Raw genomic sequence first — 50460 nt, forward strand, 5'->3', positions numbered from 1 at the left:
GATCAGCACGTGGCAATCGCCGATCAGGTTGCGGGCGATTTCGACCATCTGTTGATGACCGATTCCAAGCTCGCCGACCAGCGTGTCCGGATCGATCGCATCGAGGCCGACCTGCGCCATGGCTTCGATCGCCGCCTTGCGCAACTGCTTGCGGCTGATCCAGCCAGCACTGCTTGGCAAATTATCCAGAAACAGATTTTCCGCGACCGACAGCGTCGGCAACAGATTGAGTTCTTGCATGACCATGCGCACGCCAAGCTCTTCAGCCTGGGTACGACTGCCAGGACGGTAGTCCTTGCCCTGGAATTGCATCTGGCCCGTGGTGGGTGTGACCAGGCCACCGATGATCTTCGACAGGGTACTTTTGCCGGCACCATTTTCGCCGGTCAGCGCCAGTACTTCACCGCGCATCAGCGTCAGATCGATGCCGGTGAGCACCGGTTGCGCATAGGTCTTGCCGATACCGCTGACCGAGAGGACAGCGTTCGGAGCGGAAACTGACATAGAAATCTCCACGCGCTCGCCCGGACGGACGAGCGCCGTTGTATCGCCAGATGACTTACTTGGTGACCAGCTCGACCGGTGTTTCGATCACGCCGTTGGCCCCGCTGTCGACTTTCTCGCCCTTGATGATTTTCAGCGCGGTTTCGATGCCGAATACGGCTTGCTTCGCGGCAAACTGGTCAGCCGTTGCCAGCACGCGACCGTCTTTGAGCATAGGCTTGATGGCATTGATGTTGTCGTAACCGACGACTTGAACCTGACCCGCCTTGCCGGCGGCACGGACTGCGGAAACGGCGCCGACCGCCATGCTGTCGTTACCGGCCAGCAGCGCTTTGACGTCCGGGTATTCGCTGAGTATCGAAGCCGCAACCTTGTTGCCCTTGTCGATCTCCCAATCACCGGATTGCAGCGAGACCACTTTGATCTGCGCGGCTTCCATCGCGTCCTTGAAACCGGCCGTGCGCGCCTGCGCGTTGGTGGTGGTGGACACGCCTTCGATGATACCGACCTCGTCGCCCGCCTTCAGTTGTTTGGCCAGGTATTCGCCCACCAGACGCGCACCCTTGCGGTTGTCCGGCCCTACGAACGGCACGTTGATGTTTTTGCTTTTTACCACGGCGGGATCGAGCTGATTGTCGATGTTGATTACGGTGATACCGGCGTCTACAGCCTTCTTGATCACCGGCACCATGGCCTTCGAATCAGCCGGCGCGATCACCAGCGCATTCACCTTGGCGAGGATCATTTGTTCGACGATGCGGGTCTGCCCGGCGGTGTCGGTTTCGTCCTTGATTCCGTTGGAGATCAGATCGAACTCGGCGGAGTGTTCTTTCTGGTAGGCCTTGGCGCCGTCTTCCATGGTCAGGAAGAATTCGTTGGCCAGAGATTTCATGACCAGCGCGACCTTGGGTTTTTCCGTGGTTTCGGCTAACGCCGAGGAGACAGGTAGTGCAGCGGCTGTAGTAGCCAGCATAGCGACAGCAAGAAGACGTGCGGCGAAGGGCAGCTTCATGGGTTCACTCCGATCTTATGATTATTGTGAGCAACATTTGCACTGACGTAAGCTACATCACGGCTGTATGGACATCTGCCCTGTTAAAGCCGCGCAAACGTTTGCGTAGACCGAACTATGAGAATCCCGCCGACTTTTGTCAACAATCAGAAATCGTCATTTGTTGTAGGGCGAATCGCTGACTCGCCCCTACGGCATGTTACGCGGTGGTGTTGACCAGGCCACCACTGGCGCCCTTGGACATTTCCTTGACCAGTGCGCCCGCGACTTCGGTCATTGCGGCGCTGGTCTGCGCGATCTGCCCCTGAATGGACATGATCGCCTGGGCCTTGGCCTCCGGCGTTGGATAACTCGCGGCCTGCGCTGCCGCCAGTTGCTGCTGCTGTTCCTGAAGCTGTTTCTGCAGTTCCTGCATGCGCTTGAGCAACGTCTTGACGGTGACGCTCTGATTGCCGCCGCTCTCGACCTTGCTGTCTTCCTGAACAGGACCGCCACCGGTCCTGACCTGATTTGTTTCGGTCTTCTCGGTACCCAGCGCCTGCGCCGATGCCTCGTCGGCCGCTTGATTCAGAGTGTTGATCGTCGCTGCAGTTTTACCGCCAATGGTGACCGCTGCGGGATTGGCAAAACCGATCGTCAGTGACATGTGAACTCCTAAGATTTCGTTTCCTTGAGGACGCATCGGCCTGAGAACACATTTCTTTAGCAGGGATTTGTCACAGGCCGGCATTTCAAAACATTGCCTATCGGTGAGCCGAACAAGAATCCGCCTCTCGTTCGGAATCCCGGATGGACAACGCCGCAACAATGCTCTGATCCTCGACAAATGTTGATTTAAATCATCGGGTTAAACATTTACCGCAGGCACATTACGCATGGTATGAATCCTGCTCCCCTCCTTGCACCTCAAGCATTCAGATCGGCTTGGGGCGCATCTAGATGAACTTGCATCAGCACCGTCTCACGACTAGAGAGAAAAATAATGAAATCTGCTTTCAATACCTTGATTCCGGGCGCATTGGCCCTCCTCCTGCTCCTGCCGACCGCCGCTCAGGCAAAAGAAGTCGAAACCCAGACCAAACTGGCCAACGTCGTTGTCCTCGCTACGGGCGGCACGATTGCCGGCGCCGGCGCGAGCGCCGCAAACAGCGCCACCTATCAGGCAGCGAAAGTCGGTATCGAACAACTGATCGCCGGCATTCCCGAGCTGAGCAAACTGGCTAACGTGCGTGGCGAACAGGTCATGCAGATCGCTTCGGAAAGCATCACCAATGACAACCTGCTGCAATTGGGTCGTCGCGTTTCAGAACTGGCGGACAGCAAGGACGTCGACGGCATCGTCATTACCCATGGCACCGACACCCTGGAAGAAACCGCCTACTTCCTGAACCTGGTCGAGAAGACCGACAAGCCGATCATCGTCGTTGGCTCGATGCGTCCTGGCACCGCCATGTCGGCAGACGGCATGCTCAACCTGTACAACGCCGTCGCCGTGGCAAGCAGCAAAGAAGCGCGCGGCAAAGGCGTGCTGGTCACCATGAACGACGAGATCCAGTCCGGTCGCGACGTCAGCAAAATGATCAACATCAAGACCGAAGCATTCAAAAGTGCATGGGGTCCGCTGGGCATGGTCGTCGAAGGCAAATCCTACTGGTTCCGCCTGCCGGCCAAGCGTCACACCCTGGATTCGGAATTCGACATCAAGAACATCAAGAGCCTGCCCGATGTAGAAATCGCCTATTCCTACGGCAACGTCAGTGATACCGCCTACAAGGCACTGGCACAATCCGGCGCCAAGGCGATCATCCACGCTGGCACTGGCAACGGCTCGGTTTCCTCCCGCGTCGTTCCATCGCTGCAAGCACTGCGCAAGGATGGCGTGCAGATCATTCGCTCGTCCCACGTCAACGCCGGTGGTTTTGTCCTGCGTAACGCCGAACAGCCTGACGACAAATACGACTGGGTTGTCGCTCACGATCTGAACCCGCAAAAAGCCCGCATCCTGGCGATGGTCGCGCTGACCAAGACCAACGACAGCAAAGAACTGCAACGGATGTTCTGGGAATACTGATTGACCTTCGCCTGATCAGCTCTCGATCAGGCAATTGCCCACCACCTGCCGGACTTGGCGGGTGGTGCCTCTCCTACAGCCTTCAAGCATTTTTCCCACAAAAAACTCGACAGGCCCTACACCAAAATCAGAAACCTGCTGTCAGAGGATTTTCTTGAATTTTAAGCAGTTGCGAAATCGCTTACAGTTAAATACTGTATGCACGTACAGCTTAATAAGGATAACCTCGTGGCCACCTCTCCTGCTGCTCCTGACGCTTACCAACGCATGGGTATGCGCGTTCAGAAAATCATCAATTCCCCCACCGCACAAAAAGCCAAGGCCGCACTGATTTTCCGTCTGCCCGATGAGCCGATGGATGACTGGGAGCGCTTGCTCGAGGAAATCGACGAGAACGACAACGTTACCCTCGCCTATCGCGATGACGGTGGCGTGCAGATTTTTTGGGTTGTGCCGAAGGAAGATTGATTCAATGAGTGTCCGCTGTGTTGCTTTGCTGTTGTTGTTTTTCGCCATGGGTGCCCAGGCTGGCGCACCCCGCACCTTTTCCGAAGCCAAGAAAGCTGCGTGGAAACTCTACGCCCCGCAGTCCACGGAGTTTTACTGCGGCTGCAAGTACACCGGTAACCGGGTCGATCTGAAGGCTTGCGGTTATGTGCCGCGCAAGAACGCCAAGCGCGCATCGAGAATCGAGTGGGAGCACATCGTGCCAGCCTGGCAGATCGGTCACCAGCGACAGTGCTGGCAGCAAGGCGGACGCAAGAATTGCACACGCTACGACCCGGTGTATCAAAAGGCCGAAGCTGATCTGCATAATCTGGTGCCGAGCATTGGTGAGGTCAACGGTGACCGCAGCAACTTCAGTTTTGGCTGGTTGCCGGTGCAGTCCGGTCAGTATGGATCCTGCCTGACCCAAGTTGATTTCAAAGCGAAGAAGGTCATGCCCCGCCCTTCGATTCGCGGCATGATTGCCCGCACGTATTTTTATATGAGCAAACAATACGGACTGCGTCTGTCCAAGCAGGATCGGCAGTTGTACGAGGCGTGGGACAAGACTTACCCGGTGCAGGACTGGGAACGTCAGCGCAACCAAAGCGTGGCGTGCGTGATGGGGCGCGGCAATGAATTTGTCGGCTCGGTAAATCTGAAAGCCTGCGGCTGATCGCAGCACAAAATAAGAAGGCCTCGAGCGTTATGCTCGAGGCCTTTTTCATGTCTGGCATCCGACCTGTTTTGAAGGCGCTTCCTTTATGGCGTGAGCGGATGCTCGATCACCACCGATTCGATATTTTGTTTCTTGGCTTTTACCAGCGCCGCATCGACCTGCACCTTGCGCGCCTCGGCATCAGCCTGGGAATTGAACGGACCGATCAGAATTCGTGTTTTACCGCTGCCGTCCTTGACGACCGTAGGAACGAAAGCGTGCTCGATCAACCAGCCGCTCAGGTCACTGACGGCCTGAGGAGTTTCGCCACGCACTTCCAGATCCCACTGTGGCGCAGCGGCCGCCGCTGGCGCTGCCGCGACCTTCGCCTCAGGCTTCGGCGCATCTACATTCTTGCCTTCACCGCAGCCTGCCAATGCCAGTGCCGCTACCAGCCAAACCAATTTGCGCACAACGCTTTCCTCGGAATTCCTAAAGCGGCGATCTTATCATTCATAAATACTTCGCGAGCCCCGCAAAATGGGCACAAAACAACGAGAATGATGATTGCAGCCTCTGTATAGTTACGCCCTGGGAATTAATGCCGCATCTGCGCGTCAGAAAGAGGCACCCAAACCGTGAGACTTCGCACTAATCTATAGATACCACCGACCTCTGCACTGTCTGAATCAGGTGCCCTACAAAGCAATCAAGGAGAAGACCATGCTGATACTCACCCGCAAAGTCGGTGAAAGCATAAACATTGGTGATGACATCACGATCACCATCCTCGGAGTCAGCGGCCAACAGGTTCGCATCGGCATCAACGCTCCGAAAAACGTGGCAGTGCACCGTGAAGAAATTTACCAACGCATCCAGGCCGGCCTGACCGCTCCGGACAAGCCGCAAACGCCCTGAGCCACTTTGCCTTACGCAGCCAGTCAAATTGCTTGCGAGCAAGACTGGCTAAAGATTCACGCGCCGTTTAGCCATCCGCATTTCACCCCGCTGGGCACGGCGCCTGAAGCATGCTGACTCCTTTCACTTTCCCCTCCCTTCTCTCTTGCGCCGATATTACCTTTCACTTCTGGAGCTGGCTGTCGGACGTTTCCGATAGAGCGCGGAGAATTTCGCCCTCTAAGCGAATATCACTCCACGCGCCATGCCAGTTGCCGCGACCATCATCAAGATCAGCAGCAGCGCTTCAACGTGACTGATTCGCGCGTACAACTTCGCACGCCCGATATCAAGCGCCGTGCCGCGCGAGGATGCGATACGCCATTTGATCAGCGTGATCATGGGTGCAAGCTCTATCAGCAGGATCAGCACAAACAACGTCATCTTCAGATGAAACAGCGGCTGATGCAGGTAATAGTCAGAGCCTTTCTCGTAACCGCCAAACCCACGCATCGCTCCGGTGACAAGCAGCGTCAAAGCTGACAGCCCCCAAAGGTTATCCGCGAGCAGGACGCGCTTGACCTCTCCCGTACGCGCGTAGAGCTGGCTGAACGCTGTGCCGCGCGTCAGCACCGCCCAGAAAGCCAAGGCAAACGCGAACAGATGAACAGCCGCAAGAACCCACTGACTCAGCATCGACGCACTCCCTTATAAAGAGCTGGAAATCGGCCAGTCAGTAGTAGACGAAAAAACGGCGCCTCGCTTGGAGGTGATGGAGGGAACGGTGCCCAAACGCCAAATCGCAGGCAAAAAAAATCCCAAGCAGCTGATGGAAGCTTGGGATTTAAAAATGCATAAACCGTGGTGGTGAACGCGGGACGGATGTTACTTAAATTCACAACCTCCAACAAGGTTTTTTCGATAACCGGTTGGAGATTAAACTCTGTAACTCTTTGGATATCCGGATATTTTTTATGAACGAGGGCTAAAAAGCGCACCAAAAAAGCGCTTTGTAACGCTCCCTCTAAGTGCGCGGAAAAAAAGACAAAGCCCAGCGCAAGGCTGGGCTTGGATACCGGCAGCGAACTACTTTCGATAGAAGCGGCGGAAAACCGTTTTGCCGCTGTAGAGTCGCTTGCAAAGCTTTCGAGAGGCAAGCCCGGCTGCCAGGAATATCGCCCCAAATACGAACCACAGCACTGCCGAGTTCGTCGTGATGAAGGTATGAACCAACTTGGCCCCCCACCATCCAGCAACAACACAAATGATCAGAAAGAAGATCGCGACGCCTTGTGGTGTGCCATAGCTCACCTCGGCTTGGCAACCTCGGCAAACTTGCGCCCCCCAGGGCACCTCATTCATGCAGTGAGGGCATATAACAGTGTGATTGTTAGTCACTGATTCATTCCTTTGACAGGTTTCAGAAAACGCAGCAGTTTATAAGGTTATTGACCTTGTGGCGTCAGAAGCCAAAGCACCGCACCATCAAGCTTCCAGCTTCGGCCAATTGAACTTGTAGTTGAGTGGTGGAAGCTCGAAATGCTCCGCCAGGTAAAGCGCCAGCATCTGTCCTTCTTTAGCGTAAGCCGTCGCCTTGTCCGGCGTTGGATACCAGCTCACCCACAACGACTCCAAAGGGAAAACCTGCTCGAAGGATGCGTAATTGAATCGCCATCCCGCCATATGACCAGCAGCGCCCGGATTTTTCGCGCACCGCACGAATGCGGCCAAACGGCGGCGTAAATTTTCGGATTCGCCAATGGTCAAAATGCCATGCTCGTCCGCACCGATTGCGCGCTGAATCTCCCTGTCTGCGCAAATGATGTACGCACCCGGCCCCGGCGGAGCGCTTGCATAGTGTTCGGTCAGTTTGAGCCACTCAGGCTCCCAGCCTCGCCAGTGTTCAACTTTCATCTTGCCTCCATAAATGAGGCGCAATGATATCACTACTAGGCGTGATACCCACTTTGCTTCTAACCGCAGCCCAAGGTGACAGGACGACAGGACGACAGGACGACAGGACGACAGGACGAGCGACTGCGTTGAAGCAAGCGCCCAACTGGCTTTTCTGAAATGGGTTTTGCAAAAGTTTTGCAAATCGCAGACAACAAAAAAGGGCTCACCTTTCGGTGAGCCCTTCCAGACCGCCCAGCAGAGCGGATTTTGTTTGGTAGGCGCGATTGGACTCGAACCAACGACCCCCACCATGTCAAGGTGACCTCGGAACGGGCGTAACCTATTGATGCATAATGGAAATACACCGAAAATAGCAGGTTGGAAAACTGGCCTTAGCTGCTATAAGAATCAACAACTTAGCGCTGTATTTTCCTACAGTGCTCTATCCTTCTCCGGCGTTCTGCCGATCAAATTTCTCTCTGCTATTCTGGTTTCGTCCAAGGAGGAAACCAATGCCAAACTCTGATCTGCTCCCTTCCCTACTGTTCAAAATCAACGAAAACCAGCTCGCCCTTGAAGCCGCCATCATGGAGCTCACTTTATGGGTCGAGCAGCGCGGATCCGCCGATGTCGCCGAAAACGTCCGAAGCTCTCTCGCCGCGATCAATCGAAATGAAGAATTCATCAAAATGACGTTGGCTGTTTTGATGGCGCCGGACTGACAGTTCGTCGCCGCAGCCTCGCCTACGTTCCGCCTCTCGATTACTGTATATGCAACCAGTATCCAGTAAGGCACTCACGTGGACCCCCTCTATATAGAAGACACCGACGATTGGCTCGGCAACCCGACCCCGCTTGAAACCTGCCGACACCAGCTCAGGATGTATGAAAACGAATTCGAGGCTCTCATCCTAAAGCTCGCTCGCGCGCTGGCGAATATCGAAGGACTGGTCAGAGACAATGACGCCCTCACGGAGGAGAGAAACTCTCTCAAGGCCAAGCTTCAGCACGCCGAAGGGGCTTTGCTAAGCGAGAGGCGACGATTCGCCGACGTCGAGCACAACAGGAACCATCTGTTAAATGAAAACCAGCGCCTTTTCAGAGAAGCTCGAGATCGGGGGGAATTCGCAGGTCATTGCGAATGCTGCGCCGAAAAAGGTTTGTGACGAAGCCTTCCCTTATGGGTCTACGCTGAATCAGATCCAGCCGAGGGCATGGCAATGTGCGGACGACTTTCCCAGTACAGCGGCATTCACGACTTCGTGGCGGCGCTCAGCATGCCGAACGCGCTCATCAACTCGACCGGCGAGCAACCCTTTGAGCGGTACAACGCCGCGCCAACCACTCAGCTCGCCCTCTTCCATCAGGAAGGCGAGTTTCTGCATGCAGATATGGTCCGCTGGGGATGGCGACCGCATTGGGCAAAAGACCGAGCCGCGCCAATCAATGCACGCGTCGAGAAAGTCGCCCATGGCCCTTTCTTTCGCGCGATCTGGCCGCACCGGGCAATCATCGCGATCAACAACTGGTTCGAGTGGGTAGACGAAGGTGGGCCGAAGAAGCAGCCCTACCTGATCAGGCATCGCGACCAGTCCCCGATCCTCTGCGACGCGATCGGCCAGTACCCGAACGAAGAGCACGGCCCCGGCGAGCACGACGGCTTTGTAATCATCACCGCCGACAGCGCCGGCGGCATGGTCGACATCCACGACCGCCGCCCGGTCGCTCTTCCGCCAGAGCTCGCGCGGGAATGGTTGGACCCAGCCACGCCCAAAGAGCGCGCCGAACAGATGGTGCTGCATGAGGGCGAGCCATCCGAGGCTTTCGAATGGTTCAAGGTCGATCGCGCTGTCGGCAACGTTCGTAACCAAGGCCCAGATTTGATCAAACCGATCGCATGATCTAGCTCTGAGACAAGCTTTCCAAGCGTTCCACCGCTGCCCACATCGGAGGGCGCTGCCCCCTACATACTTGGGCAGCTTAGGTAGCGGCGAATAGAAGTGACTCAACGACTCTCGTTAACGGCCCGCATGGATACCATTTTTTTAGGGATGAGCTCGGAATGTACCGCCTGAACTATGGCCTCAGCTCCAATGACAGTCAGGTGGCCAAAATCGTATACCGTTAACTCTTCACGGCCATCCACCGTGACGACAGTCTTACACCCGGCATCCGAACACAAGAGCTCGTAGAGCGATATATATCGTGCCCCTGAGCCTATGAGGCTTTTTCGCATGCGGTCGTCGAGCGATTTAACAACGAACTGAAACGGATCAGTCAGGCGCTCAGGCACAACTCCGCCTCGTGCGAAAGATTCTTGCGTGAGACGTTGAGGTAAATTAGGAGCCCACTCTATGTTAGGCCCGACGACGACTGCACCTACACCTTCTGCCGCAAGGTAATCTACCGTGTTTCGGATCCCACCCACTACATCAACACCGCTCTGCTCAGCATCTGGCCAACGAGCAAAAAGAATAACTGTATTTGGCTTGATACGCTTAATCTCCGCGAGCGCCCTTTGATTATTAAGCGCACAGTTCGAGTTGAATTTCGAAGGCGCATTAAGCAAAGGCAAGCAACCAGCGGAGGTAGCCCCCAATAGAGGTACACCTATATACGAGGAAGAGGCTGAGAGGCCGAACCAAATATGAGCGGCAAAAGAGTCACCCCATACAAACATCATGGTCTGAGACTCATCTATTACCGTCGTAAAACATTTGTCCTTATAGAGTTCGGGGCCCTCGCCTAGAGTAAGGAAGCAAACACCATCTCTGGGTTTTTGCTTGATATCGACGCGAAACCGTGGGCCTACTTCACTAATCAGCTCGGGAACTCGACTAGGGAAACCAGCTTTGGCAATTACGCCCCACGAGGTTATTGCTAGCAAACCTGCCGCCACCGAAGCCGCAAGAACGTTCCCACGCTGCCGCCGTTGATTGTGACGCAAGTTATTAAGCGGCCTCTCAACAAAGTTATACGACAAAAGCGCCAACACTATGGATATGCAGAGCAGTAAGAGTGTGGTTTGAGGGCCCGCCTCAAGGCGATACTGGCGAGCGCCCACCCAGACGGGCCAGTGCCATAAGTAAAGCGAGTAACTTATCGTCCCAAAGAACTGGACGAAACGATTGGATAGTAGCTTGCTTTCGCGCTGAGCAGCAATAACCATTGCCGTCCCTAGTACTGGAATGATCGCCAGCCATCCAGGGAACATCATGCTCTCCCGGAAGAAAAATATGCTCGCAGCAATGAGCACCAAGCCTCCGGCAGACAGGATTTTTCCAATTCGGGACGAGATATAGGAACCGCCTAAGAAGGCTAACCCACCCGCTACAAACTCCCATACGCGAGTCGGAAGTAGAAAAAATGCCGCAGGCTGGTTATCTGGCGTTAGCCAAATGCAAAGCGCAAACGAAACGCTGAACAGAGTCATCAAAAGACTGAGTGCGATTCGCCGACTACGAGCTAAATAGAGGAGCAGAGGAAATATCAGATAGAACTGCACCTCTACAGCAAGCGACCAAAGGTGCAGAAGCCAATTGCTAGATTGATCCGCCGCAAAATAATCCAACGAGTCTGTATAAAAACGAATGTTACTAAGAGACGCAACTGCGTAAACAATTCGCCCGGCAAGTACATTGTAGTCATGCGGAGTCAGGAAAAAGTATCCAGCCACTACAGCAGCGATTGAAAGCACGAGCATAGGAGGATATATGCGAAGAAGCCGAGCACCAAGAAAATCAACTACGGAAAATTGATCGCGCTGGATTTTTCCTAGAATGATTTTCGTCATCAGAAAGCCCGATATCACGAAAAATATGTCAACGCCGACATACCCTCCGTCAAAACCAGTCACTTTAAAGTGGAAAAGGACGACTGATAATACGGCAATAGCTCTTAATCCATTGATATCACTAAGAAAATCAGCCGCAACACGCACATTATTCTTTGTCATTATATCCGTTGCTTTCTGCTGCTTAAAAGGTTCCTGGCGGCCGGCACGGGTCACAGAGCAGCCAAAGGCGTGGCATTTTACCGTTATTTCTGAATTAGGGAACTCACTCATAATCCATTTTCCGAACAACGATAGGCATCCAGCTCACCCCATCAGCGAGAAATGCCAACTCGCTTTCATATGGTTACATGATCCCCAACGGCTAAGCCTTTAGCCTCCCAACAGCTGCTGAGTAAAACAGCCTTGATCACAGCAGACAGTCGGCGATCAGCAACAGCAAAGCATCCACGTAGGCCATCCTGGGTATCGATTAATTTCCTCCAGTGCGTTTGCTTTGCAGCAGACAGCTGTTGATCGAGCGCCAGACGCCTGTCCTGCTCGGCCTGCTGCCCGGCAGCCGCAGCTTGAGCCAGTTGGTTGAGCGTTTCGGAGTGCAACTGCAACTGCAAGGAACTGCCTGCGCCGATCAACACCAGAGCCAGCACTCCAACCAATCTCCACGCCAAGACCATCACGGCACATCCTTAAAAAAGACGTGCCTGCCCAACGTGAGTGTCTGCGTCGCGTTCGCCGCCCAGGCCGGCGCTTTGATGCTGGTAGCGTAGTAATGAGTGGCGCCACCGGTGGGGTCAGGCATCTTGCCGTTTATCACCTGGTCAGCAGCGATCCGACATTGCGCCAGCTCTCGGAACGGGATTTCCTTCACGCCGATCAGGTACTGATAGTTCGGATCGGTCTTGTTCCAGCAGCTGAACTGGTACTTCATCTGGCAAACGCCAGCGTAGCCCTCACCCCACCACGACTTCTCTTTGCCATCGGATACTCGATTGCGGATTGTCCAGGCCACGGCGATCTTGCCGGCGGTACCTTCTCCGCGCGCCTCCCCCCAAATAGTGCGGGCGAGGATGTCGCGATCTTTGTCGGTTACACGCATCACTGTTCTCCACTCAAAAAACACCCGCTCATGGCGGGATTAATTCAAAAAATGGGCGGCGTGCTAACATCGCCACCCAACCAGTGCTTGATGGAAAGTCGCGGCAATGAACAGAGAAACGTCTTTTTTGAACGGTATCCGAGCCTTGGCGGCTTTTTGGGTCGTGACTGCTCACTGTTTCATTTGGGGCGGTTCTTGGTTGGACATGTCGGTCCCTGCACCAAAAATTGCTGTTGATCTTTTTATGGTGCTGTCCGGACTTCTGATGGCCTACACCGTTCAATCACGGGAATCGAGCGAGCCAATGTCTTGCCCAGCCAATTGGCTCAGGTTTTACATTCGTCGCTACTTCCGGCTGGCGCCCGCGTATTATTTATGTCTGTTCCTGGTAGTAGTTCTTGCACCGGTATTTTTGGGGGGATATACCAACTTAAGAGCACTCAACCCTGCCTTGTGGCAAGGAGACTGGGTTTATGATCCAGCTCGCACGAACTACACCATCGGAAACATACTGTTGCACATCTCGTTTCTTTTCGGCCTGTTCCCGACTTACTCCTTCTCAACCTTCCTACCGGACTGGAGTCTCAGCCTGGAGATGCAGTTCTACATTGTGTTTCCTTTCATCTACCTTGCGATGAAACGATATGGAACGGGAAAGGTAGCAGTCGCTTTGGCGCTGATCTCCTATTCAGTTACGTATGTATTCAATCAAGCAGCCACTGCAGGCAAGGTCAGCCACTTTTATGAGCCTTCCCTTTTGTTTTTCAAGCTGCCTATTTTCGTAGCGGGCATTCTCGTATACCGCGCAACTGCGACCAAAGAAACTTCTAACTGGCAGCGTGTTACCTACGTACTACTTGCTCTTTTGATGTGCGCAAAACTTCAGGATATTTACCATGAGCAGGTTCTATACCTGGTTACCCTTGTCGCATTGATGGCGGTGATGGCTCTTCCATTTCGCACTGCAACCCATCGCCTCAGTTGGATTAATTCAGTTTGCAGGCACCGGCTTGTAACTTTTATGTCGGACGTGTCGTATTCCGTATATCTTTTCCACGGGCTATTTTTAGCAATTGTCGGCTCGCAAATCGGGATGGCGGCGAAAAGCTCGGGATGGTCACTATCAGCAGGTACTTTGACGATCTGGCTGGCAGTAACCGTTCTTACCTATGCATTTAGCTATCTGGTGTACCGCTTCGTTGAACTCCCTGGCATTGCGCTGGGAAAACTGATCATTGATCGACTAAATACTAATCGTGCTTCCAACGGCCCAGAAGCAAGCCAAAAAGCTGTTCCCAAAATGGATGCGCGTCATTGAAGACAACATAGTGAAGGCTCGTCGCGTCGACACTCCTCAGGACGGAGGTCACTTTTCTCCAGTAAAAAACATCCCCGAATGGCGGGTAATCAGTTGCTGCGATTAAACAGGGCGTACGGGTCGAGCCGATGATTCAGGAAAGTGGGCACCGCCTTCTTTCCAGGCACGGACCGCTGTTCGATAAGCTCTCCACTGCTGCTCCGTTCCAGGCTGCGCAGAAGGGTCTCCATCCTCAAGTGCAATCAATTGTTCTGAAATGAAAGCTAACTCGCCTGCACGCCAGCGATCCTCAAGCCCGATTCTGATCTGCTGCTCAACTATCGCCCGCTCTTCCGAGGTTTCGTCAAGAATGGGGGGTGGAGCCGGTCGCGTGGAGAAGATTCCTCCCACAATTGAAACGTAAAGAAATTCGCCTCGGGCAATCGAATCGATAACTGACTGATATTGCTCTTCGGTAATTGCGATCCCACCCTCGAGTGGCCCCGTGCTTATGCAATTTTCGCTAGCGTATGGCATTCGATTCTCCATCAGAACCATCGACCTATTGCTGTGAACCAAAAGAAATAACTCGCGGCGGCAGCTGTTCCGATGGCAACGTTTGGACCCTCTGAGTTGGGGGTGCGGCCCATATTGATAAACGCGCCCGCGTATAGAAAAGCGCCAGCGGGCGTTACCGACTGGCGAGATGCATAGAGCTGACTCCCCCCAGTGTTTACCGCCGTGAAGAACGCCAGGTCTGAATAGACCGAAACTGCACCGATGAAATCAGCTGACTTGGCGATGGACGGCGCGGCGAAGCCACCCGCAGCAACGGTCTGATTAACTTGCCGTGTGCCGTAAACGATCATCTGCCCATTCGCGTACTTGGTGGTCAAATCACCGCTGGTAGGATCAAGCGACCGGCTCATGATCGCGCCAGTCGGAACGCCAGCGGTCTGGCTCACGGTTCCCAGTAGTACGACGCCAAGGTTGGTCCGCGCTTCGGCAGCGGTTACGCCGCCATGGCCGCCCTGCGAGATAGAAAGTGCTGTTGTCATGGCCGATAACGACGTGATGTCATTGTTCGCGCCAGATTTCGCAGCGCCAAGCGTGGTTCGAGCGGCGGGCGCGTCTCCATCATTCAGCAAATCCTGCATGAAGACAGAGAGGTCAACGATGCCGGTACCGCCCTTGGACGGTGGCAAGACATCGTAGTTGCCAGTAGTGCCGAGCAAAGCCAGCTTTTCGCCGTAGTCGTTGAGGATGGCTTTGACCTGGTCACCTAGATCTTTCTGATAACCCTGCACCGGCATGATCGAGTAGAAGCCACCGGCCGCTGTCGGGCCTTCGTAGTTCGGCGAGATCGACAGAGCCGTATTGCTGGCGATGTTGGTCACCTCGTACCAGCGACCGTCCGGCCCGCGAAACCCGTCGCCGACCCGGCTGTTGGCAATGAAGGCAGTACCTGTGCCGATCACCGCATTCGAATTTTGGGTGACAGAAACCGTTCCCGTCTTGTACCAGGGCATTGTGTATCTCCAGAAATGAAAGGTCAGGCCTGCAATTTGGCGCAGAGAAACGGGCGGTGCCCTTGGTCGGTCCAGGCGGTGAATGCGAGGCTGTACATCAAGACGCGGTTATTTGCGTAATCGACGCCGAGTGCGCAATAACCACCAGAGCCTTCGCTGTGACAGCTCATTGTGAAAGGGTTAAGAGAGATATATTCCCCCGGCCCGAGGGCTTTATTAATTCCCCAGTAATAACGCCGCCCCACGCTGAGCTGCTCTGTTCCGAGGTACGTCCAATTACCTGCAGCGAACGTTACAACCACAGCCGGCGCACCGCTGTCATAGACCAAACCACCGTGTTGATCCCAAAGGCGCATACCGTAAATAGCTGTTCCCATGGACGCCCAGGCTGCAACGAAATACTGACCGCTCAAGGTTTCGTTGACCTTTGAGGCATTCATTGCGAAACCAGTCCAGTTACCAGGCCCGCCGGTAAACCACACTGAATACGGAACCTGAATAACTCCTGTCTGATCTGGTCGAATGAAAACGAGTGGCGGATCCTGGCTGGTTACAGCGCGAGTAAACGAGCCGGTCGCAGTAGCGACTCCCGCATACGACCCCTTAGCAAGTAGGCACAGCCTAGGGGCTTCGGAATCGATCTGTACAAACGCGTTATCGTTGATGCTCTGAAATCCGTAGCTCATGCTGCGTACCTGATTGCGTAGCCCTTGGCGACAACTCTTGATCCAATTGTCGAAGCTGACGCCGAGGGATTTATGTATCTAACGACAACTTGACCAATCCCCACCGTCACGTAGGGATAGGACTTGCTGTTAACTGACCCCTCTGCTTCCGACGTTTGCACGTCCTGTGCTCTCGTCGGGATGATCATGAACACGCAATTGGCAGGGTTGAAACCGGGAATCGCGATTGTGTAGCTGGGCACAGTCCCGCTGAAGTCAATCACGCCCTGCCAGAGCACCTGATAGGTGAAGCTGTTGGTGTCCATAGCGAGCTGACCGCTCTCGTTAAAGACACGCAGTCCAAATAGCGCCATTGATTACCCCAGATAGCCGAGACGAACACGCAACACGTTGTTGGCGTCGTAGACCGAGACGTTCAGTGAGTTGATCACCAGACGCCCCTGCCCAGGAACGATGCCGTTTATTTCCAGCGTGCCATCTTTGTTCAGGATCCAGCCTTGCTGGCCGGCGATGTAGTTGGTGGAACTGATGTAGCTGCCGATCTTGGCGTTGGTGATGGTTCCGTCCTGAATGAACGCCGAGTTCATGAACACCTGCCCGCCCTGCACTGCGAACGGAACCGCGATGGCGCCGCCGGCGATGGTATTGACGATGGCGAAGCGGTCGGCGCTGACGAGGAACTGACTTTGCAGGCCGGCACCGGTGTTCTCGATTCCAAGCCCGATGCCGGCCGCGACGTACTGCCCATTCGCCGTGACCTGCATCTTCACCGACCACATCGTGCTGAGCTTGCCGGCCGTGTCCGCGTAGGCTGTTGACGTCTGCTGAATGGCCGCCGAGTTTTGCCCGACGGATACATTCAACTGACCGATCTTCGTCGCGGTCGCCGATTCGTTCGTCGCCACCACCTCCTCCAGCTCGGTGATGTTCGCCGCGTTCTCTCCGATCTTCGCGTCGAAGGTCGTCACACGCCTTGCCATTGCCTCGTTCTCGGAGGCTCGAACCTTCGATTCGGAAGCGATCGCCGCAGTGCTGGTGTAACTCTTGATCGCGTCCGCGAGATCGCCAGCGCCGTCATCGTCTCGGTAAGAGGCGCGAAGGGCTTCGAAGGCCGTGGCTTGAGCAGTGACGACGCCGTCGAGTTCGTCGATCTCGACTGTATGGGTTGCCACCTGCTGGGCAAGTCCGTTCGCAGTCTCAACGGTCTGCCCAACGTCGAGCCAGTAGAGCGGGTTTGGCGGTGGCATGTTGAGCGGTACCGGGCCGGTAGCCTGATAGATACGCTTGCCCTGCACCACCAGGTCGTACTCTTCGTAGGTGGCGTCTGGGTTGTAGCCTTTCAGACCGTCAAGGGCATCGATCTGCGCTTGCAGGCCCGGGATCTTGTCGATCTCGTCGAGGATGTTTTGCCCCAACTCGGTACGCCCGATCTCGCCCGCGATCATCTCCAGAATGGCCGCAGCTTCTGAGCTGGATTGCCCCTGCACGCCGATGCCAATCGGATACCACGGCCCAATGTTGCCGATCTTGTCGACGATGCGCCCCCAGAAGTAGAGGGTCACGCCGGCGCGCAGGCCGAGCATGGAGAAATCGCTCTGCGGATAGGCCAGGTCTGTCAGCTTGGTCGCGGCCTCAAGATCGGTCGTCGGCCCGTACCAGATCTCGGTGCGCTGGCTGTCCTCGGCGCCAGCAGGGAATCCCCACTTGAGGTAAATGCCGAACAGCAGCGGCGTGGCAGTCAGGAACGCCAGCGCCGGCGGCAATCCCTGCTTCCCGCTGAGGTTGGTCAGAATCGAGTTGCGCCAAGGCGACGTGATGTCGAATGCGCTCACCGCGCGCACCCGCGCCACATAAGCGCCGGCGTAGATGCCGACCACGTCCACATTGGTCATGCCGGTGCGCTGAAGCTTGATCCAGTTCCCGCTGTCCTTGCGCCATTCAACGTCATAGCCGACCGCGCCATCCACGGCCGGCCAAGTGATCGTCATGGTGGCCACGGCCAGCCCCTGCACCACCGATGAAGTCGACGACAGCGATACGCTCGCTGGCGCCGGTACGACGGTGATCGGGATCACGCTGATCGGGCGCTCTTCCAGGCGTGCGCCGGTGTCGATGAAAGCGAACTTGCTCGGCTCGAACTGGAGCGCGCTGATTTCGTAGTCGCCCTCGGTGGTGCGCTTGGTGCGCAGCACGCGATACAGCGGAATCGCCAGATCGTCCGCGTCGAGCGCCCATTGCAACTGTGCAACCGGCGGTTCGCTGTAGGCGACCGTGACGGTCACGGCGCGGCCGTTGACGCTCTGCACGGTCCGACCTTCGGCGCGGCCGCCCGGGAGATTGATGATCAACCGGTCGCCGGCCTTGGCCTGGTTGTCGCGATCAAGCGTGATAACCCGACCCGCCACTGCAGAGATACGGCCGCCCACTTCACGACCAGCCAGCAGCGAATCCGCCACTGGGATGATGTGCCCGGGCAGCGGGATAACGCCTTCCATGCCGGTCTTGAACGAGACGGTGCGGTCTTGGTTGTTGCTGAGGATCGCCCACTTGCCACGGCGCTGGGCCTCGGAGGCGCGCGTGCAGCCAATGGCGCTCAGCTCGGTCGGCCGGTCGCCGTAGCGGCGCTGGAGATCCAGATCGGCGAACGGGATGACGTCGGTGTCGTAGTTGTTCGCCGGATTGTCGTAGCTGACTAGCGCCCGGGTGTAACGGGTTTTCGCCGAGGCACTGCCATAGGAGAACTTGCCGTCGATGACGTTCGACCGGGTGAAGACATAATCGAAGTCCTGCGCGCGCGGCATGTCCGCCTGCATCACCAGCTGGCCCTGCGCCCAGTACGTCATGCCCCGATAAATCGCCGAGATATCTCGCAACAGCGACCAGGCATCAGCCTTGCCCTGCAGGTTCATGTCGCAGAGGAAGCGCGGTTCCTGACCGCCCAGTCCGTTCGGCACCAGCTGGTCGCAGTATTGAGCGATGCGGTACAGCTCCCACTTGTCGACCATGAACGGCTTGATGCGCTTGCCCAGGCCGAACCGGTCTTCGGTGCAAATGCCGTAGGTTATCCACGCCGGGTTGTTGGTCCAGGCCGATTTCATCGAGCCGTCCCACGTCCCGGTGTAGGTGCGGGCGATCGGGTCGTAATTGCTCGGCACCATCCACCGCCGGGCCTTGCACTTCACGGTCACCGCCGGAATGTTGGTGAATTGCTCGGCGTCGAACTCGATGTAAAGCAGCGCGGTGTTCGGATAGCGCAGCTTGGCGTCGATCACTTCGGTGTAACCGGCCACCAGCATGGTGTCGGCGATCTTGTTGGTGTTCTGGTTTGGCGTGAGCCGGCGCACGCGGATCTGCCAGCCAGTGGTTGCGTCCGGTAGATCGATGCGGCGCGAGCGCTCGTAGCGCGTGGTGGTCTTGCCGTCGACGGCGTCCACCAGCACCTGCTGATAGACGCCGCCGTCGGTGGCGACGTCGATTGCGTACTCGATCCGGTAGCCGCCGACGTTGCCCTGGTCATCCGAGCGTTGCAGAGCCGGCCAGGCCAAACGCATGCGCACGGCGGAGAGCTGGGTGTTGGTGATCGAGCGCACCCACGGCGAATCGCTGCGTAGTTCGATGTTCAGCGACGTCTCGTTCTCAACGGAAGGAATGCCCGGGATGTAGGTCTGATCCACCGAGCCCGGGCGCCAGTCCCACTTCACGTTCGGGAAGTTGTAGTTGCCGCTGGCATCGCGGATCGGCGTGTTGTCCAGGTAGATGTCGTAATCGGTCGGGACGCTGTCGAATTCACCCTCGCCCACGGCGATAAGCAGCTTTGTCAGGTTGGTCGAGCGCAGGCTGTCGCTGGCTTCGGTCGGCGACTTCGGCTTGCTGCTACCGCCCTTCTCGCCGTGGATATCGATCTGTGCTGCTGCGCCCATGCTTTCCTCCAGGCATAAAAAAACCGCCTCGCGGGCGGTCGGTGTGCTGCTGTCCTGATTACACTTTGTCTTCTGCTAGGATCGAGGCCGAGATAATCATCCCGCCCCACCGGCGTTCGCCGATGCAGATCGGTACCGGGTTTCCGCTGGCCGTGGTGTTCTTGGCGCTGCCGAAGGCGTAGGACGGGGAGTTCTCGGGGGATGCGCTCTGCTTTAGGCCCGAGGCCTGCGGACTGAGCATTTGGATGACACCGCCGGCAACGAGTGCAATGCCCACCGGGGCCAAAGCCTGAAACCCCGGAATGAACGATGCAGCAATCAGGACTGCGCCGATGATCGTTTGAAGCAGGCCAGCACGCTTGCTGCCGCCAACCACCGGCACGATGCGGATTTCCTGAGCGCCGCCCAGCGCGAAATCCTTCTCAGGTACGTTCTTTCTGTTCCGGAAAATGGCGAAGCGCAGACCGCGCCGCTCCAAGTCTTTGATCGCTGCGTCGAACCCCTTCAGCGTGCACTTCAGCGCCTTGAACGCCTCCCCTACGGAACGACTGCCCAGTTCGCGGTAGTGAACTCGGCCGAACAGTTTAATCAGCGGACCCGATAGAAGAATGGTCGTCATCATTGGGCGGCAATGTTCAGTTGCTGTCACGGTTTTCTCCAGACATAAAAAAACCGCCTTTCGGCGGCTGTTTTTTGGGTGTTCAAAGGCAATCTTTTATCGCCTGCTTCATGTCTCCTCGGCCATAGCCCGGCGACCATGCCATGCGCTGATACAGCGTTACGGTACTGCCCTTCGGTGCTTTGCGTATATCCAGCAGCTCGTCGGTCATATTGTTGCTCGCGACCAGCAATCTGTATCCGTTTTCTGTCTCGGACATTGAGGCATCGCTTCTGGCGTCCTGCCATTTCGGGAAAACACACAGCGCATAACGCTTGGGATCTTTCGAGGTTGTTGCCTTGAAGCTCGGGTCATTTTTCTGAAGATCCCCAGGGGATACACACCCAGCCAACAGAGCTACCACCAACGCTCCTAAGATCAGTTTCATGCAGTTCACTCCTGTGGGAAAGCTGCAAGATATCACTGGGGCGAGCGGGAGTGAAAAAGCCCGGCGCTGGGCCGGGCTCATCTTTGTGCTGAAGAATCGTCAATCGATGAATTCATCTTCATCATCGAAGATTTCTTCATTCTCGTCACCGACGTAACCTTTCTTGAAATCTTCCCAATCCTCATCACCTAGATCGTGATGCCGATCAAAGAGATTGAGGGATACGCCGGACTTAGAAGCCATCCCACCAATGAGGTTGTAGCGATAATCAGGCGGCACTCCAACGTATGCTGATTCACCGAATCCCAGTACGTAACCAACTTGGTATTGATCAGAGTGAGGTCTCAGTCCGTAAGCGTCGATTTCCTTACCAGCTCCACCTTCTTCAAAGCCCCTGCTGTACCCTTTATTGAATTCAGTACTCATGACTTCCTCACGCCAAATTAACGACCACACCGATATTGTGGCTTTACCGTAAATTTCAAGGGTTAGAGAAAACAATTTTTGTTCTGTATAGGCATCCAGCGTGGATGAAACGACACTGGATGGCGGGGAGGATTTAATAGTAGCTTTCAGCCACCCCACCCAAGACAGGAAGTTTATTTTGAGCAGACAGTTTCAAATGCCCTCAGACGAGAAACGAGCTCTCGAGGAAGCTATAGAAAGCAAGTTCCCCGGGAAATCAGCTTCATACAGCCTTTCGGGGAAAGATCCATGGCAAGGAAGAATCAGCTATTTCGATACCTCAGGCACCCACATTGTAATTTTTAAATTCTTTATGCGAGGCCATACTGGTGGGCCGGTACTGACGATTGAGCGCAACGAATACGATTGAAAAAGGATTCCTCAGTCCTTTGCCAGCAAGCCCAAGGACTGGGATTGCGCCAATTTCGGCGCGTTTATGACCTGGAGGTCAATGTGTCAAACAAAGCTTTAGAAGAAACCGTCATCGCCCAGTCCCAAATCATCACAGCATTGATTGCATCGGTTAGGAAAAAAGATGCTCTGGACCTGACCTTGTTCAACCAGATGATCGAGACGATGCGTAAGGATCACAAGGAAGATGCCGAGGGGAACAACAAAATCTACAACAAAGTGATAGAAACAGCGAAATCTGCCTGCCTCATTTCGACGGAACAGCCGCCAGTTCGCCGATAAAGCCTTGCAGTTTATCCGCGTGTGCCGCAACCCTTTTTTCGGCAGCGCGGCGACTCTCAACATCTGACTCAATGCTTTGAAGCCGACGCTCAATCAGGTCGGCTTTCTCTTGACGTTTTTGTTTCTCGCTCATGTATATCTCCTGCGGCACCGCCGCGTCATGTGATTGGTTGCGCATCTTTGTGCCTGAGAATCAGGCGTGTTCGGTCGAGCCAGGGGCCGCCGAAGACAATGACCTCTGACGGCCTGCCGTATAGGTGATGCAGCAGGAACGGGCCGGGGCCGAACGTTGTAGAATCCTCACCTGGCAACGCGGGATCGGCGCCGAGGAAAATCCCGGCGTGGTTCGGGTAAACGGTGCGCCCCACCTCCATCACGATCATGTCGCCGCGTTGCGGCTGGTCGACTCGGAAGAAGCCGGCGGCCTCGTAGTTTGCTTCGTACAGGCTGGTGTTTTCCTTGCTCTCCCACCAGCCATCCGCGCGCTTGAACGCTTCGAATTCCAGCCCCCACTCGCGTTTGTACCAATCGGCGCACACCTGCCAGCAGTCCCAAGCCCCATGCACGAATGGCCGTCTCAGCAGCGGGATTTCGCCGGTGGGAACGATGGTGCGCAGATCGCCCTCGGGCCAGCTCAGGATATGCCAAGGCATCGCCGTCGCTTCGCACATGGCCAGATCGCGCGGTGAGGGCCTGCTGGTCGCGTCCGGATGCGAATGCAACACGCCGATCACCTCACCAATGTCCTCCGCCGCCGCGTACTCCTCAGGGTCGATCCGGAACTCTTCGTTCGGCTCGGTCGAGACGTTGATGCAAGGAAAGTATTGCTGCTTGCGCCCGATCGCCAGCAGCAGCCCGCAGCACTCTTTCGGGTACTCGGCCGCCGCGTGCGCCTGGATCGCGTTCAAGATGTGCTTTCGCATGTCAGCTCCGTGCGATCAGGGAAACGGCGGGGAAGCCGCCAAACGGCAGCGGGTTTCCTTCGCCGAAGCGCGGGATGCAGCCCTTGCCCAACGTGGCGTCGCACTGGTCGAGTTCAGGATTGTCGGTAATGACGCCGTCCTTCGTGACGTACGGCCCGGTGTAGCCGCAGTTCGGCCCGCGATAACCACCGGTGAGACACCAGTGGCAAAGCGTCGTAGCCTGCCGACCGATTGACTCATTGCCGACGTCACCCGGGCTGGCCAGCTCCCAACTGACCGTCTCCCCGTCCTCGTTCGTCTTCTGGTCGATGTACCAGACCTCGACCGTCTCTTGGGTTGGGTCAGCTTTTGGGTTGCCTGCCGGAAAGTTCGACGCGTCGAGGTAGCTGCCGAGCGTGTGCCGCATCGTCAGCTTGAACTCGAGGAGATCCTCGAACGCCAGACAGAGCGCGGTGATACGCCCGTTGACGTTGCCGACGGACAGTGTCGGCCGAACCGCCGTGCCGTCGCCGTTCGCCTCGATGCCGTCGATCTGCATTGGCCAGGCGCTGTACTCGTTTCCCTGCCAGTAGATCGCCTTCGCCGGCAACTGGTCGGCATCGGCGCCGGCGGCAATCAACTCGGCCGGTGTGTGCGGTATCCCGTGCCCGTGGAAGCGTAACACGTCCGCGCCGTACTCCGTGCCGTCCAATTCAAAGAGCAGCACTTCGCTGCCAGGCTCAAGCACCTGGATGTCACTGATCAACGGCATGGTTGCCCCTTATGGATGAAATGCCCGCTCGAACGTGGCGGTAAGTTTGTAGACCCCGCCGCCCACCGGAGTGGGTACGGGGTTCTTGCAGGTAAACAGGCCAAGCTGGCCCAGTGGCGTGGTCCACAGGAAGGCTTTAGCGCCCGCGTGCCGATCAAGGAACGACATGATTTCCAGCACCTTGGCCTGAGGTCCGCTGTAGGTGATCGGGTACGCGTCTTCCTTGTTGTTCGGGCCGTCGCCAACTTCCTGTTTGTAGCCGTCGCCGAACTGCGCGGTGCGCACCCGATACAAAATCTCGGGCGCGTCACCGTGCTGGGTCGGCCAGATGAACTTCTCGATGGCCATCAGCCCCTCCCGTTTGTGAGTTTCCAGATTGAGCCGCCTGGCTGCAGCGCTCGGGCGATCGCGGTTTCAGCTTCGGCCTTCGCCGCCTGCTGAATGCCTTTGCCAAGCTGCGTCGTGTCTTCTGTGCTGGCCGCGCCGCCAGCGCCTTGTGTTTGCACCGATACCGCGACGGGGAAGTTGTAAACGTTGCCGCCACCACTCCCACCGCCGCTGATTGCGCGGACTCCCAGTTGACCGCCGGCGGTGCGGGTCAGTGGCATGATTGCCTCAGGTCCTGCCTCGCCCATGATGCCGGTCTGCCCCCCTGCCATCCCGAACGCTGTCGGCTTGCTGACCACGGAGTTGGTGAACGCGGCGCCACTGGCGAACATCTGGACGCCCGACGACCAGGCACCACCGAGCGCCTGCGGGAAATAGGTGCTGGAGTAACCTGCCGAGGACGCGCCCAGATTCGAAGATGTCGCACCGGCAGATCCAGCCGCCAGTCCGTTACCACCGCCTCCGCCAGTGAAGTAACTGGTGGCCGCACCAACCAGACTGCTCAGCAGCGCCGAACTGGCCTGACGGGTCGCAATCCGCGCCATGTCCGCCAGAATCGACTTGGTGAAGTCAGCAAACGAAAGCTTGCCGGTCATGGCGAAGTTGACGACCGCGTCTTCCATAGAGCTGAAGGCGTTGGTGAACAGGCTTTTCGTCTGTCCCGCGACATCACAGGCTGATTCCAAGTAGTTCTGCCAAGCTGAGGAAGCACCGACACTCCAACTGCCTTGGGCGACTGTCATGTCGTCGTAGTTCGCCTGCACCGTGTCGTGCAGATCTTGCTGCGTGGCTTTCAGCGCGGCGAGCTTCTGGGTGTACTCCTCGAGGCTCATACCGCGTGAGCCATCGCCGTACTGGTTGGCCAACTCCAGACGCTGCTGATTGAATCGATCGTCGATTCCGTTCTGCTGCTCGGTCAGTCCGCGCTGCCGGTCTCCCTGTCCGAGGCCGGACGCGGCCCGCAGCCCCTGCTGACGAAGGGTGTCGACCTGCTGTTGCAAAGCACTCGTGTAAGAGTTGACCGCCAGAGTCTGCTTACGAAGACGGCCCTCTTCGTTGGTCGCGATCAGGGCCAGCTCGCTGTCGCTGTCCTGCTGCGCCTTAACCATGGCACTGCGGGCGTCGGCAATTTTCTGGTCAATCTGAATGATCTGAGCGCTGGTCGTGCCCTTCTTGGCCTTGACCGCTTCGAGGGCATCAATTTCAGCCTGGTAGTTTAGGGAAACTTCGTTGGCCTGCTGGTTGAGTAGGCTCACGCGCTGCTCGGTGTAATCTGCTTGGGAGATGACACCGGCGCGCTGAGACGCCTCAAGTTCCCTGTCAGCATTTTTGTAGTAGGCCAGTGTCTCGGCCAAAGCGTTTTTCGCGTTATTGAAGCCGGTAGTGTCGACGCTACCTGCTGGTATTTTAGGATCCTTGAACTTGTCGTTGATGTTCGCAATGTTCTTGTCGATAGCTGCCTGGCTCAGGCGCGGATCGTTCGGAGCGACCTTTCGTATGTCATCGAGTTGGCGCCTGTACTCCTTTATCGCCTCGGTGCGCTTCTGCTCGTTCGTCCAAGAGGACTTGGCCAACGCGTCGATCTTCGACATCGACGACACCGCATCGCCCTGCGCTTTCGCCTGCTCGCCTTCCCATTTTGCGATATCGGCCTGGGCTGCCTTCTGGTCCTCCAGCATGTTCAGCTGATTGGAGTAGAGCTCGACCATCTCCTTCTGGTTTTGAAACGCCCCGACGTCGCCCTTTTGTGCGGCAGCGAGATTACGCCGGGCTTGCTCGATATCAGCGTCGATATCGGGACGGCCGATGTTCTTCAGATTATCTGCCGCGCGCGCGACCGCGTTGTATCCCTTCTCCCAAAAGCTCAGGTTTTCCAGAATGCGCGGCGTGCGCTCGTTGATCGCATCGGCGTACTGCTCAGTCGCAAGCTTCACCGCGCCAGCGTGGTCGCCTTGCTCTTCCAGCGCTGCAATCTGCGAATAAACCGAAGCTGTCAGATAGTGGTACTGCTCATTGAGCGCGGCGGACGCTTTTACCGGGTCATCGGCGAGCTTGGCGAATTCGGCAACCGTCTCGCTGACTGCCTTGCCGGTAGCCTCCTGCATCGACACAGCAGCCTGGGTGATCCCGGCAAAACTCTCTCCCGCAATTTTTCCGTTTCCCGCCAGCAGCGCGAGCACTTCAGCCGCCTGACCGGTAGTGCCTACAGTGGCACTCACCTGACGAGCCATTTCGCCCAACTGACCGGCACTCACACCTGCGTAGTTGCCGGTGAGGATCAAGGATTTGCTATAGGCGTCCTGTTCTTCGCTGCCCTTGTAATAGGCGACGACCAGCGCGCCAACAGCTGCGGTAGCCAGTGCGAGTGGCGCAAGAATAGCGAGCAAGCCAGCAGCACCGGCGCCGGCCCCGGCTCCCAGCTGAGCAACGGCGCGAACCCCACTTCCCCAGTCTCCAGACGACAGGGCATTACCCAGCTGCACGACGTTCTCTTGGGCCTGGCGGGTGCCGAGGCGAAGTTTGTCGAAGCCGGTGGTAGTTTTTTCGAGCTTGTCGTAGTCCTTGTCGATCTTACTCAGCGCTGAGTTGTATTGATCCTGGCTGATGCGACCGGCGTCTAAATGCTTGCCGAGTTGCTCAACCTGCGTGTCCAGTTTGGACAGCGCAGCGCGGGCCGGGTCAATTGCGCCCAGCAGGCTGTTCAGAGCCTTTTGCTCATCCATGGCCGACTTGGCCAGCGCCACCTGCTGCTTGTCGAGCTGCGCTGATATCTTCGCTGCCTCAGCCTCGCCATAGGCGCCGGTTTTTGTCAGCTTTGCCAGTGCTTCGCGCTGCTTTGCGAGATCTTGAGTGGTCTTGGCGCTGGTAGATAGCGATTTCTCCAGCGCCTGCATTTCGTTCATCAACGAAACGGCGGACTGCTCTGCGCGGCCGCCGGCCTTCGCCATTTCATCCAGACTGGTTTTAGCCTGAATTGCATCGGCCGAGTCGATCTTGACGCCGAGCTCTGCAATGTTCATCGACTCACCTTGAATAAATGCCCGTTTCTAAGGGCTGTTGTCGCGGGCCGCAGCCATGACTGCGATCGCCTCCGATTCCATGACGCGAATGTCTTGGAACACGCGTGAACGTTCCTCGGCAGGAATACCGAGAAGCTTCATCACGTCAGTGAGAACGCCGTAATCGAGACCGGTTGCGCCGCATGCACCAGTGCGCCACTGGGTCCACATCGAGTCCATAACAAGGAATGATTTCCAGTTGTCCGGCCAGACTTCGAAGGTTTCGTCGTAGTCGTCAGGAGAAAAGCCGAACATCGCCATCTGCTCGGCATCACTCTCAACCTCGTAAAGCGCACGGGCAGCGGCGGTTAGTTTCCCAGACGGGCCTTGCCGAAGGCCTCGCTATAGGCTTTCACGACGGCATCTGAAACGCCGATGCAGCTCTTCACCAGCGCCGTTATCGACTCATCGTTGAGCTTGTCGCCGAACCCCCACGAAACAACCAGATCTTTGATCTGATCGACGCCCTGTTCGACTTCCGCAGCAGTGACTTCGGCAAGCGTCGGCTCTGTGCCTTTGAAACGTTCGCCGATAGCCTCTGCCTTGGCCTTCCAGGAGTCGAACAACTCGGCAAGCGCGGTTCGATCGCGATACTTAAAAGTAAACGGCACCATGGCCGGCTTTTCGCCGACTTGCGGGATTGCCACGTCGACCGTGAAGGTCGGTTTCGGCGCGATGGAAAACTTTGCCATTGGACCCCCTTAGGCGTTGTAGCGAGTTGGGCGAGATGCGAACGACAAAGTGATGGTCCGCGTCATGATGTTGTTTCGGCTCAGTGTCGGGGTCGCGGTGATCGACACGTACGCGTAGTAGTAAATCGTCGCGCCGCCGGGCAGGTTTGCGCGAATGAGGCGCGGCTCCTTGTCTTCGTCAGCCGCTTCGACAATCGAGACATAGGCCTGCGCTGGGTCGTCAGCGACCGGCAGCGTCATGCTGCTGGCGGACTTGTTGGTTGGGAGTTGGCGGTCATCATCGTCTTCGAGGAAGCCGTAGGTCAGAAACTGTTGCTCACCACCGTTCGCAGTTGGCTCGGTGATCTGAGCGATTTGCGTCCAGCCGGTCGCCTCGCGGATAGTCCCCGCGCCAGAGCCTACCGGGTAACTTTTCACGCTGGTGGTGTCCACGCCCTCGGCGGAGAATTCGCCAGTATCCGAATCGATAACGCGAGCCGGGCGGCCATTCAATTTTGCCCAGGCAGAATCGATCACGATCACGTCGCCATCGGTCAGGCCGTGGGCCGCGGCAGTAAGCACTGCTGGTTTGGCGTTGCTGATCGCAGTGAACGCTTTCGGCACGCTTAGAGTTGCGGCGATTTCGAATGTGGTGCCGTTGGGGATTTTGACGCTCATGGGTTTTCCTCTTTGCAGAAATGACAAAACCCGCTCGGTGGCGGGTTCAGGATTTGCCCAGTGGGCGAATTATTTGGCGGTTGCGCTATTCAGGAATACGGCAGTCTTGATAAGCCTCAAGGGGCAGGCCAGATTTGGAGCCAATGACGACGCCGGTAAGGCCGCAGGAAGGACAGCAGGCATGCTTTTCCAGATACCACTTCGTAATTTGACTCGGCGTAGACCATTCTCCGCAGGCGGTGCAGATGCACCTTTCGCTGGCAATAATCTCGTCGCGGTTGTTCCAGGCGTGATCATCGGCCGACTCATCCAGCCACTGTAATCGCGCTTTTGTATCCTCATCCATGGTAACGCCCCTATCTACCCATTGACGTGGAGCGATTCTAGCGCGAGCTACTCAATTGGTGTCGGATCGGTATGAGAACGACAGCGGGACGGTGTAAGTTGAATCGCCAGTTATGCCTGGACCGACGTCTACAGGCGTCATCGTCGTCACTACGAAACCATTCTTCACGTCGCGCGCATAAAGCGGAAATAACTCGATGATTTCGGCAGCGATGGGGTTGGTTTTTGCTTTACCGGTGCCGGCCGGGCAAATAATGCTGACCTGAAATACGCCGGTATACAGCCGGTGATCTCCGCCGAGCGTGTTGCTGGCCGTGTCGCCCGGGATAGTGAACGCCCGCAGGTAAGTCTCACCGGCCGCCGGCGTATAGGCCATGTTCTCAAAAACGATTTTCAGCTTCTCCGGCCTGGCAGCGTTCCAGGCGATCAGCTTTGCCTCGTAGATCGAGGCGATGATTGCATGACTCATACCTGGTTGTTCCTGATGGCCTCCAACACGATTTGCTGGAAGCGAGCCACGGTTACCCGAACCATGCCGCCGGGGGCCTGGGTCGAATGGCCGAACTCCAGCGGAATCGCATAGGGCAAATTGTTGATGATGTAGGCCATCTGGCCAGCGGTGAAATCACTCATTGCTGCGACCAGCGCGGCGGTAGTTTCGGCGCCGCTCGGGTCAACCTCGTCGAAGGTGACGCTTTCGACCACACCGAGGGAAATATGCCAGTTCGCACGGAACCGGCCGCCGACGTAGCCTTCTGGCGCCTTGATGTCCATGCCGTCGTTGAGCTTGCGGCCTTTCTTGAGCCTGCCGCCCTTGGTCAGATTGGCCGAGTCGCTGCGCAGAGCAGTGTTGTGTTCGTCGACCGCCTTGTTGTACTCGGTTGCGACTGCGTTCTGCGCCCAGATCTCCGGATGGCCCACGGGAGACATGCGAATCAGGCTGCTACCGACCTCGATGATTATCTCGCGCACACTGGCGTCGATCGCTTCGCTGGTCTGGGCTGCGAACTCCGCCAGGCTCAGGGCGAAGCTGCCGGATTGGGCGGCCATGTCATTTCCTCAGTTGTGCTGTCCACGTCGCGTCAGCAGGATCGGCAGACACATTCATCACGCGCATACCGTTGACGATATCGCCGATGGCTGGCGCAGCCGGTACCGCCGTCGGCATGCCGTCCTCTGACACGAACAGCTCGTTTTGCAGCGCCAGCAGCTTCTTGTCAGTGGTCTGGATCAGTGAGCCATCGATTTCCTTGGACAGGTAGCTGCCCAAAACACCGCGCCCCATGTACGTGACGGTTGTTTCCGGCGCCTCGCCGCCCAGGTCGGGGTCATACTCGCCGGAAACCTTGCGCATACCCGCTACCGGCTGGACCGCGTCGGCCAAGCCGTCGGGATCATCGAACGCTTCAGCCATCTCAGCCTGAATCTCTTCGCGCATACTCATGATCAGATCCTTTTCAGCATCATCACGCCGGAGCGCTTGATCCAAGGTTCCAGTAGCGCCAAGGCGAAGTTCACACCCGCCGACTGATCAGTAGATCCGGCCACGTAGGTCTTGCTCACGGACGTGCCGGACTGAGCCGAAACGGTTTTGCTCTGCACTTCCTTCTGCGTGGCCATGTACAACTTGCCCGCCGCCGCTTCTTTGGCGACCTGGGCGCCGGCTGTTTTGATCTCGATCGGAACCGGATCGGAAACGACCCGCTTGATCTTGGCCGTGAGCCAGGCGTTAGCCATGGTCACAGCAAGGACCGGATCACCGGTGCCGGCCCAGCCAGGACCCAGCGAAGCGTCAACATCGGCAACGGTGATGAAGTCGGTCATGTGCGCGTCCTTATTCCTTCGGCACCAAGGCCTGGAGGTCTTCTTTCAGTGCGTTGGATTCGAAGGCGATGCCTTTACTGGTGAGCCACTCTTTCAGCTCCGGCACCTTCATTTTCAGAGGGTCGGTTTCAGCATTTTCAGGCTCCTTGCCGTCCGAAACGTTGATGCCCGCCGCTTCGTATGCATCGTAAATTTCAGGCGCATCACCCTCGATGACCACCTCAGCGGCAGTGCCAATGACGCCGAAGAATTCGCTCAGCAGGCGGTAGCACACGCCGCGCTCTTTGCCCGGTTTGTCCGTGTAGATAACTTTCATGAGTCACCTCAATGCAGCCCGGCGCCCTTGCGGACGCCGGAGTAAGTGAAAGCCGGATTACGGCGTAGTGGTACCGCTGATGACGGCGGCAAATGGGACCTGTTTGCGGCTGAACACGCGCTCCCAGTTCGCAGCAGCGGCATACTGGGTCGCGGTCGGGCTTAGGTTCTGAGCTTCGGAGCCTTTCCAGCTGAAGCCGGCAGGCTGGAGAATGTAGGTCTTCCGCTCCCACAGCACCTCAGCACCACCGCCATTACCGCCGCCCGGTTTGCGCTCGATCTCCACCGGCACCTTCGGCGTGCCTTCGCCGTAGCCGAATGCGCCTTGGCCGAAGAACACCGACAGATATTTGCCGGCGCCGTATACCAAGCCATCGTCCATGAACACCGGCTTACCCAGGTAGGTCGCCAGAATGATTTTGCCATCGGAGTCGCGCAGATACTCGATGAGGTCCTGCTTGACCATCTGGTTCATCACCACAGAGTGCACGCCGATCGCGCCGAACTGGTCGGCCGCATCGCCGGCAGTGAAAGCGGCATCCTGAAACGCGTTCGCGCTGATGGCCGCGCCGGCGTCGATCACCATGTCACCGCCGTTGTTGGCAATGTTCGAGGCGATGATGCCGCGCGCTGCACCGAGAGCGTAACGCTGCCACTGGCGAGTCCAGTAGGTGCCGAAGCGGTTACGGATCTGCTGCTGAGGCTCGCTGTTCGCGAGTTCGGCGGTCAGGTCGGCTACGCCATAACCTTTGTTGAGGTACAGGACGCGAGCACGCATGCTGTCCTGAGTGACTTTGCCGACTTCGCCCTGGTCGTTCGGGTCATCGTTGCTGATGTTCGGGGCTTCATCAGCATTGAGATCCTGCCAGTAGCTGATCTCGGCGGTGCCTTGGCTGCCGGAAGCGATAGCGTCCAGGACAGGCGAGCGGGTAACGATGCCCGACTCGTAGACAGCGGTTTTTTCCGGGCTGTTTACCGGCTCCAGCGAGGCGTAGTAGTCACCGACGAAGATGTCGGTCAGTTGGGTAGTTGCCATGAATTAGGTTCCTTTGGTGGCCTGGATTTTCTTGAACAGCTCGGGGTTGTCACGGGCGATCGCAGCGCGTTCGGTTTCCGTGTACTCGCCCCATTTTTTCGTGGCCTTGCCACCTTGATCGCCGGTCGGTCCGGCACCCTGAGCCCTTGGCCACAGGTGTGTTGCTGTTTCACGCAGCGACTCCGCCCATTCGAGCGGCGACAGCGGAGTTTTCCCGTCCTTTCCGTAAACGACCTCGCCGTCACGGTCGGTGGCGATCGCCTCACCGTCTTCACTGAGTTTGAAAGTACCCCGGGCGCGCAAGATGATGTCTTCGGCAGCCTCGGGTAGCGCGCCGGCCTTGATGGCAGCAGCGCGGATGGAATCGGCCAGCACCTTGTCGCTGTACTTGGCAGCGAATTGCTCAGCCTTGTCGGCTCGAGCCTTCTCGGCTGCCAGCTTGGTGTCGTAGTCGGTGCGCAGGCGCTCGGTACGGCGTGTAATAACTTCGTCCAGCTTGCCCTCGGCAATCAGCTTGGTTTCCTCGTCCTGACCGACCTTGGTCAGCAGTCCTTTCACGGCTGCGATATCCAAACCTTCGAACTGGGACTTGAAACCGTCCAGCTCAGTTTTGGTGGTCCGGAGCGAGCCAAGCAGCTCGGTGTTTTTGTTCTTGAGGCCCAACGTTGCAGCCTCAACAGCTGCAGCAATGGCGGTCTGAACTGCCGGGTCTTCAAGATCAATCTGGTTGTCGTCTGCCACTTGGTGCACCCCTTGGGTTTGGTCGGCCCGCTTTGCAGGCATAAAAAAACCCCGGCATGGCCGAGGTCTTGTGATGGTCTTCTACTGGGTCGTTCTATAGCGAACCCGTTGACGGCGATTCAGTCCAATCTTGATAACTTTAATCGCGTGGTTTGTTCAAGGCTTCCTCTAGCATCTGCCGGAGCTCACGCCGATTGGCTTCGTACTTTCTAATTTCCTCCTGACGCTTAGACCTTTCTTCTCGAGAAACAATCGAGAACATCTCAGAAACCAAGCCATCTGGTAATTGATGGCGCTCGTCATCTTGTGCGGTGCTTATTAGTAACTCTGCTCCTCTAGAGGAAGCCTTCGCAAGCGTGTCGAAAAACTGCTCGTTATAGCCGCCATCGCCATCTGATGGCGTAATACCTGAGTCGGAAAGCTCCCTTATTAAAGGACCCGCTATAGCTCGTGAAAACTGCGTAAAGCGACTTTCACTGAAATCAATCAAAATTAGAGCATCACCACGTTCCAGTTTTTTTGGTAATGCAGAGCTCTGTGGAAACCAAGGCGCGAGATCAATCTCTCGAACCCCATCGTAGCTCAACGATGCATCCAAAACCGTCACTGGAACTAGCCCTTCAGAAACAATTCTGACCGACCAGGCGTTCTCTTTGTATTCCTGATAAATCTTGGTTCTGGGACGCTCTTTTTCGGCTTGTTTTTTTGACTGACTGAGCGCGACCCATACGGCAGCAATAGTACCTGCAGCAGCAAACCAATCGCCCAGGCTTCCCCAGTTCGGAACAAATTTCATGGTTGATTGCGGGTTAAGCTTCAAGCCAGCCGTAAGTCCGAGCAAAGCACAAATCACGCATACCACAACCCCTACTGCTAGCTTCCAATTCATACAGCCTCCATTTGAATTAGAGGCTTATATCAAATAGCCAGCACATATCACCAGAGTTTTAACTCACTAAACTCAGCCCACGCATCACTAAGTAATCGGCGAACTGTGTCCTGCTGGGCGCATAAGGCGGCGGTCGCATGCGCAGGCCTGGCGTATCTCGGTTGAGCCGCGTGCGCCGCCCATTTGGCTCTGTGCAATGCGTCGGCTCTTCGATCCGGACGCCCTGCTCGTCGGCATACAGCTCTACAGCCAGCCGCACCTGCCCCCATTCAATCTCAAAGGGCACGAACGTTTCGGAAAGCATCTGGTATTCAATCTTGCAGTCACGCCGAGGCCAGGCCATAGCCTGCTTGGGATTGGCCTTGTTGCCTTTCCACTGGCGAGCGTTGATATCGGTTGCAGCGCGCAGCAGCAGCTCGACCTGCTCGGCCTCTGCTTCAGGTATCCGGAACCCGTAGTAGTCGCGGTAGAAGGTCAGCTTCTCCAGCGGCACGAAGCTATTTGCGTCCGGTCTGCCCTTTCCGTCTTCAACAATGATATGCATCGGCTTTCTCAACCCGGTGGAGCGCCGAGTGTAACGCCTGCACGGATGAACATGTCCGGCTCAGCGGCTTTCAGTTGCGCCAGCGTCAGCGGCTTGAACGACTTGTCGAGCTGAAGCTTGGCGAACTTCTCCGGAGTCAGTCCTCCATCACGGAACAACTTGGCCCGCACCGGGCCGAGCGCATGATCTTGGAAACTCGCCGGCTGCGTTGCCAGCCACTCGTAATAGTTCAGGCTGGCATCGACCTGCGCCCCGCCATTGTCGCCCACCGAAGCACGCGTGGCGTCCTTGGCGAACATCTCGGAAAGCCGGGTCGTCGGTACGGTGGTTGACCGGCAGTTAATGTGCGCCGGCGGCAGCGGCCCTTTGCCCAGGTCAAAGCGCATGCCATCCAGGCCCTTGCACTGCTGCGAGGTCTTGCGGTCGAGCGTCGAAACCCAGCGATAGCCGAGTACCACGTCGCTGTTGGCTTTCAGCGTCTCCATTCGCGACGTCGTGGCCACATGCTGTATTGCGGTCTGCACCACGGATGCGGCGTTGCGGTTGCTCACCGCCAAGACACCGTCCGTGAAGTTTTGAGCTGCTGTGCCGCGAATCGCCTGAATAATCTGCGCGTTCGTTTGACCCTGACCGAAGCCGAGGCGAATGGTGTTGGTGACGCGCATTGTCTCCGTGCGCGTCCAGCCACTGACGAAATGCTTCAGCAGCTTGCCGCCGTCGATGCCTTTCACCTGTAGCGGATAGGAAAACACCGCCGCGCGGATCACTGTGTTGCTCGGCACCACCGCATCGATGGACAGCGCACTGCTCAGGCTATTGGCCTCGAAGGTCGACTCGTACAGAGCGATATCGACCAGATCGGCCTGCACCAGATCACCGTAGGCCTTGTAGATCTCGAGCAGCTTGCCATCCACTCGGGCCAGGAACTGCTCAAGGCGGTCCCGGCTGTAGGTAGTCAGCTCCCTGCGTGTCAACTGCACCCGCACAAGCGTGTCGATCTGGCGCAGGTACTTCTCGAACTTCTTGACCTCGCCGGCTTTAAGCCGCTCCAGCATTACCGAGTGGCGCGTTGTCTGCTCCAGCAGTTGGCTGTCCGCCTGCGCCAGGTTTGTCGATGGCATAGTCTTTATCCAGGTTGATGCCGGCCGACTCGCGCTCATCGCTGATCAGGTCGGCTTCGTCTTCGTATGGGCGATCCGGCAGCTTGCCGGTGGTGAGGTACTGCCAGTAGGTGTCGGCGCTGATCGTGCCGGCCATCACTCCCTTGAGCAGCTCCGCAAGCACCTGGGCATCGACCACTGGCGTCACAAATTCAGGGCTCACCTTGAACTTGACCTGCTTGGGGTCGTAGCCCTTCCACTCAGCGGCGTAGCGCAGCGCCTGTTCCACTGCCTCTGCCACCGTCACGACAATGCTGTGCAACGTGGCGTGCTGGTCGTTCTGACGTGTTTTACGCGCCTCGCCCGACTCGGTACCGTCGACATCCATGACCTTGGCACCCGCTTCAAGCGCGGCGTTCTTCTGGTCGTCCATTGCCTTGCGGACGGCCTCAATCCCAGCGCCTTGAAACTCCAGATAGCCACATTTTCCGTCTCGACCGAGGTCCCATGCAGCAGATGGCCCGGTCACACTTAGCTCTACGGAGTCGTCTAGGCCAGACACCCATGGTTGCGGGTGACTGGTCTGGTGTAGCGCAGTGAAATAGTCAGCGCTCAACTGGTAGGACTTGAGCGCGGCGCGCGCCATTGTGAGCAGCGGCACCTCGTCCACTTCCGGCGAGTTGTCGGTCGAGCCGCAGTAGATCACCGGCAGGTATGACAGGCCTTTGACCAGTCGGTTGTCGGTGCCAGTGGTGCCTAGGGGCTTCTCCTCCTCGACGATCTCGCCACCTTCGTTCCGCACAGCGGTGTAACAGGTCTCGCCTTGCATGAAGAACTCACGGAACACCGTGTCGCAGTCATGGCTGTAGCGGTCGCGGCCCTTCTTGCGGAACTCCCGGAAAACCGAAAGGACCAGGTCTTGGCGGCCGCCTTGATCAGCCGTGTCCCAGTTGATCGCGTTGCGCGTGGCGTACGTTGAGAAGTACGGCTCGCCGCGATCATCGATGTTTACCACCAGCGGAACACGACCATGGGAGATAGCCTGCCGCACCATGCGGAAAAACAGTTGCTTCAGGCCGAAGCCGTCAGAAGTGGCATTGTCCTCGATCCCCTTCAGGCCGGCGGGCAGCTCAATCTCCGGAATAAGCCGGGAAACCAGCCCCATCATCGATCGCAGCGAGTCGCGCACCCAATGCTCGTACTGAGCGCGGTTTGTGTAGTTCTCGTAGAGGTACTTGTTGCCCGCACTGTCGAGCTTCTCAGCTTCGACCATGCCACTCGGCTTGGGCAGGTTGCGCTCGTTACGCTTGACGGCGCACTCACCCTCGAGGGCATCGTCCATCATTTCCCACTCGGCGATGTGCGCGTCGTAGTCGGGGTTTGTCGATTGCACTGGCATCAGGCCAAGCCTCCAATTCGGCGTGTTCCGCCTGTGCGTGTTTTGATCGGGTACCGCTTGGCAATGAAGTAGCCAGGGGCATCCACCAGGTGGTCGTAGCCGGCCTTCTTATCGGGCTCGCCCTTGTCGGTGTAAATCTGGCGCTCCAGGCACTGCGTGTATTTCGGACACTGGTCGACGTTGACCAGATATCGATGCTCGCCGTAGGTATTGGCGAACATCGCGCACATGGCGTTGACCCGATCCTTCACAGCGGGGTTGGTCGAATCCACCACTACGGTAAATCCCGCTTTTTTGAGCAGTGACAGGTCAGATTCGCTCGCGCTCTTACTGCTGGTGTTCTGGCCGCTGGCGTCCGGGTAGATCGCAATGCTGTGGTCTGGAAAGCGGAGCTTGATCTTCTCGATCATCTCAGGCGTGTCCCGCACATCTGAAAACTCGCTGAGGGCCAGTGGCAGGTCATCGCGAATGACGTGCACGACTGCCGCCATCTTCATGACGTTGAAGTCCATGCCGATGTGCAAGGCCTCACCGCGCTTGATGGTTTCGCTGGTGCGGTTCGCCTCACGATTGAACGTGTAGTAGACAACACCTGCGTAATTCTCAAAGCTGGCCTCGTATTCCTGGCGAAAGGTGCGAGGGTCCATCTTGCGGCGCGCCGCATCCAGCTCCTCAGCCGGCACGTTACCGCCATCGAGGGAGGTGTAGAGCCAGCTCTTGTGATCAGGCTCATGCCCCGGCCGGCCGTCTTGGAACGTGTCGTAGCAGTGATTGAATCCCTTGGGTGTGCCGATGCGTAGCGCATGGCCGCCCTTCCGCATGCCGATACCCGGTATCGAGTATTGGCAGGTCGAGAGCATCGGCCGGAGGACTTCTTCCCAAGCTTCCCACGGGCAATCCGCCCATTCATCCACCAGGACGAAGAACAGACCAGAGCCGCGCAGATTGTCGTAGTTGTCGAGCCCTACCACGCGCATCACATGCCCAGATTTGAGCGTGATCGAGCATTCCGTTTCGTTTGGACGGTGTGCCCGCCACGCTTCCGGGATCGCTTGCTTCAGCCGACGCCAGAACACGCGCTTGGCCTGCTTGAACGTCGGCGCGCCGTACCAGATCTCGTCCTCGACGCTCACGCCCCACTCAGCAGCCAGCCGAGCAGCGCGTCGCATCTCGGCTTTGCCCAGGAACGTCTTGCCGAACCGTCGACCACACACCGCATCGCGAAAGCGCGCCTGAGGCTGGAAGCCCCAGCAGTAAATGTTCGCCTGCTTCGGCGTCAGCTTTACCGGCGGGTCATAGGTACGGGGTAGCGGGGACATTTTCATCAGGCTCCAGGGTGTACTCAGCAACGGCGTGCTGCTGGTCCGCTTGGGAGCCCAGAGGTTTTTCAGGTTCGAGCCGACGATTCACGTAAACGTCGCCCACTTCTTTGGCTGCCTGCTCCAACAACTGGGCAGTCAGCGCCATGTTCTTCATGTTCTCGGCCTTCTCGGCCATGCGCCCCAAAGTGCGAAGTCGGTACGCACGGTTCGCGATCGGAATGTCTGTGGTCTCTTCGCGGAATCTCTTGCGGGCCGCGTGGAACAACTCGACCCACTTCGCCCCAAGCCCTCGGCCAGCGAACTTTGTTGGGTCATGGGATTCACACTGCTGCCGACTGAGCTCGATGCCGAACTCTTTCTTGACCGACTCGACTACCTGGGATGGCGTATCAAAGCAGGCTAGAGCCTGAACGATGAAGGCTTTGACCTCGCTTCGTAGTGCTGCCATATGGTTGTCATCCGTCAAAACCTGTCAGAAGTTCAGGCCGACTTGAGCAGACAGGTTCCGCAGGCCCTCGAAATGTTCAATTTCCCCACCTCGGCAGGATTGTTTGCAGCGTCCACCAGCTCTTGCACTTGAGGGCTCGCCCCATAGCGACGCACCACACCGACGAACTCTTCAACGTCGTGTCCGCGCATCTCAAGCTTGGGCAATCCTTCCTGGGTGAACTTGGGTGCGCCGTACTGATCGGTCGCCTGAGCGATGTGGTACAGCTCATGCTCTACCAGTGCGCAGAAGTCAGCGTCCGAGCATTGAGCGCAATAGTCAGCAGCCAGCGTGATGATGTAGGCCGGCACGTCGCCGAACCAATCCAGCATCTGCTGCTCCATTCGAGCCTTCTGCCACCCACCGGCGCGAAACGCTACCTGTTCGGCTTGGCCAACAACCGTGCGCCCTTTCTTCGTGAAGGCTGCAGACGCCCACATGATTCTCACGTCTGCATCGATCAGATGGGCGTGGTCTGGGTTGTGGATTCTGCCGGTGTCGTCCAGGATTTCCTTTTGCAGCCAGTCCCAAACCTCTGGGGCAGGAGTTAGTCGGATGCCAAATTCGCAAAGACCGGACAAACCTAGCAGTGATGCTGATGGATGCGGTCTGCCCATTGTTTTTTCTCTCATAAAATCAGAGCAGCGAGCGTCATTTCAGGTGGACAATCTGGCCGCTCCCAGCTTGTAGACGTAGATCAGCAGAGAGTAGTGTTGCTCGTTTATGTCACGGGGAAAAAGAGTGAACAGCACTACAAAATGGATAATCAGTACGGTTGTAGGGGTTGTAGTTGGAAGTGGAGGCGGCGCATTTGCTTTCCTTCAATATTCGTCGCAGCAATCGCGAGAGATAGGTCGCATTGAGGCTGAGAACAGTTATTTGAGGGATCAAATCGCTCAACTCAAACAAGAAAAAGAAAAGCTCATCGTCGATTTGAAAGATTGGGATTCGGCGTACCGTAAAATTGGCATAGAGTTTTCGAATGCCAGATCAAGGCTAGCTGCTTTGCAAAACGATGAATGTGAAACTATCTGGCTCGAGGTCCTAAGCCTAGAAAACACTGCAAGTAGAGCCGATATCATGGAGTCTAGTTCGGAGCGCAAGCAGGAAATACAGAATCAGATTTCAGAAACTAAAAAAACCCATCAGGTTTGCCTTTCTTCCCGAAAATAAAGCTCGAAGCAGGAGTTTCACCAATGAGGGTCAGGTTTGAAGTACATATGGATAACGGCGTCAAAAACGGAAAATGGACAGGAAAGGTCGTGTACGCCGTTGTAGATATGCAAGATCGCAGTGCACCCAAAACCGTTCTTTCCCACGAAACCGAAGAGGCAGCCCGGCTACATTGTGAGCGCCTTAATAGTACCGTTAGCTAGGTGCCCAGCGAGCGACGCTAAAATGTCGTGACACAATTTGCACTCTCGCGAAACGTGTCGCGACCTACTTGCTCTTCTGTGCAGCAGCGTATGCAGCCTCACACGCAAAGCCAGCTATTCGGCTTCGATCAAGCGCTTCTGCCAGTCTTCCCGCCTCTTCGTCAGCGCTTCTACGCAGGTCGGCGAGCAGAACGGCAAGGTCGGCTCTTGCCTGGCTTCCGCTGGCAACCTCGGCAGCACAAGACTTTCGCTTGGCGAGGAGATCGGTGATTTGCTGCTGCAGGCTGCGAGCCCGGTTATCAGCAACAACAACGGCGGCCGAAACATGCTCAGTCTTGGCTTTCGCATCGTCGGAGACTCGGTTGATATCATTGGTGATCTCGCGCTGAATGCGGAGCGTGTTGGTGAGCGAATCCACCCGGGCGTTGGCGGTATCGAACTGGGCGGTAATTGCTGCGCGATCGTCCTTCACGCTATCCAGTCGCAGTGACAGATAACCGACGGCTGCGAGCGCTGCCAGCACCACCCACAACCATGCAGGGACCAACTTCAGCAAGGCGCTCATGGCGTCTGCCGTTCGACGGCTTCGTTGACCTTCTCCGCCGCCTTGCTCGCGGTGTCAGCGGCCTGGACGACTGAGTGCGAGGCCTCTTGCACCTTCACTGCGGCGTCTTGTGTCTTCTCGGCGAGGCTATTCAGCCGGACGTCACGCTTACCCAGTGCAGCGTCATAAGCGCGGCGCACTTCGGTGAGCTGCTTGGTGTGCTCACTGCTTGCGGACCAGACGCCGGCTTGGTAGCCGAGAATCAGGCCGCCGGCGAGCAGCAGCGCGGCGATCACCCACACCTCTGCCCGACGCCACCAGCGGCGAGCAATGAATTCCATAGCGCATCTGTCCATCAGTTGATGCCTCCCAGCTTGGTACGCAGTCGGGCGATCTCTTCGCTCTGCGAGGTAACCGTGGCGGTGAGCTGTGCGACTTGACTGGTGAGGGCTTCGATCTTCCCCTCCATCCGCCCTACTGCTGCGGCAAGCTCGTTGCGTTCTTTGGCGAACTGGTCAGCGCGGGCTTCAGCTTCCTTCCGCGCAACACGCTCGGAGTCCAGAAGCTCATTCAGCCGGCGAAGCGTGAAGATGTCGGCGTTATCCATCGCCCTGTCAGCAGCATCCTTCGAGAGGAATTTACGCAGCCAAAGGAAGCCGGCCAGCAACACGGTTCCCGTACCGCCCAGCCAGGTAGCTGTGCCTGGGCCGAGGTCAGTAGGATCCATCGCAACTCCATCATGAAAAGCTGACCTATCAGGTCAGGGCGAATAGGTCGGCGTCCGCTGCACTCCCAGCTCGGGGCAATGGGTGTGGGGAGCCGAAAACTAAAAAGCCCCGGCAAATGCCGAGGCTCAAAGAAGTGTTTAAAGCAAAAATCCCGACTCAACGGTCGGGACTTCTAAAACTCAATCGACTTGCAACAGGGCTTCCTGAATCGACTTGATATCAATTGGCACATCACCATGCTCAAATTTGACGAGGACTTCCCTACGGCAAAGCGCCTGATACAGCTCCTCTCCGAAGGCGGTGCGCTCCATAGCGCCTAAAATCGCAATTGCGCCACCTCGCACACCGGCGGGGCGAATTAGATCAGCCTCCTGCATTTCTTCAGCGAACAACTCGGCAGCATCCGAAATCTCATTAAAGCTCTGGTTCAACTCACAACCGGATCTTTTCAAGTCCCAGTAATATGTGGTGCCGATCAGCCCTGGCATGTGGGACTGGTTGCCGCCCGTAGCGCCAGCCAAGAGACGCCTGATTAACTCCCAAACTTCCATGTAAAACTCCGCAGATCGAATACGAAAAACCCAGCTCATTAGCTGGGTTTTATGTGTCAATCCCTAACGCGCAAGATCGACAGGATGGATAAATACTCTCTCACTTTCTCACTCATTGCAATGGCTTTTTGCTAGGCCGCGCAACTTTCGATCAACCCCTCAGCATCAAGCAACTCCTGCGCTACTGTCAGTGCTTCGTTAACCTGATCGTCGAGCGATTTGCGGATCGACGAACGCCACCGATAGCGAGTCGACTCAGGCTTGCCGTCGTTGTCCCAGTTGGTGATGTCGTACCAAGCCGCAGGCAAAACCGCGGAGGAGCGTTTCCCCTCGGCGCCACCAACCTGCGGAATTGCCCAGGTCAGCACTGCGCACTCACGGAACCGTTGCGGTGCCGGCGATTTCACAGAACTCAGCAGCTCGAGGATCGCGCCGTGCTTGCGCTCTTCGTGCGTAGAGTACTTCGCTACCAGCGCGCGCCAGTGCGAAGGCGTGAGCGACTTGTGCAGACGGCCGAACACCCAGCAGTCTTGGAGCAGCGCGGCTTCTTTGCCAACGATCTCCCCTTTCTGCTTGGCGCACTGCACCCGCGGCTCAAAATCGCAGCCCCCAGCAGAGCTGATTGTCTCAGCGGCCAGCGCGCGGACCACGGCAGAAATCACGTTGCGATAGGTCATGCTGCGGCCCTCCGAGCCAGTTTATGTCCGCACTTTTTGCAGCGATCCCAGTTACCTGGTTCGAACATTGGCATCTTGTCCGTGCTCACAGTGTCGATCCCGCAGAGCGACCGCCAGAAATAAGCGCGACCATGAGCGGTGACGGCTGTGTACGCCCTCTCTTGGTTGAAGTAATGTGCTTTGCCGGTTATGGGAAACATCGGCTTTAGCCAGCCCTTCGAGGGTCTGCTGGCGCCGCCGGTAATTTGCGCAACTTGCGTCATGCTGCTGCCCTCTTCAGTTCGCGGGTCTTGGCCCGGTATTCGGCCTTGATGGTTTTGATTTCTTCGACGGTGTACTTGCGGGGCTCATGCGGCCCCTCCAACCAAGTCACGGTTTCGGCGCCGATGCGCTGCACCAACCGAATGCGGTACTCCACCGCGTTGCCGGACAGGTTGCGGTTGCACTTCACGCACTGGCGGTGGATGTTCAGCGGCTCGAAACGAAGCTCAGGACAGGCGCCGACGGATCGGTAGTGGCCAGCGTCCCAACGGCTGCCCGTCATCAGGTCATTGTCGTTTGGCATCGAATCGCAGCTGATGCATGGCAGTTGCGCGTCCCGCAGGCGGACGTACTCGTTCACGGCCGTCTGGGCCTCGCGCAGGTGATCCGCCCTGCTCTTAAGCTTCTCCTTGCGCACCTGGATCTCGCGGCGACCAACTTGGGCCAACGCTTTGCCGGCCTTTGCCTGATTGACGTCTTTGATGGCCAGACCGCACTTGTATCCGCACACCGCCTGCCCGAGGCGCTGCGGGACGAATGAGTCCCCGCACGCTGGGTTCTTGCACTTCTTCGGCTTCGCAGCCTTCCTCTCGTTGAGGGCTACGCGCATGGTTCAGCCTCCTTGGCTTTCTGCTGCTCGGGCTCGAAGTCGCCACGCAAAGGCATGAGGCTCTTGTCAGCGTAAGCGAGAATGTGAGGCTGCCCTCCGTGAGAGCACAGCCAACCGGTATCCTTCGAAAGGAACGTCCCGACCCCCTTGATTTCGAAGATCTGGTTCGCCATCACGCGCTCATTGAGTTGCACTACTGAGCCAGCGGGAGCAGCGGGAAGACTGATCAGCGTCAGAGCCAGATCGCCCTGCTTGAAGTTATTGGTCATAGCGGCCGTCCCAGTGATCAGTAGCGCTCCACTTCACGTCATGCTCGGCGCCGAAGGCATGCATCAGCTCGAACAGATCGCTGAACCACTTCTGCGACTGCTTGCGGGTGGACACGGCCATCACCACGAAGCCACCGTCGAGGCCGGGCTCCGCGCGTTGCTTCTCCAGCGAGGCACTGAAAAGGCACTTCCAGTCCTCACTGGTCAGCTTCTTGCCGTGCCAGACCACCTGCTCTGATACGTCCTTGAGCATTGCCCACATCTTGCGGTTGCAGACGTCCGGGCGCTTCTCGTCCTTGATGACCACGATCTTCGGTTTGGTGAAGTCGGTTGCATGCAGGACGCCCATGAGGCGGCTGATATCGCGCTGGCTGCGGATTGGGAATTCGGTCATTGCGCGAACTCCTTGAGCAATTGGCGCGCACCCATGACGGCACCTTTGTCGCCAGATGTGCGGCTGATGTCCTCGAGCCACCCTAGCATTCGGGTGTTTTGTGCTTTCAGGTCGATGACCATGCCGAGCAACTCATCGCCGTCGGCGTCCATATCGGACTTGAGCGCTTGGCCAATCGCGCCAAGGTCGCAAACGGCCGCCAGAAGCATGCGTTTGTGCGATTCGAGATCCTTGCGAATCACCTCCGCGTCAGCCAGCAGCTCCAGCGCCACCTCCTCCACGGTCTTCTCCCCGAGGAATTCCTGCAGCGCCTCGGTGTTGCGCTTCCAGTCTGCGCAGTCGGCACGGAATGACGCCGCCTCGGCCCACAGCAGCTGCTGGAGCTTTTGTTTATCGATGCTCATTGAGCCGCACTCCTTGCTTCCAATTGTTCGGCCTGCTGAATGAGCAGCGCCCGGCGATCCGCCAGCTCATTGGCTGCCTGAATTCGAATTTCTGTTTTTTCCTCGGCTGATACTTGGCGCATGGAAAGCATCGAATGCTTCACCGCGGCGAGCCTCTCGCGCAGCTTTGGCGAAGGCCGCGCAACCTCACCGGTGAGCAGCGCTACGACGGCCCGACCGTCTTCTGTGACCGGCACGACACTCAAGTCGGCCAGGTACTGCTGAGCGCGCTCCTGAGGGATTCGCTGCATCTGCACGGCTTTGGTGATCGCCTGAGTGCGGCGGCTGGCGTCGAAGCCGACGGACACATGCCAATTGACATGCTTGTTGTCCTCCCGCGCCTGACCGACCAAACGCTCGTAGGCGCTATTGAACGCCATGCGCGCACCGACCTTGTCGCCGGCATCGAGGACAGGTTTCGCCGCTGCGAGTGCGAGCTGGATCTCGTCGGTCAGCACCACGGTTTCGAATTCATCGTTGGTGGTCATCGCGATCGCCCAGGCTTCGTCCTTTCCCGGCCGGCCGTCGGCAATCTGAACGCGCTGAAGAATGTCAGCCATTGCCAACTTGCCTCTCACTTCAAAGCGGCAGGCCTTCAGTGCGGCTTTCACGACCGGCACCGGGTAAGCACAGAGGTCTTCGGCCATGATCGCCGCGGTGCCTGGGTTCATTTCCTGACCCATGGCCTCGGCGGTGGCGCAGATCGCAGCAGCGAGCCCGGCAACTTGCTGGTCGTTCATTTCAAAGGTACTCATTGCGCTCTCCCGCTTGGCGCTTGGCCAAGACCATTTGCGCGGCCTGCTCCGCGGCGGAGACGTTCGCTTCGGTGCGTTCCATCTGGCGCGCGGTTGTTCCGTTGATGCGCTGCCCGGTCACCCACTGGGTGTGGTAGCTCTCGGCATTGGCCAACAGTTCGTTGAGGCTGTGACACTTGCGGAGAACGGCGGCATCGCTGGTTTTCAGGAAGTGGGCAGCGACGTGATGAGCGACATCGGCGCCGAGGCGGTCGACCAGTTGACCGAGTTGGCCACCGACCTTGGCGTTCCACACGGGCCAAGTGCTGTAGCGCTTGCGGTAGGCCATGGCGTAGTTCGCCCAGACCTTGAAGGTTTTGCAGGACTGATCTTTCGGGCCCGGCATGTCAGCGGGAATCTCAACCCGTGGCGCATCGGTGCGATCAACCACAAGGACCAGATTGCGGACCGGCTTGTCCGGGCTGCCTTGCAAGTCCTGACTGGTATCCTGATTGGTACCCTGATGATTGGTATCCTGATTTGTCGGAGTTTTTTCCGACCCTTGCTCGGATTTTTTTCCGAGGTAGATCGGATTTTTTTCCGACCTTCGTTCTCCGGCGGGGTCGGATATTTTTCCGACCCGTCGAGCTTCCGGTTCCACTCGATCGCCTTCTCGGTCAGGCGGAACAGCGTGATGTTCGAAGTGCTGGAAAGCTCAATCAACCCGGCCTCTTCCAGGGCCTTCAGCATGCGGTAAGCAGTGTCTGGCTTGTCAGTGAGCAGCGGCAGCTCCTCGATGATCTTGGCCTTGCTTAGCGCGAAGAAGATCCCGTCGTCAGTCTTGATTGGCTTGGTCCAGCTCGGGCAGCCGTAGACGAAGGCGAACAGTAGTGCCTGCTGAGAGTTCAGCCCCCACTCCAACGCCTTCACCTGATTGATCGTGACGGTGAATTGCATATCAAGCCTTCCCGACCAGTTTGGCCAATTCAGGGAAGCGATCCACGTACCAATGAGGCTGCGTCTCGCGTGGGGATTGGGGGTTGGTCAGGTTCTTGCCGTAGGCCATGCCCTTCTCGGTCACCGTCCAGAACGGAACCATTTCCTGTTTGGAGTTCTTGCGCTGGAGCTGCTTCAGAAAGCCCTTGGCTTCCAGTACGCGGTTGAACGCAGCGGGTGAAACGCGAATGCCACTGTCTTTCAGCAAGGCTGTGGCTGACTTGGTGGGCATAGAGGATCCGCCGGTAGCATCTGGCGCGGCGTCGACGGCGTAGCCAGGTAGGAACTTCGGATCGAGCCCGTTGTTCTCAGCGATCTTCGTGAGCATGGCCATCTGGCAGGATGGAGCCGGCTTCAGCAGGCGCGTAAAGCACTCCATGATGGCGATCTCGCCAACGACCTTGGTGCCATTGAGCAGAACCTGCTCGCGGGCGCCCTGCTGCTGCTCCAGCTCCCGCCAACGGCGAATCACCTTCATGCGCATCGGGGCGCTGTAGCCGGTCAGCAGGCAGTCGGTGTGTTCGCGGTCGAGCATGTATTCGACCTGCTCCCGGTTTTGACCGTCTAGATAGATGTGCTCAAAACTGAGTACATCTAATTTCAGTTCTTTCAGCATCGCAGCAATGTCGCGCTTCACGTTGGCGTGTCGCTTGCCAGTGACGTTAGCGATCTCGCGGGAGGACATCGTGGTACGCGACACGTTTTCAGAATTGGAAAAACGTGTCGCGACACGTCCGGTATTGTCCTGTTGTGGCTGTGCGTGCATAATCAGCTCCACTTGTTTTACCGCTGTTGAAAAAGCCGACCTCGTACGTCGGCTTTTTTGTGTCTGAAATTCAGGCTGCCTTCACGGACTGCTTGAACACTTCTAGGCTGACGATTACTTCCTCAGCCTCCTTGAGCAGGCTCGTTTTCTCAACCGAGCAGACTCGACCATCAGCCTGCGCATCGAACGCAAGCCGGGTAACGTCGGCAAGGTCGGCATGCAGTCGAAGCAGAGCGGCGTTGAGGTTGATCCCTTCCGGCCTCTCCTTCGGGACTAGGTCGAAACCGAAGGACTCAGCCCAGGCCTTGAGCGGCCGGAAGTCCTGGGTGAACTTCATCACGCGATGCAGCTCTTCCACGTTCATCTTGTGGCTGTCGTAATTCGGGTTGGCCTTCTGCGACAGCAGCGTGCGGCTGGTGAAGTCGGCGCCTTCGGCGATCTTGCTTGCACCGTGGGTGTCCACCACGTCGTAGATCGCACTCATCAATTCCTGCATGTCACACCTCACAAATTGTTACGTGGCGTTGCGCCATCAATGACGCGATCATCTGTTCATCAACTGATCAGGGACGCATCCATGACCGACTTTTCAGAACTGCAAGGCGAGATAACCGCCCTTTGCTGCTTTATGGCTGCCTTGGCATCCACCCTGCCCTTGTCTTCTCAGCTCAGGCTTTGGCCTGCGTTTGAATCGAAGGCCGATCTGTTGCGCACCCAGCTTGGGCGGGATGCCCTTCGGGGCTTCGAGCAAGCGACGATCTCGCTCAGCTCGAAGCGGAGTTAAGCGGCGGTCTTATTCGGCTTCGCTTCCAGGAGCAGCCAAGACGCGTCGAACGGCTTGCCATTTGCCTCTGCCAGCGCAGCGATCCTTTCCGCGTAACGCGTCTCGCCGGTGTATTCGGTGCGCGGCAGGCTGTCGGCAGTCAGCCACTTATAAATGGCGCGTGGAGACTTTCCGCACGCCAAGGCAACCACCGGAACGCCGCCGGCGTCATCAATCGATTTTTTAAGCGGGCTCATGTGGCCTCCGGGCTAATTATGAACTTGCAGTACATGTTATGTCGGAACTGAAAGTACATGCAAGGCCATGCGATATTGAACCTATGGTTCAAATAGAAGAGATTCGCGCCGCGTTTGCCTCCCGCCTCAAAAAATCACTTGCCGAGAAGGGCATTGATCAATGGGGAGCGGGCGCTCGCTTGGCGGAAATGACAAAAGTCACCCCGAAGGCTGCCAGCAAATGGCTCAATGGGGAGTCGATACCTGGCGCAGCAAAAATGCAGGCGATTGCCGAAAACCTCGGCGTCAAGATCGAATGGCTGCAACATGGTTCGGGCGAAGGACCCGGGCCGCTGGTCGATAGGAGTGATGGTGAATCCTCGACTGCCGCTGACAAGCTCCGCCAAATGCTCGCCGGCAAATCATTGGGCGAAGACCGCCTCCAGAAGCTGCTGGCTGTCGCTGAGGGCAACGAGGCAGAGGGAACTGTTGAAGTGCTGGTAAGCGATGCCTATCGGCCCGGCAAGGTCGGCGATGAGGTGTGGATAGCCCACTATGACATTCGCGGTGCGATGGGGGGCGGAGAGGTCAATCATGACTACCCCGAGCTGCTACAGGATGTGCGCGTTAGCCCTTCCCAGCTGCGCGCGATGGGAGTCGAGTTCAAAGAGCACTTTCACCTGAAAATGATCACCGGTTGGGGTCAGTCGATGGCGCCGACGATCAAGCACGGCGACCCGCTGCTGGTGGACATCAGCATCAAGGATTTCATCGGCGATGGAATTTACTTCTTCTCGTATCAGGGCTTTCAGTACATCAAGCGCCTGCAGATGAAGGGGAAGGACAAATACAAGATGATTTCAGACAATCGAAAACACAAAGCTGAAGACATCTTTGCTGACGAGACCTATATCCAGGCTCGCGTCCTGCTCGTTTGGAACGCTCATTTGCTCTGAAAAGGTGACGCTCCCAATGCGCCGAGGACTGCGTAGGCCCTTACGAATTGTTCGTTCATGGAAGACAACACACATCCGGCTTGTAGTTATCAATGGCATCTCGCCTTGCGGGAATATACCTGAGAAGATATATTGTACGAGCTAATAGTAGGCGATGACGCCACCGATGATCTCGGAAAGATTCTTGAAGCAGATCCGCCTGCAGCCTATCGGTTGGGTGTATTCCTGCAAGAGCTGGAGTGCAATCAGGATTTGCTGGAAAGGCTATCTTGGGACGGGTATGGCGGCAAGCCGCATTCACCTGACAAGGGTGCGACATTCAGCGTATCAAAGGTTTATTCCCTTTATAGAACGGGGAAGAACATTTGGAGGCTGAGAGATTTCGAGCTGTCCAGAGAAGGATTTGAGTACCGGATTATCTACGCGTTCATCCCCTCAAAAGATCTGTATTTTGTGTTAGCTGTCGTTGAGAGAGCATTTGACTATGATCCGAACCACCCTGTTACACACCGCGTCCTTGATGCCTATCGGAAGCTTGAAGCAGAGGGCTGGTGAAGAAACATGGGGCACGGCCGGTGCAGGGGTTGTGCTGAAATTTGAGGCCTCGGTTCTTCCAGCACCACTCGCCCAGAAAAACACTGCTTTTTCGCGTCTTATGGCGCGGCTTGAGAACAGCCCAGAGCACAAAGAAGGTGTAGCCAGCGCTCGTGCGTGGCTGGCTGATGATGTTCTGGGGGACGAAGGCAAAACAGTCAGAAGACTGCGACTGAAGAAAGGTCTAAATCAGACCCAGCTCGCCGAGCTGCTGGGTACTACCCAAGCTCAAGTAGCGCGCATAGAAAAAGGGAACGTTGATCTACAGCGCTCAACATGCAAGAGGCTTCGTGAGGTTCTCGGAGTCTCAGCTGATGAGCTTGACGAAATGCTTGATCTGCAAGAAAAAATTTACCAAGCGAAGGCTAAAAAATGACCCGGTTTGCCTATTCTATTTTCTGCGACGACATTAGAAATGAGATTAATGGCAAGATCTCCCTCATGGGGATTTTTGGGAATTTGATGTATCTCCCAGAATTTCCGGCAGTACTTCCCAAGCTCTGTGCTGTTTTAACTGTGAGCACCTCGAAAGATAGACCCCTCCAGTCCGTAAGCTTCAGAGGAATTATGGACGAGAATGTCATTTTTGAAATGGCGCTCGATGCAGGCCAGATAGAGCAAATGCGCCAGCAGGGGGCTGGATTGATAGACGACCCGAAAGGCTTTGAGGCTAAAGCTATGATTGTGCTTTCTCCACTCCACCTGGCAGCGCCCACGAAGATCAAAGTCAGTATTGTGGCTGATGGCGAGGAAATCGAATGCGCAGGCCTTCAAATATCGAAGGCTCCTGAAGGACTTCAGATTATCTAGGGTTAGATGCTGCTGTAGGAAGCCCGCCATCCGTGCGGGCTTTTTTGTGTCTTTTAGAAAGGCGCCGCTTCCATCAGCGGCTCTTCTTCCACCAGCACCATTCGCTCCTCTTCTGATGAAGGTTCCCAGCGCAGCGTGAAGGACTCGTCTTCATCATGTCGCGTCATGGCAATGCCGTCAGCTTCGGATAATGCGCCCAGTATTTCCGACCACTCCCTCTCCCCGTCCGTAT

At 57.0% G+C, this 50460-nt stretch carries 69 protein-coding genes and 1 pseudogene (2 of these 70 running past the window's edge); 16 read left to right on the top strand and 54 right to left on the bottom strand.

The window, feature by feature from the left end:
• From GXB78_RS06140 to GXB78_RS06150, 3 genes are all read right to left on the bottom strand, one after another.
• Window positions 1-504: the 5' end (the start) of a sugar ABC transporter ATP-binding protein gene (locus GXB78_RS06140; RefSeq protein WP_329514753.1), read on the bottom strand. It extends 1050 nt beyond the left edge of the window; 504 of the gene's 1554 nt are visible here — the first part of the coding sequence; it begins with the start codon at window positions 502-504; the stop codon falls past the left edge of the window.
• A 55-nt stretch (window positions 505-559) separates the two neighbouring features.
• Window positions 560-1516, bottom strand: coding sequence for a sugar ABC transporter substrate-binding protein (locus tag GXB78_RS06145; protein WP_329514754.1), 957 nt, complete (start codon window positions 1514-1516; stop codon window positions 560-562).
• Between the two features lie 199 nt (window positions 1517-1715).
• Entirely contained in the window at window positions 1716-2162 is a 447-nt protein-coding gene (locus GXB78_RS06150; protein ID WP_329514755.1) for a hypothetical protein, read from the bottom strand.
• 336 nt (window positions 2163-2498) lie between these two features.
• On the opposite strand from GXB78_RS06150, the gene GXB78_RS06155 reads away from it, so the two are divergent.
• The 3 genes from GXB78_RS06155 (at window position 2499) to GXB78_RS06165 (ending at window position 4749) form a co-directional block, all read left to right on the top strand.
• Complete coding sequence (locus GXB78_RS06155; RefSeq protein WP_329514756.1) at window positions 2499-3587, top strand: asparaginase; 1089 nt, start codon at window positions 2499-2501, stop codon at window positions 3585-3587.
• A gap of 198 nt (window positions 3588-3785) precedes the next feature.
• Window positions 3786-4055, top strand: a complete 270-nt coding sequence (locus tag GXB78_RS06160; RefSeq protein ID WP_329514757.1) for a DUF1654 domain-containing protein — start codon at window positions 3786-3788, stop codon at window positions 4053-4055.
• 4 nt (window positions 4056-4059) lie between these two features.
• Window positions 4060-4749, top strand: coding sequence for an endonuclease I family protein (locus tag GXB78_RS06165; RefSeq protein WP_329514758.1), 690 nt, complete (start codon window positions 4060-4062; stop codon window positions 4747-4749).
• 86 nt (window positions 4750-4835) lie between these two features.
• Here the strand turns inward: GXB78_RS06165 and GXB78_RS06170 are convergent, their stop codons facing one another.
• Window positions 4836-5204 (bottom strand): SPOR domain-containing protein, encoded by a 369-nt coding sequence (locus tag GXB78_RS06170; protein WP_329514759.1) that lies wholly within the window; start codon window positions 5202-5204, stop codon window positions 4836-4838.
• 250 nt (window positions 5205-5454) lie between these two features.
• Between GXB78_RS06170 and csrA the strand changes: the two genes are divergently transcribed.
• Window positions 5455-5649, top strand: a complete 195-nt coding sequence (gene csrA, locus GXB78_RS06175) for a carbon storage regulator CsrA (protein WP_003179932.1) — start codon at window positions 5455-5457, stop codon at window positions 5647-5649.
• A gap of 219 nt (window positions 5650-5868) precedes the next feature.
• Here the strand turns inward: csrA and GXB78_RS06180 are convergent, their stop codons facing one another.
• From GXB78_RS06180 to GXB78_RS06190, 3 genes are all read right to left on the bottom strand, one after another.
• Window positions 5869-6324 carry a DUF2214 family protein gene (locus GXB78_RS06180; protein WP_329514760.1) on the bottom strand — a complete coding sequence of 152 codons (456 nt, stop codon included), beginning with the start codon at window positions 6322-6324 and terminating at the stop codon, window positions 5869-5871.
• Window positions 6318-6785, bottom strand: coding sequence for a hypothetical protein (locus GXB78_RS06185; RefSeq protein ID WP_329514761.1), 468 nt, complete (start codon window positions 6783-6785; stop codon window positions 6318-6320). The genes GXB78_RS06180 and GXB78_RS06185 overlap by 7 nt, the downstream gene beginning before the upstream one ends.
• Before the next feature lie 328 nt (window positions 6786-7113).
• Window positions 7114-7542: a hypothetical protein gene (locus GXB78_RS06190; RefSeq protein ID WP_039762066.1), complete on the bottom strand. Its 429-nt coding sequence runs from the start codon at window positions 7540-7542 to the stop codon at window positions 7114-7116.
• 494 nt (window positions 7543-8036) lie between these two features.
• On the opposite strand from GXB78_RS06190, the gene GXB78_RS06195 reads away from it, so the two are divergent.
• The 3 genes from GXB78_RS06195 (at window position 8037) to GXB78_RS06205 (ending at window position 9425) form a co-directional block, all read left to right on the top strand.
• Window positions 8037-8246 (top strand): hypothetical protein, encoded by a 210-nt coding sequence (locus tag GXB78_RS06195; protein ID WP_329514762.1) that lies wholly within the window; start codon window positions 8037-8039, stop codon window positions 8244-8246.
• A 78-nt stretch (window positions 8247-8324) separates the two neighbouring features.
• Complete coding sequence (locus GXB78_RS06200; protein WP_052392234.1) at window positions 8325-8690, top strand: hypothetical protein; 366 nt, start codon at window positions 8325-8327, stop codon at window positions 8688-8690.
• Between the two features lie 54 nt (window positions 8691-8744).
• A complete protein-coding gene (locus tag GXB78_RS06205; protein ID WP_329514763.1) occupies window positions 8745-9425 on the top strand; it encodes an SOS response-associated peptidase family protein in 681 nt (226 codons plus the stop codon).
• A 104-nt stretch (window positions 9426-9529) separates the two neighbouring features.
• Here GXB78_RS06205 and GXB78_RS06210 read toward each other — a convergent pair whose 3' ends face one another.
• From GXB78_RS06210 to GXB78_RS06220, 3 genes are all read right to left on the bottom strand, one after another.
• A complete protein-coding gene (locus GXB78_RS06210) occupies window positions 9530-11590 on the bottom strand; it encodes an acyltransferase family protein (protein WP_329514764.1) in 2061 nt (686 codons plus the stop codon).
• A 65-nt stretch (window positions 11591-11655) separates the two neighbouring features.
• Window positions 11656-11991 carry a hypothetical protein gene (locus GXB78_RS06215; RefSeq protein WP_329514765.1) on the bottom strand — a complete coding sequence of 112 codons (336 nt, stop codon included), beginning with the start codon at window positions 11989-11991 and terminating at the stop codon, window positions 11656-11658.
• Window positions 11991-12413: a cell wall hydrolase gene (locus GXB78_RS06220; protein ID WP_329514766.1), complete on the bottom strand. Its 423-nt coding sequence runs from the start codon at window positions 12411-12413 to the stop codon at window positions 11991-11993. The genes GXB78_RS06215 and GXB78_RS06220 overlap by 1 nt, the downstream gene beginning before the upstream one ends.
• Before the next feature lie 106 nt (window positions 12414-12519).
• Between GXB78_RS06220 and GXB78_RS06225 the strand changes: the two genes are divergently transcribed.
• Window positions 12520-13731 carry an acyltransferase family protein gene (locus GXB78_RS06225; RefSeq protein WP_329514767.1) on the top strand — a complete coding sequence of 404 codons (1212 nt, stop codon included), beginning with the start codon at window positions 12520-12522 and terminating at the stop codon, window positions 13729-13731.
• A gap of 527 nt (window positions 13732-14258) precedes the next feature.
• Here GXB78_RS06225 and GXB78_RS06230 read toward each other — a convergent pair.
• The 6 genes from GXB78_RS06230 to GXB78_RS06255 all read right to left on the bottom strand — a co-directional run bounded on the left by GXB78_RS06230 (window position 14259) and on the right by GXB78_RS06255 (window position 21317).
• A complete protein-coding gene (locus tag GXB78_RS06230) occupies window positions 14259-15239 on the bottom strand; it encodes a hypothetical protein (RefSeq protein ID WP_329514768.1) in 981 nt (326 codons plus the stop codon).
• Window positions 15240-15262: 23 nt separating this feature from the next.
• On the bottom strand, window positions 15263-15925 hold the full coding sequence (locus GXB78_RS06235; protein WP_329514769.1) for a hypothetical protein: 663 nt from the start codon (window positions 15923-15925) through the stop codon (window positions 15263-15265).
• 356 nt (window positions 15926-16281) lie between these two features.
• Window positions 16282-19845: a phage tail protein gene (locus tag GXB78_RS06240; protein WP_329514770.1), complete on the bottom strand. Its 3564-nt coding sequence runs from the start codon at window positions 19843-19845 to the stop codon at window positions 16282-16284.
• 58 nt (window positions 19846-19903) lie between these two features.
• Window positions 19904-20467 (bottom strand): tail assembly protein, encoded by a 564-nt coding sequence (locus GXB78_RS06245; RefSeq protein ID WP_329514945.1) that lies wholly within the window; start codon window positions 20465-20467, stop codon window positions 19904-19906.
• A gap of 79 nt (window positions 20468-20546) precedes the next feature.
• Complete coding sequence (locus GXB78_RS06250) at window positions 20547-20891, bottom strand: hypothetical protein (RefSeq protein ID WP_329514771.1); 345 nt, start codon at window positions 20889-20891, stop codon at window positions 20547-20549.
• A gap of 99 nt (window positions 20892-20990) precedes the next feature.
• Entirely contained in the window at window positions 20991-21317 is a 327-nt protein-coding gene (locus tag GXB78_RS06255; RefSeq protein WP_329514772.1) for a hypothetical protein, read from the bottom strand.
• Between the two features lie 100 nt (window positions 21318-21417).
• Between GXB78_RS06255 and GXB78_RS06260 the strand changes: the two genes are divergently transcribed.
• Together GXB78_RS06260 and GXB78_RS06265 are read left to right on the top strand one after the other, a co-directional pair.
• The gene (locus GXB78_RS06260) at window positions 21418-21726 is read left to right on the top strand and encodes a hypothetical protein (RefSeq protein WP_329514773.1); all 309 of its coding nucleotides are present in this window, start codon (window positions 21418-21420) and stop codon (window positions 21724-21726) included.
• Window positions 21723-22049, top strand: coding sequence for a hypothetical protein (locus GXB78_RS06265; protein ID WP_329514774.1), 327 nt, complete (start codon window positions 21723-21725; stop codon window positions 22047-22049). The genes GXB78_RS06260 and GXB78_RS06265 overlap by 4 nt, the downstream gene beginning before the upstream one ends.
• Here GXB78_RS06265 and GXB78_RS06270 read toward each other — a convergent pair.
• The 23 genes from GXB78_RS06270 to GXB78_RS06380 all read right to left on the bottom strand — a co-directional run bounded on the left by GXB78_RS06270 (window position 22015) and on the right by GXB78_RS06380 (window position 39137).
• Complete coding sequence (locus GXB78_RS06270; RefSeq protein ID WP_329514775.1) at window positions 22015-22182, bottom strand: hypothetical protein; 168 nt, start codon at window positions 22180-22182, stop codon at window positions 22015-22017. The two genes, GXB78_RS06265 and GXB78_RS06270, sit on opposite strands and share 35 nt — an antisense overlap.
• Before the next feature lie 25 nt (window positions 22183-22207).
• Window positions 22208-22972: a C40 family peptidase gene (locus GXB78_RS06275; RefSeq protein WP_329514776.1), complete on the bottom strand. Its 765-nt coding sequence runs from the start codon at window positions 22970-22972 to the stop codon at window positions 22208-22210.
• A gap of 1 nt (window position 22973) precedes the next feature.
• On the bottom strand, window positions 22974-23723 hold the full coding sequence (locus tag GXB78_RS06280) for a phage minor tail protein L (RefSeq protein WP_329514777.1): 750 nt from the start codon (window positions 23721-23723) through the stop codon (window positions 22974-22976).
• A 9-nt stretch (window positions 23724-23732) separates the two neighbouring features.
• Window positions 23733-24071, bottom strand: a complete 339-nt coding sequence (locus tag GXB78_RS06285) for a phage tail protein (protein ID WP_329514778.1) — start codon at window positions 24069-24071, stop codon at window positions 23733-23735.
• Entirely contained in the window at window positions 24071-27130 is a 3060-nt protein-coding gene (locus tag GXB78_RS06290) for a phage tail tape measure protein (protein WP_329514779.1), read from the bottom strand. Before GXB78_RS06290 ends, GXB78_RS06285 begins: the two co-directional genes overlap by 1 nt.
• Window positions 27131-27157: 27 nt before the next feature.
• On the bottom strand, window positions 27158-27430 hold the full coding sequence (locus GXB78_RS06295) for a DUF1799 domain-containing protein (protein ID WP_073474199.1): 273 nt from the start codon (window positions 27428-27430) through the stop codon (window positions 27158-27160).
• Window positions 27431-27477: 47 nt separating this feature from the next.
• A complete protein-coding gene (locus GXB78_RS06300) occupies window positions 27478-27861 on the bottom strand; it encodes a phage tail assembly chaperone (protein WP_122706993.1) in 384 nt (127 codons plus the stop codon).
• A gap of 9 nt (window positions 27862-27870) precedes the next feature.
• Complete coding sequence (locus GXB78_RS06305; RefSeq protein WP_073474195.1) at window positions 27871-28518, bottom strand: phage tail protein; 648 nt, start codon at window positions 28516-28518, stop codon at window positions 27871-27873.
• An 85-nt stretch (window positions 28519-28603) separates the two neighbouring features.
• A complete protein-coding gene (locus tag GXB78_RS06310) occupies window positions 28604-28864 on the bottom strand; it encodes a hypothetical protein (protein ID WP_329514780.1) in 261 nt (86 codons plus the stop codon).
• A 51-nt stretch (window positions 28865-28915) separates the two neighbouring features.
• Window positions 28916-29332: a phage tail terminator-like protein gene (locus tag GXB78_RS06315; protein WP_329514781.1), complete on the bottom strand. Its 417-nt coding sequence runs from the start codon at window positions 29330-29332 to the stop codon at window positions 28916-28918.
• Window positions 29329-29913: a hypothetical protein gene (locus tag GXB78_RS06320; RefSeq protein WP_329514782.1), complete on the bottom strand. Its 585-nt coding sequence runs from the start codon at window positions 29911-29913 to the stop codon at window positions 29329-29331. Before GXB78_RS06320 ends, GXB78_RS06315 begins: the two co-directional genes overlap by 4 nt.
• 1 nt (window position 29914) lies before the next feature.
• Window positions 29915-30307, bottom strand: a complete 393-nt coding sequence (locus GXB78_RS06325) for a hypothetical protein (protein ID WP_329514783.1) — start codon at window positions 30305-30307, stop codon at window positions 29915-29917.
• Window positions 30308-30309: 2 nt separating this feature from the next.
• Window positions 30310-30687, bottom strand: coding sequence for a hypothetical protein (locus GXB78_RS06330; protein ID WP_243242229.1), 378 nt, complete (start codon window positions 30685-30687; stop codon window positions 30310-30312).
• Between the two features lie 10 nt (window positions 30688-30697).
• A complete protein-coding gene (locus GXB78_RS06335; RefSeq protein ID WP_329514784.1) occupies window positions 30698-31003 on the bottom strand; it encodes a HeH/LEM domain-containing protein in 306 nt (101 codons plus the stop codon).
• A 57-nt stretch (window positions 31004-31060) separates the two neighbouring features.
• Window positions 31061-32038 carry a major capsid protein gene (locus GXB78_RS06340; protein WP_056785404.1) on the bottom strand — a complete coding sequence of 326 codons (978 nt, stop codon included), beginning with the start codon at window positions 32036-32038 and terminating at the stop codon, window positions 31061-31063.
• Window positions 32039-32041: 3 nt separating this feature from the next.
• A complete protein-coding gene (locus GXB78_RS06345) occupies window positions 32042-32779 on the bottom strand; it encodes a hypothetical protein (protein ID WP_329514785.1) in 738 nt (245 codons plus the stop codon).
• A 139-nt stretch (window positions 32780-32918) separates the two neighbouring features.
• The gene (locus tag GXB78_RS06350; protein ID WP_329514786.1) at window positions 32919-33668 is read right to left on the bottom strand and encodes a hypothetical protein; all 750 of its coding nucleotides are present in this window, start codon (window positions 33666-33668) and stop codon (window positions 32919-32921) included.
• A gap of 58 nt (window positions 33669-33726) precedes the next feature.
• Complete coding sequence (locus GXB78_RS06355) at window positions 33727-34212, bottom strand: DnaT-like ssDNA-binding protein (protein WP_329514787.1); 486 nt, start codon at window positions 34210-34212, stop codon at window positions 33727-33729.
• An 8-nt stretch (window positions 34213-34220) separates the two neighbouring features.
• Entirely contained in the window at window positions 34221-35333 is a 1113-nt protein-coding gene (locus tag GXB78_RS06360) for a minor capsid protein (RefSeq protein WP_329514788.1), read from the bottom strand.
• Window positions 35251-36711 carry a DUF4055 domain-containing protein gene (locus GXB78_RS06365; RefSeq protein ID WP_329514789.1) on the bottom strand — a complete coding sequence of 487 codons (1461 nt, stop codon included), beginning with the start codon at window positions 36709-36711 and terminating at the stop codon, window positions 35251-35253. The genes GXB78_RS06360 and GXB78_RS06365 overlap by 83 nt, the downstream gene beginning before the upstream one ends.
• On the bottom strand, window positions 36711-38036 hold the full coding sequence (locus GXB78_RS06370; protein WP_258606331.1) for a phage terminase large subunit family protein: 1326 nt from the start codon (window positions 38034-38036) through the stop codon (window positions 36711-36713). The genes GXB78_RS06365 and GXB78_RS06370 overlap by 1 nt, the downstream gene beginning before the upstream one ends.
• A complete protein-coding gene (locus tag GXB78_RS06375; RefSeq protein WP_122597472.1) occupies window positions 38005-38481 on the bottom strand; it encodes a DUF2280 domain-containing protein in 477 nt (158 codons plus the stop codon). Before GXB78_RS06375 ends, GXB78_RS06370 begins: the two co-directional genes overlap by 32 nt.
• A gap of 32 nt (window positions 38482-38513) precedes the next feature.
• Entirely contained in the window at window positions 38514-39137 is a 624-nt protein-coding gene (locus GXB78_RS06380; protein ID WP_329514790.1) for a putative metallopeptidase, read from the bottom strand.
• Between the two features lie 124 nt (window positions 39138-39261).
• On the opposite strand from GXB78_RS06380, the gene GXB78_RS06385 reads away from it, so the two are divergent.
• Window positions 39262-39693 carry a hypothetical protein gene (locus GXB78_RS06385; protein WP_150648150.1) on the top strand — a complete coding sequence of 144 codons (432 nt, stop codon included), beginning with the start codon at window positions 39262-39264 and terminating at the stop codon, window positions 39691-39693.
• A gap of 267 nt (window positions 39694-39960) precedes the next feature.
• On the opposite strand, the gene GXB78_RS06390 is transcribed toward GXB78_RS06385, so the two are convergent.
• The 13 genes and pseudogenes from GXB78_RS06390 to GXB78_RS06450 form a co-directional block, all read right to left on the bottom strand.
• Window positions 39961-40461: a DUF2514 domain-containing protein gene (locus GXB78_RS06390; protein WP_264365111.1), complete on the bottom strand. Its 501-nt coding sequence runs from the start codon at window positions 40459-40461 to the stop codon at window positions 39961-39963.
• Entirely contained in the window at window positions 40458-40796 is a 339-nt protein-coding gene (locus tag GXB78_RS06395) for a hypothetical protein (RefSeq protein ID WP_264365110.1), read from the bottom strand. The genes GXB78_RS06390 and GXB78_RS06395 overlap by 4 nt, the downstream gene beginning before the upstream one ends.
• Window positions 40796-41167 (bottom strand): DUF3450 domain-containing protein, encoded by a 372-nt coding sequence (locus GXB78_RS06400; protein WP_056785377.1) that lies wholly within the window; start codon window positions 41165-41167, stop codon window positions 40796-40798. The genes GXB78_RS06395 and GXB78_RS06400 overlap by 1 nt, the downstream gene beginning before the upstream one ends.
• Window positions 41168-41347: 180 nt before the next feature.
• Window positions 41348-41719 (bottom strand): hypothetical protein, encoded by a 372-nt coding sequence (locus tag GXB78_RS06405; RefSeq protein WP_329514791.1) that lies wholly within the window; start codon window positions 41717-41719, stop codon window positions 41348-41350.
• Window positions 41720-41850: 131 nt separating this feature from the next.
• Window positions 41851-42396, bottom strand: a complete 546-nt coding sequence (locus GXB78_RS06410) for a hypothetical protein (RefSeq protein WP_329514792.1) — start codon at window positions 42394-42396, stop codon at window positions 41851-41853.
• Window positions 42397-42655: 259 nt separating this feature from the next.
• On the bottom strand, window positions 42656-43267 hold the full coding sequence (locus GXB78_RS06415; protein WP_329514793.1) for a recombination protein NinG: 612 nt from the start codon (window positions 43265-43267) through the stop codon (window positions 42656-42658).
• Window positions 43258-43536: a hypothetical protein gene (locus GXB78_RS06420; RefSeq protein WP_329514794.1), complete on the bottom strand. Its 279-nt coding sequence runs from the start codon at window positions 43534-43536 to the stop codon at window positions 43258-43260. Before GXB78_RS06420 ends, GXB78_RS06415 begins: the two co-directional genes overlap by 10 nt.
• Window positions 43526-43930, bottom strand: a complete 405-nt coding sequence (locus tag GXB78_RS06425; RefSeq protein ID WP_242209159.1) for a recombination protein NinB — start codon at window positions 43928-43930, stop codon at window positions 43526-43528. The genes GXB78_RS06420 and GXB78_RS06425 overlap by 11 nt, the downstream gene beginning before the upstream one ends.
• On the bottom strand, window positions 43927-44334 hold the full coding sequence (locus tag GXB78_RS06430; protein ID WP_329514795.1) for a hypothetical protein: 408 nt from the start codon (window positions 44332-44334) through the stop codon (window positions 43927-43929). Before GXB78_RS06430 ends, GXB78_RS06425 begins: the two co-directional genes overlap by 4 nt.
• Window positions 44331-45128, bottom strand: a complete 798-nt coding sequence (locus tag GXB78_RS06435; protein WP_329514796.1) for a hypothetical protein — start codon at window positions 45126-45128, stop codon at window positions 44331-44333. The genes GXB78_RS06430 and GXB78_RS06435 overlap by 4 nt, the downstream gene beginning before the upstream one ends.
• Window positions 45115-46064: pseudogene (locus GXB78_RS06440) on the bottom strand (phage replication protein). The gene GXB78_RS06435 and the pseudogene GXB78_RS06440 overlap by 14 nt, the downstream one beginning before the upstream one ends.
• A 1-nt stretch (window position 46065) precedes the next feature.
• Complete coding sequence (locus tag GXB78_RS06445) at window positions 46066-46788, bottom strand: Rha family transcriptional regulator (protein WP_329514946.1); 723 nt, start codon at window positions 46786-46788, stop codon at window positions 46066-46068.
• 151 nt (window positions 46789-46939) lie between these two features.
• Entirely contained in the window at window positions 46940-47365 is a 426-nt protein-coding gene (locus GXB78_RS06450) for a phage regulatory CII family protein (protein WP_329514797.1), read from the bottom strand.
• 81 nt (window positions 47366-47446) lie between these two features.
• Between GXB78_RS06450 and GXB78_RS06455 the strand changes: the two genes are divergently transcribed.
• Window positions 47447-47653, top strand: coding sequence for a hypothetical protein (locus tag GXB78_RS06455; protein ID WP_329514798.1), 207 nt, complete (start codon window positions 47447-47449; stop codon window positions 47651-47653).
• Here the strand turns inward: GXB78_RS06455 and GXB78_RS06460 are convergent.
• On the bottom strand, window positions 47650-47889 hold the full coding sequence (locus GXB78_RS06460) for a helix-turn-helix domain-containing protein (protein ID WP_329514799.1): 240 nt from the start codon (window positions 47887-47889) through the stop codon (window positions 47650-47652). The two genes, GXB78_RS06455 and GXB78_RS06460, sit on opposite strands and share 4 nt — an antisense overlap.
• A gap of 83 nt (window positions 47890-47972) precedes the next feature.
• On the opposite strand from GXB78_RS06460, the gene GXB78_RS06465 reads away from it, so the two are divergent.
• From GXB78_RS06465 to GXB78_RS06480, 4 genes are all read left to right on the top strand, one after another.
• A complete protein-coding gene (locus GXB78_RS06465; RefSeq protein WP_329514947.1) occupies window positions 47973-48824 on the top strand; it encodes a LexA family transcriptional regulator in 852 nt (283 codons plus the stop codon).
• A gap of 132 nt (window positions 48825-48956) precedes the next feature.
• The gene (locus GXB78_RS06470) at window positions 48957-49379 is read left to right on the top strand and encodes a hypothetical protein (protein ID WP_163018890.1); all 423 of its coding nucleotides are present in this window, start codon (window positions 48957-48959) and stop codon (window positions 49377-49379) included.
• Window positions 49345-49794, top strand: coding sequence for a helix-turn-helix domain-containing protein (locus GXB78_RS06475; protein ID WP_329514800.1), 450 nt, complete (start codon window positions 49345-49347; stop codon window positions 49792-49794). The genes GXB78_RS06470 and GXB78_RS06475 overlap by 35 nt, the downstream gene beginning before the upstream one ends.
• Entirely contained in the window at window positions 49791-50228 is a 438-nt protein-coding gene (locus GXB78_RS06480; protein ID WP_329514801.1) for a DUF6941 family protein, read from the top strand. Before GXB78_RS06475 ends, GXB78_RS06480 begins: the two co-directional genes overlap by 4 nt.
• Window positions 50229-50281: 53 nt before the next feature.
• Here GXB78_RS06480 and GXB78_RS06485 read toward each other — a convergent pair whose 3' ends face one another.
• Window positions 50282-50460: the 3' portion of a DUF1654 domain-containing protein gene (locus tag GXB78_RS06485; RefSeq protein ID WP_329514802.1), read on the bottom strand. 136 nt of this gene lie beyond the right edge of the window; 179 of the gene's 315 nt are visible here — the last part of the coding sequence; its start codon lies beyond the right edge, outside the window; its stop codon occupies window positions 50282-50284.

The sequence above is a fragment of the Pseudomonas moraviensis subsp. stanleyae genome, assembly GCF_036283065.1.
Classification (GTDB): Bacteria; Pseudomonadota; Gammaproteobacteria; order Pseudomonadales; family Pseudomonadaceae; genus Aquipseudomonas; species Aquipseudomonas stanleyae.

Excerpts from the sequence above, each read along its gene's own strand:
- GXB78_RS06350 (WP_329514786.1), bottom strand. The coding sequence starts at position 33,668 with ATGAATTGGAAGCTAGCAGTAGGGGTTGTGGTATGCGTGATTTGTGCT.
- GXB78_RS06410 (WP_329514792.1), bottom strand. The coding sequence starts at position 42,396 with ATGACCTATCGCAACGTGATTTCTGCCGTGGTCCGCGCGCTGGCCGCT.
- GXB78_RS06415 (WP_329514793.1), bottom strand. The coding sequence starts at position 43,267 with ATGCGCGTAGCCCTCAACGAGAGGAAGGCTGCGAAGCCGAAGAAGTGC.
- GXB78_RS06315 (WP_329514781.1), bottom strand. The coding sequence starts at position 29,332 with ATGAGTCATGCAATCATCGCCTCGATCTACGAGGCAAAGCTGATCGCC.
- GXB78_RS06150 (WP_329514755.1), bottom strand. The coding sequence starts at position 2,162 with ATGTCACTGACGATCGGTTTTGCCAATCCCGCAGCGGTCACCATTGGC.
- GXB78_RS06225 (WP_329514767.1), top strand. The coding sequence starts at position 12,520 with ATGAACAGAGAAACGTCTTTTTTGAACGGTATCCGAGCCTTGGCGGCT.
- GXB78_RS06160 (WP_329514757.1), top strand. The coding sequence starts at position 3,786 with ATGCACGTACAGCTTAATAAGGATAACCTCGTGGCCACCTCTCCTGCT.
- GXB78_RS06145 (WP_329514754.1), bottom strand. The coding sequence starts at position 1,516 with ATGAAGCTGCCCTTCGCCGCACGTCTTCTTGCTGTCGCTATGCTGGCT.
- GXB78_RS06190 (WP_039762066.1), bottom strand. The coding sequence starts at position 7,542 with ATGAAAGTTGAACACTGGCGAGGCTGGGAGCCTGAGTGGCTCAAACTG.
- GXB78_RS06330 (WP_243242229.1), bottom strand. The coding sequence starts at position 30,687 with ATGACCGACTTCATCACCGTTGCCGATGTTGACGCTTCGCTGGGTCCT.
- GXB78_RS06255 (WP_329514772.1), bottom strand. The coding sequence starts at position 21,317 with ATGAGTACTGAATTCAATAAAGGGTACAGCAGGGGCTTTGAAGAAGGT.
- GXB78_RS06240 (WP_329514770.1), bottom strand. The coding sequence starts at position 19,845 with ATGGGCGCAGCAGCACAGATCGATATCCACGGCGAGAAGGGCGGTAGC.
- GXB78_RS06475 (WP_329514800.1), top strand. The coding sequence starts at position 49,345 with ATGCCTATCGGAAGCTTGAAGCAGAGGGCTGGTGAAGAAACATGGGGC.
- GXB78_RS06375 (WP_122597472.1), bottom strand. The coding sequence starts at position 38,481 with ATGGCAGCACTACGAAGCGAGGTCAAAGCCTTCATCGTTCAGGCTCTA.
- GXB78_RS06270 (WP_329514775.1), bottom strand. The coding sequence starts at position 22,182 with ATGAGCGAGAAACAAAAACGTCAAGAGAAAGCCGACCTGATTGAGCGT.
- GXB78_RS06450 (WP_329514797.1), bottom strand. The coding sequence starts at position 47,365 with ATGCAGGAATTGATGAGTGCGATCTACGACGTGGTGGACACCCACGGT.
- GXB78_RS06290 (WP_329514779.1), bottom strand. The coding sequence starts at position 27,130 with ATGAACATTGCAGAGCTCGGCGTCAAGATCGACTCGGCCGATGCAATT.
- GXB78_RS06285 (WP_329514778.1), bottom strand. The coding sequence starts at position 24,071 with ATGGCCATCGAGAAGTTCATCTGGCCGACCCAGCACGGTGACGCGCCC.
- GXB78_RS06280 (WP_329514777.1), bottom strand. The coding sequence starts at position 23,723 with ATGCCGTTGATCAGTGACATCCAGGTGCTTGAGCCTGGCAGCGAAGTG.
- GXB78_RS06365 (WP_329514789.1), bottom strand. The coding sequence starts at position 36,711 with ATGCCAGTGCAATCGACAAACCCCGACTACGACGCGCACATCGCCGAG.
- GXB78_RS06430 (WP_329514795.1), bottom strand. The coding sequence starts at position 44,334 with ATGAGCATCGATAAACAAAAGCTCCAGCAGCTGCTGTGGGCCGAGGCG.
- GXB78_RS06250 (WP_329514771.1), bottom strand. The coding sequence starts at position 20,891 with ATGAAACTGATCTTAGGAGCGTTGGTGGTAGCTCTGTTGGCTGGGTGT.
- GXB78_RS06480 (WP_329514801.1), top strand. The coding sequence starts at position 49,791 with ATGACCCGGTTTGCCTATTCTATTTTCTGCGACGACATTAGAAATGAG.
- GXB78_RS06465 (WP_329514947.1), top strand. The coding sequence starts at position 47,973 with ATGGTTCAAATAGAAGAGATTCGCGCCGCGTTTGCCTCCCGCCTCAAA.
- csrA (WP_003179932.1), top strand. The coding sequence starts at position 5,455 with ATGCTGATACTCACCCGCAAAGTCGGTGAAAGCATAAACATTGGTGAT.
- GXB78_RS06405 (WP_329514791.1), bottom strand. The coding sequence starts at position 41,719 with ATGGAAGTTTGGGAGTTAATCAGGCGTCTCTTGGCTGGCGCTACGGGC.
- GXB78_RS06295 (WP_073474199.1), bottom strand. The coding sequence starts at position 27,430 with ATGGCGATGTTCGGCTTTTCTCCTGACGACTACGACGAAACCTTCGAA.
- GXB78_RS06320 (WP_329514782.1), bottom strand. The coding sequence starts at position 29,913 with ATGGCCGCCCAATCCGGCAGCTTCGCCCTGAGCCTGGCGGAGTTCGCA.
- GXB78_RS06165 (WP_329514758.1), top strand. The coding sequence starts at position 4,060 with ATGAGTGTCCGCTGTGTTGCTTTGCTGTTGTTGTTTTTCGCCATGGGT.
- GXB78_RS06395 (WP_264365110.1), bottom strand. The coding sequence starts at position 40,796 with ATGGACAGATGCGCTATGGAATTCATTGCTCGCCGCTGGTGGCGTCGG.
- GXB78_RS06155 (WP_329514756.1), top strand. The coding sequence starts at position 2,499 with ATGAAATCTGCTTTCAATACCTTGATTCCGGGCGCATTGGCCCTCCTC.
- GXB78_RS06180 (WP_329514760.1), bottom strand. The coding sequence starts at position 6,324 with ATGCTGAGTCAGTGGGTTCTTGCGGCTGTTCATCTGTTCGCGTTTGCC.
- GXB78_RS06325 (WP_329514783.1), bottom strand. The coding sequence starts at position 30,307 with ATGAGTATGCGCGAAGAGATTCAGGCTGAGATGGCTGAAGCGTTCGAT.
- GXB78_RS06445 (WP_329514946.1), bottom strand. The coding sequence starts at position 46,788 with ATGTCCTCCCGCGAGATCGCTAACGTCACTGGCAAGCGACACGCCAAC.
- GXB78_RS06355 (WP_329514787.1), bottom strand. The coding sequence starts at position 34,212 with ATGCATATCATTGTTGAAGACGGAAAGGGCAGACCGGACGCAAATAGC.
- GXB78_RS06215 (WP_329514765.1), bottom strand. The coding sequence starts at position 11,991 with ATGGTCTTGGCGTGGAGATTGGTTGGAGTGCTGGCTCTGGTGTTGATC.
- GXB78_RS06305 (WP_073474195.1), bottom strand. The coding sequence starts at position 28,518 with ATGAGCGTCAAAATCCCCAACGGCACCACATTCGAAATCGCCGCAACT.
- GXB78_RS06390 (WP_264365111.1), bottom strand. The coding sequence starts at position 40,461 with ATGAGCGCCTTGCTGAAGTTGGTCCCTGCATGGTTGTGGGTGGTGCTG.
- GXB78_RS06420 (WP_329514794.1), bottom strand. The coding sequence starts at position 43,536 with ATGACCAATAACTTCAAGCAGGGCGATCTGGCTCTGACGCTGATCAGT.
- GXB78_RS06370 (WP_258606331.1), bottom strand. The coding sequence starts at position 38,036 with ATGAAAATGTCCCCGCTACCCCGTACCTATGACCCGCCGGTAAAGCTG.
- GXB78_RS06335 (WP_329514784.1), bottom strand. The coding sequence starts at position 31,003 with ATGAAAGTTATCTACACGGACAAACCGGGCAAAGAGCGCGGCGTGTGC.
- GXB78_RS06360 (WP_329514788.1), bottom strand. The coding sequence starts at position 35,333 with ATGCCATCGACAAACCTGGCGCAGGCGGACAGCCAACTGCTGGAGCAG.
- GXB78_RS06300 (WP_122706993.1), bottom strand. The coding sequence starts at position 27,861 with ATGGCAAAGTTTTCCATCGCGCCGAAACCGACCTTCACGGTCGACGTG.
- GXB78_RS06275 (WP_329514776.1), bottom strand. The coding sequence starts at position 22,972 with ATGCGAAAGCACATCTTGAACGCGATCCAGGCGCACGCGGCGGCCGAG.
- GXB78_RS06195 (WP_329514762.1), top strand. The coding sequence starts at position 8,037 with ATGCCAAACTCTGATCTGCTCCCTTCCCTACTGTTCAAAATCAACGAA.
- GXB78_RS06220 (WP_329514766.1), bottom strand. The coding sequence starts at position 12,413 with ATGCGTGTAACCGACAAAGATCGCGACATCCTCGCCCGCACTATTTGG.
- GXB78_RS06235 (WP_329514769.1), bottom strand. The coding sequence starts at position 15,925 with ATGAGCTACGGATTTCAGAGCATCAACGATAACGCGTTTGTACAGATC.
- GXB78_RS06460 (WP_329514799.1), bottom strand. The coding sequence starts at position 47,889 with ATGAGCCCGCTTAAAAAATCGATTGATGACGCCGGCGGCGTTCCGGTG.
- GXB78_RS06455 (WP_329514798.1), top strand. The coding sequence starts at position 47,447 with ATGACCGACTTTTCAGAACTGCAAGGCGAGATAACCGCCCTTTGCTGC.
- GXB78_RS06435 (WP_329514796.1), bottom strand. The coding sequence starts at position 45,128 with ATGAGTACCTTTGAAATGAACGACCAGCAAGTTGCCGGGCTCGCTGCT.
- GXB78_RS06310 (WP_329514780.1), bottom strand. The coding sequence starts at position 28,864 with ATGGATGAGGATACAAAAGCGCGATTACAGTGGCTGGATGAGTCGGCC.
- GXB78_RS06380 (WP_329514790.1), bottom strand. The coding sequence starts at position 39,137 with ATGGGCAGACCGCATCCATCAGCATCACTGCTAGGTTTGTCCGGTCTT.
- GXB78_RS06230 (WP_329514768.1), bottom strand. The coding sequence starts at position 15,239 with ATGCCCTGGTACAAGACGGGAACGGTTTCTGTCACCCAAAATTCGAAT.
- GXB78_RS06400 (WP_056785377.1), bottom strand. The coding sequence starts at position 41,167 with ATGGATCCTACTGACCTCGGCCCAGGCACAGCTACCTGGCTGGGCGGT.
- GXB78_RS06210 (WP_329514764.1), bottom strand. The coding sequence starts at position 11,590 with ATGAGTGAGTTCCCTAATTCAGAAATAACGGTAAAATGCCACGCCTTT.
- GXB78_RS06425 (WP_242209159.1), bottom strand. The coding sequence starts at position 43,930 with ATGACCGAATTCCCAATCCGCAGCCAGCGCGATATCAGCCGCCTCATG.
- GXB78_RS06245 (WP_329514945.1), bottom strand. The coding sequence starts at position 20,467 with ATGATGACGACCATTCTTCTATCGGGTCCGCTGATTAAACTGTTCGGC.
- GXB78_RS06205 (WP_329514763.1), top strand. The coding sequence starts at position 8,745 with ATGTGCGGACGACTTTCCCAGTACAGCGGCATTCACGACTTCGTGGCG.
- GXB78_RS06340 (WP_056785404.1), bottom strand. The coding sequence starts at position 32,038 with ATGGCAACTACCCAACTGACCGACATCTTCGTCGGTGACTACTACGCC.